Annotated in this window: 54 protein-coding genes (2 of these 54 cut by a window edge); 33 read left to right on the forward strand and 21 right to left on the reverse strand. The window is 42.5% G+C overall.

Annotated elements, in window-relative coordinates:
- From ACA086_RS12445 to ACA086_RS12470, 6 genes are all read left to right on the forward strand, one after another.
- Nucleotides 1-267 carry the 3' portion of an ABC transporter permease gene (locus tag ACA086_RS12445; protein WP_371003653.1) on the forward strand. 840 nt of this gene lie to the left of the window's left edge, so only the last 267 of its 1,107 coding nucleotides appear in the window; the start codon falls outside the window, past its left edge; it ends in the stop codon at nucleotides 265-267.
- Between the two features lies 1 nt (nucleotide 268).
- Complete coding sequence (locus ACA086_RS12450; RefSeq protein ID WP_371003654.1) at nucleotides 269-1,390, forward strand: ABC transporter permease; 1,122 nt, start codon at nucleotides 269-271, stop codon at nucleotides 1,388-1,390.
- Nucleotides 1,390-2,130 carry a TIGR00730 family Rossman fold protein gene (locus tag ACA086_RS12455; RefSeq protein WP_371003655.1) on the forward strand — a complete coding sequence of 247 codons (741 nt, stop codon included), beginning with the start codon at nucleotides 1,390-1,392 and terminating at the stop codon, nucleotides 2,128-2,130. Before ACA086_RS12450 ends, ACA086_RS12455 begins: the two co-directional genes overlap by 1 nt.
- Complete coding sequence (locus ACA086_RS12460; protein ID WP_371003656.1) at nucleotides 2,127-3,023, forward strand: hypothetical protein; 897 nt, start codon at nucleotides 2,127-2,129, stop codon at nucleotides 3,021-3,023. The genes ACA086_RS12455 and ACA086_RS12460 overlap by 4 nt, the downstream gene beginning before the upstream one ends.
- A gap of 347 nt (nucleotides 3,024-3,370) precedes the next feature.
- A complete protein-coding gene (locus ACA086_RS12465; protein ID WP_371003657.1) occupies nucleotides 3,371-4,543 on the forward strand; it encodes a family 16 glycosylhydrolase in 1,173 nt (390 codons plus the stop codon).
- A gap of 102 nt (nucleotides 4,544-4,645) precedes the next feature.
- Complete coding sequence (locus tag ACA086_RS12470; protein WP_371003658.1) at nucleotides 4,646-5,209, forward strand: nuclear transport factor 2 family protein; 564 nt, start codon at nucleotides 4,646-4,648, stop codon at nucleotides 5,207-5,209.
- A gap of 71 nt (nucleotides 5,210-5,280) precedes the next feature.
- Here ACA086_RS12470 and katG read toward each other — a convergent pair whose 3' ends face one another.
- Nucleotides 5,281-7,533 carry a catalase/peroxidase HPI gene (katG, locus tag ACA086_RS12475; RefSeq protein ID WP_371003659.1) on the reverse strand — a complete coding sequence of 751 codons (2,253 nt, stop codon included), beginning with the start codon at nucleotides 7,531-7,533 and terminating at the stop codon, nucleotides 5,281-5,283.
- Nucleotides 7,534-7,694: 161 nt separating this feature from the next.
- Between katG and ACA086_RS12480 the strand changes: the two genes are divergently transcribed.
- The 9 genes from ACA086_RS12480 to ACA086_RS12520 all read left to right on the forward strand — a co-directional run bounded on the left by ACA086_RS12480 (nucleotide 7,695) and on the right by ACA086_RS12520 (nucleotide 13,698).
- Nucleotides 7,695-8,060: a glyoxalase/bleomycin resistance/extradiol dioxygenase family protein gene (locus tag ACA086_RS12480; RefSeq protein ID WP_371003660.1), complete on the forward strand. Its 366-nt coding sequence runs from the start codon at nucleotides 7,695-7,697 to the stop codon at nucleotides 8,058-8,060.
- Between the two features lie 27 nt (nucleotides 8,061-8,087).
- A complete protein-coding gene (locus ACA086_RS12485; protein ID WP_371003661.1) occupies nucleotides 8,088-8,636 on the forward strand; it encodes a DUF1697 domain-containing protein in 549 nt (182 codons plus the stop codon).
- Between the two features lie 45 nt (nucleotides 8,637-8,681).
- Entirely contained in the window at nucleotides 8,682-9,242 is a 561-nt protein-coding gene (locus ACA086_RS12490) for a VanZ family protein (RefSeq protein WP_371003662.1), read from the forward strand.
- Nucleotides 9,243-9,338: 96 nt separating this feature from the next.
- Complete coding sequence (locus ACA086_RS12495) at nucleotides 9,339-9,809, forward strand: DinB family protein (protein WP_371003664.1); 471 nt, start codon at nucleotides 9,339-9,341, stop codon at nucleotides 9,807-9,809.
- A gap of 84 nt (nucleotides 9,810-9,893) precedes the next feature.
- Nucleotides 9,894-10,316: a hypothetical protein gene (locus ACA086_RS12500; RefSeq protein WP_371003665.1), complete on the forward strand. Its 423-nt coding sequence runs from the start codon at nucleotides 9,894-9,896 to the stop codon at nucleotides 10,314-10,316.
- Nucleotides 10,317-10,439: 123 nt separating this feature from the next.
- Nucleotides 10,440-11,186 carry a hypothetical protein gene (locus tag ACA086_RS12505; protein WP_371003666.1) on the forward strand — a complete coding sequence of 249 codons (747 nt, stop codon included), beginning with the start codon at nucleotides 10,440-10,442 and terminating at the stop codon, nucleotides 11,184-11,186.
- Nucleotides 11,187-11,282: 96 nt separating this feature from the next.
- On the forward strand, nucleotides 11,283-11,450 hold the full coding sequence (locus ACA086_RS12510; protein ID WP_369748397.1) for a hypothetical protein: 168 nt from the start codon (nucleotides 11,283-11,285) through the stop codon (nucleotides 11,448-11,450).
- A gap of 24 nt (nucleotides 11,451-11,474) precedes the next feature.
- A complete protein-coding gene (locus ACA086_RS12515) occupies nucleotides 11,475-13,307 on the forward strand; it encodes a glycoside hydrolase family 2 protein (RefSeq protein WP_371003667.1) in 1,833 nt (610 codons plus the stop codon).
- A gap of 4 nt (nucleotides 13,308-13,311) precedes the next feature.
- On the forward strand, nucleotides 13,312-13,698 hold the full coding sequence (locus ACA086_RS12520; protein ID WP_371003669.1) for a hypothetical protein: 387 nt from the start codon (nucleotides 13,312-13,314) through the stop codon (nucleotides 13,696-13,698).
- A gap of 17 nt (nucleotides 13,699-13,715) precedes the next feature.
- Here ACA086_RS12520 and acs read toward each other — a convergent pair whose 3' ends face one another.
- The 10 genes from acs to ACA086_RS12570 all read right to left on the reverse strand — a co-directional run bounded on the left by acs (nucleotide 13,716) and on the right by ACA086_RS12570 (nucleotide 27,275).
- On the reverse strand, nucleotides 13,716-15,623 hold the full coding sequence (gene acs / locus ACA086_RS12525; RefSeq protein ID WP_371003670.1) for an acetate--CoA ligase: 1,908 nt from the start codon (nucleotides 15,621-15,623) through the stop codon (nucleotides 13,716-13,718).
- 10 nt (nucleotides 15,624-15,633) lie between these two features.
- The gene (locus tag ACA086_RS12530; RefSeq protein WP_371003672.1) at nucleotides 15,634-17,325 is read right to left on the reverse strand and encodes a sodium:solute symporter family protein; all 1,692 of its coding nucleotides are present in this window, start codon (nucleotides 17,323-17,325) and stop codon (nucleotides 15,634-15,636) included.
- 28 nt (nucleotides 17,326-17,353) lie between these two features.
- Nucleotides 17,354-17,614, reverse strand: coding sequence for a DUF4212 domain-containing protein (locus tag ACA086_RS12535; RefSeq protein WP_371003673.1), 261 nt, complete (start codon nucleotides 17,612-17,614; stop codon nucleotides 17,354-17,356).
- Nucleotides 17,615-17,702: 88 nt separating this feature from the next.
- Complete coding sequence (locus tag ACA086_RS12540) at nucleotides 17,703-17,885, reverse strand: CPXCG motif-containing cysteine-rich protein (protein WP_371003675.1); 183 nt, start codon at nucleotides 17,883-17,885, stop codon at nucleotides 17,703-17,705.
- Nucleotides 17,886-17,893: 8 nt separating this feature from the next.
- Nucleotides 17,894-19,243 (reverse strand): TolC family protein, encoded by a 1,350-nt coding sequence (locus ACA086_RS12545; protein ID WP_371003677.1) that lies wholly within the window; start codon nucleotides 19,241-19,243, stop codon nucleotides 17,894-17,896.
- Nucleotides 19,243-22,542, reverse strand: coding sequence for an efflux RND transporter permease subunit (locus ACA086_RS12550; RefSeq protein ID WP_371003678.1), 3,300 nt, complete (start codon nucleotides 22,540-22,542; stop codon nucleotides 19,243-19,245). The genes ACA086_RS12545 and ACA086_RS12550 overlap by 1 nt, the downstream gene beginning before the upstream one ends.
- The gene (locus ACA086_RS12555; protein WP_371003680.1) at nucleotides 22,539-23,672 is read right to left on the reverse strand and encodes an efflux RND transporter periplasmic adaptor subunit; all 1,134 of its coding nucleotides are present in this window, start codon (nucleotides 23,670-23,672) and stop codon (nucleotides 22,539-22,541) included. The genes ACA086_RS12550 and ACA086_RS12555 overlap by 4 nt, the downstream gene beginning before the upstream one ends.
- A gap of 10 nt (nucleotides 23,673-23,682) precedes the next feature.
- Complete coding sequence (locus ACA086_RS12560) at nucleotides 23,683-24,147, reverse strand: MarR family winged helix-turn-helix transcriptional regulator (protein WP_371003681.1); 465 nt, start codon at nucleotides 24,145-24,147, stop codon at nucleotides 23,683-23,685.
- Between the two features lie 146 nt (nucleotides 24,148-24,293).
- Nucleotides 24,294-25,181 carry a hypothetical protein gene (locus tag ACA086_RS12565; protein WP_371003682.1) on the reverse strand — a complete coding sequence of 296 codons (888 nt, stop codon included), beginning with the start codon at nucleotides 25,179-25,181 and terminating at the stop codon, nucleotides 24,294-24,296.
- A gap of 186 nt (nucleotides 25,182-25,367) precedes the next feature.
- A complete protein-coding gene (locus ACA086_RS12570) occupies nucleotides 25,368-27,275 on the reverse strand; it encodes an ABC-F family ATP-binding cassette domain-containing protein (protein ID WP_371003683.1) in 1,908 nt (635 codons plus the stop codon).
- A gap of 63 nt (nucleotides 27,276-27,338) precedes the next feature.
- Here ACA086_RS12570 and ACA086_RS12575 point away from each other — a divergent pair, with 63 nt between their 5' ends.
- Entirely contained in the window at nucleotides 27,339-27,725 is a 387-nt protein-coding gene (locus ACA086_RS12575) for a DUF983 domain-containing protein (RefSeq protein ID WP_371003684.1), read from the forward strand.
- Here the strand turns inward: ACA086_RS12575 and ACA086_RS12580 are convergent.
- The 8 genes from ACA086_RS12580 to ACA086_RS12615 all read right to left on the reverse strand — a co-directional run bounded on the left by ACA086_RS12580 (nucleotide 27,722) and on the right by ACA086_RS12615 (nucleotide 38,588).
- Nucleotides 27,722-28,777: an NAD(P)/FAD-dependent oxidoreductase gene (locus ACA086_RS12580; RefSeq protein WP_371003685.1), complete on the reverse strand. Its 1,056-nt coding sequence runs from the start codon at nucleotides 28,775-28,777 to the stop codon at nucleotides 27,722-27,724. The genes ACA086_RS12575 and ACA086_RS12580 overlap by 4 nt on opposite strands.
- A 77-nt stretch (nucleotides 28,778-28,854) precedes the next feature.
- Complete coding sequence (gene gldN, locus ACA086_RS12585) at nucleotides 28,855-29,757, reverse strand: gliding motility protein GldN (protein WP_371003687.1); 903 nt, start codon at nucleotides 29,755-29,757, stop codon at nucleotides 28,855-28,857.
- A gap of 24 nt (nucleotides 29,758-29,781) precedes the next feature.
- On the reverse strand, nucleotides 29,782-31,350 hold the full coding sequence (gene gldM / locus ACA086_RS12590) for a gliding motility protein GldM (protein WP_371003688.1): 1,569 nt from the start codon (nucleotides 31,348-31,350) through the stop codon (nucleotides 29,782-29,784).
- Nucleotides 31,351-31,406: 56 nt separating this feature from the next.
- Nucleotides 31,407-32,051, reverse strand: a complete 645-nt coding sequence (gldL, locus tag ACA086_RS12595; RefSeq protein ID WP_369748380.1) for a gliding motility protein GldL — start codon at nucleotides 32,049-32,051, stop codon at nucleotides 31,407-31,409.
- A gap of 68 nt (nucleotides 32,052-32,119) precedes the next feature.
- Nucleotides 32,120-33,475 (reverse strand): gliding motility lipoprotein GldK, encoded by a 1,356-nt coding sequence (gene gldK / locus ACA086_RS12600; protein WP_371003690.1) that lies wholly within the window; start codon nucleotides 33,473-33,475, stop codon nucleotides 32,120-32,122.
- Nucleotides 33,476-33,592: 117 nt separating this feature from the next.
- Nucleotides 33,593-34,750, reverse strand: coding sequence for a formimidoylglutamase (locus tag ACA086_RS12605; protein ID WP_371003691.1), 1,158 nt, complete (start codon nucleotides 34,748-34,750; stop codon nucleotides 33,593-33,595).
- Nucleotides 34,751-34,774: 24 nt separating this feature from the next.
- The gene (gene topA / locus ACA086_RS12610) at nucleotides 34,775-37,240 is read right to left on the reverse strand and encodes a type I DNA topoisomerase (RefSeq protein WP_371003692.1); all 2,466 of its coding nucleotides are present in this window, start codon (nucleotides 37,238-37,240) and stop codon (nucleotides 34,775-34,777) included.
- 115 nt (nucleotides 37,241-37,355) lie between these two features.
- Entirely contained in the window at nucleotides 37,356-38,588 is a 1,233-nt protein-coding gene (locus ACA086_RS12615) for an LVIVD repeat-containing protein (protein WP_371003693.1), read from the reverse strand.
- Nucleotides 38,589-38,745: 157 nt separating this feature from the next.
- On the opposite strand from ACA086_RS12615, the gene miaB reads away from it, so the two are divergent.
- The 14 genes from miaB (at nucleotide 38,746) to rodA (ending at nucleotide 53,193) form a co-directional block, all read left to right on the forward strand.
- Nucleotides 38,746-40,194 (forward strand): tRNA (N6-isopentenyl adenosine(37)-C2)-methylthiotransferase MiaB, encoded by a 1,449-nt coding sequence (gene miaB, locus ACA086_RS12620; protein WP_371003694.1) that lies wholly within the window; start codon nucleotides 38,746-38,748, stop codon nucleotides 40,192-40,194.
- On the forward strand, nucleotides 40,194-41,456 hold the full coding sequence (locus ACA086_RS12625; protein WP_371003695.1) for a sigma-54 interaction domain-containing protein: 1,263 nt from the start codon (nucleotides 40,194-40,196) through the stop codon (nucleotides 41,454-41,456). Before miaB ends, ACA086_RS12625 begins: the two co-directional genes overlap by 1 nt.
- A complete protein-coding gene (lptE, locus tag ACA086_RS12630; protein WP_371003696.1) occupies nucleotides 41,456-41,971 on the forward strand; it encodes an LPS assembly lipoprotein LptE in 516 nt (171 codons plus the stop codon). The genes ACA086_RS12625 and lptE overlap by 1 nt, the downstream gene beginning before the upstream one ends.
- 2 nt (nucleotides 41,972-41,973) lie before the next feature.
- Nucleotides 41,974-42,903 carry a hypothetical protein gene (locus ACA086_RS12635; RefSeq protein WP_371003698.1) on the forward strand — a complete coding sequence of 310 codons (930 nt, stop codon included), beginning with the start codon at nucleotides 41,974-41,976 and terminating at the stop codon, nucleotides 42,901-42,903.
- A 1-nt stretch (nucleotide 42,904) separates the two neighbouring features.
- A complete protein-coding gene (gene secG, locus ACA086_RS12640) occupies nucleotides 42,905-43,261 on the forward strand; it encodes a preprotein translocase subunit SecG (RefSeq protein WP_371003699.1) in 357 nt (118 codons plus the stop codon).
- A gap of 140 nt (nucleotides 43,262-43,401) precedes the next feature.
- Nucleotides 43,402-43,680 carry a co-chaperone GroES gene (gene groES / locus ACA086_RS12645; protein ID WP_369748369.1) on the forward strand — a complete coding sequence of 93 codons (279 nt, stop codon included), beginning with the start codon at nucleotides 43,402-43,404 and terminating at the stop codon, nucleotides 43,678-43,680.
- Between the two features lie 70 nt (nucleotides 43,681-43,750).
- Nucleotides 43,751-45,382 (forward strand): chaperonin GroEL, encoded by a 1,632-nt coding sequence (gene groL / locus ACA086_RS12650; protein ID WP_371003700.1) that lies wholly within the window; start codon nucleotides 43,751-43,753, stop codon nucleotides 45,380-45,382.
- A 112-nt stretch (nucleotides 45,383-45,494) separates the two neighbouring features.
- A complete protein-coding gene (locus ACA086_RS12655) occupies nucleotides 45,495-45,947 on the forward strand; it encodes a GAF domain-containing protein (RefSeq protein ID WP_371003701.1) in 453 nt (150 codons plus the stop codon).
- Between the two features lie 92 nt (nucleotides 45,948-46,039).
- Nucleotides 46,040-47,572, forward strand: a complete 1,533-nt coding sequence (gene purH / locus ACA086_RS12660) for a bifunctional phosphoribosylaminoimidazolecarboxamide formyltransferase/IMP cyclohydrolase (protein WP_371003702.1) — start codon at nucleotides 46,040-46,042, stop codon at nucleotides 47,570-47,572.
- Nucleotides 47,573-47,631: 59 nt separating this feature from the next.
- Nucleotides 47,632-48,660: a rod shape-determining protein gene (locus ACA086_RS12665; protein WP_129605807.1), complete on the forward strand. Its 1,029-nt coding sequence runs from the start codon at nucleotides 47,632-47,634 to the stop codon at nucleotides 48,658-48,660.
- 77 nt (nucleotides 48,661-48,737) lie between these two features.
- Nucleotides 48,738-49,556, forward strand: coding sequence for a rod shape-determining protein MreC (mreC, locus tag ACA086_RS12670; RefSeq protein ID WP_371003704.1), 819 nt, complete (start codon nucleotides 48,738-48,740; stop codon nucleotides 49,554-49,556).
- Entirely contained in the window at nucleotides 49,546-50,055 is a 510-nt protein-coding gene (locus ACA086_RS12675; RefSeq protein ID WP_371003705.1) for a rod shape-determining protein MreD, read from the forward strand. The genes mreC and ACA086_RS12675 overlap by 11 nt, the downstream gene beginning before the upstream one ends.
- Nucleotides 50,052-51,920, forward strand: a complete 1,869-nt coding sequence (mrdA, locus tag ACA086_RS12680) for a penicillin-binding protein 2 (RefSeq protein ID WP_371003706.1) — start codon at nucleotides 50,052-50,054, stop codon at nucleotides 51,918-51,920. The genes ACA086_RS12675 and mrdA overlap by 4 nt, the downstream gene beginning before the upstream one ends.
- The gene (gene rodA, locus ACA086_RS12685; protein ID WP_371003708.1) at nucleotides 51,910-53,193 is read left to right on the forward strand and encodes a rod shape-determining protein RodA; all 1,284 of its coding nucleotides are present in this window, start codon (nucleotides 51,910-51,912) and stop codon (nucleotides 53,191-53,193) included. Before mrdA ends, rodA begins: the two co-directional genes overlap by 11 nt.
- On the opposite strand, the gene ACA086_RS12690 is transcribed toward rodA, so the two are convergent.
- A complete protein-coding gene (locus ACA086_RS12690) occupies nucleotides 53,190-53,996 on the reverse strand; it encodes a DNA/RNA non-specific endonuclease (protein ID WP_371003710.1) in 807 nt (268 codons plus the stop codon). The genes rodA and ACA086_RS12690 overlap by 4 nt on opposite strands.
- 142 nt (nucleotides 53,997-54,138) lie before the next feature.
- Between ACA086_RS12690 and msrB the strand changes: the two genes are divergently transcribed.
- Nucleotides 54,139-54,600, forward strand: coding sequence for a peptide-methionine (R)-S-oxide reductase MsrB (gene msrB, locus ACA086_RS12695; protein ID WP_371003711.1), 462 nt, complete (start codon nucleotides 54,139-54,141; stop codon nucleotides 54,598-54,600).
- A complete protein-coding gene (gene msrA, locus ACA086_RS12700) occupies nucleotides 54,587-55,138 on the forward strand; it encodes a peptide-methionine (S)-S-oxide reductase MsrA (RefSeq protein ID WP_371003712.1) in 552 nt (183 codons plus the stop codon). The genes msrB and msrA overlap by 14 nt, the downstream gene beginning before the upstream one ends.
- A 67-nt stretch (nucleotides 55,139-55,205) precedes the next feature.
- Here the strand turns inward: msrA and ACA086_RS12705 are convergent, their stop codons facing one another.
- Nucleotides 55,206-57,335 (reverse strand): carboxy terminal-processing peptidase, encoded by a 2,130-nt coding sequence (locus ACA086_RS12705; protein ID WP_371003713.1) that lies wholly within the window; start codon nucleotides 57,333-57,335, stop codon nucleotides 55,206-55,208.
- Nucleotides 57,336-57,525: 190 nt separating this feature from the next.
- On the opposite strand from ACA086_RS12705, the gene surE reads away from it, so the two are divergent.
- On the forward strand, nucleotides 57,526-57,671 hold the start of the coding sequence (gene surE / locus ACA086_RS12710) for a 5'/3'-nucleotidase SurE (RefSeq protein ID WP_371003714.1). The gene runs 637 nt beyond the window's last position; only the first 146 of its 783 coding nucleotides appear in the window; its start codon is at nucleotides 57,526-57,528; its stop codon lies beyond the right edge, outside the window.

Below are 57,671 nucleotides of genomic sequence, written 5' to 3' on the forward strand. Positions count from 1 at the left end.
CAGACCGCGATGATGGCCTCCTTGATGGGGCTTATGCTCCCGACCATATTGTTGTCGGGCTTTATTTTTCCTATTTCCAGCATGCCCGTCGCCCTACAGGTCATCAGCAACATCATTCCGGCAAAGTGGTTCATTATCTTGATCAAGGGAATTTTGTTGAAAGGGGTAGGTATTACGGTACTGTGGAAGGAAACCTTGGTGCTATTGGCCATGATTACCGTATTTATTGGGGTCAGCATAAAAAAATATAAAATAAGACTGGAGTAGTATGAGAACGATTAACTTCTTACTGGTCAAGGAATTCAAGCAGATCTTTCGTAACAAGCCGATGCTGGTCATTATTTTTATGTTGCCTGTCATACAGTTGTTGATATTGGCCAATGCCGCTTCCTATGAGGTAAAGAACATTGCGTTCTCTGCAATCGATATGGACAATACTCCCTATTCACGAGAGTTATTGAGCAAATTCAAGGCTTCGACCCAGTTTGATTTTATTGCCATGTACCCTTCCGAGGATATGGCGAAAGAGGCCATGCAGGAGGGCACCGTGGATGTTGTATTGCACATACCCCAATATTTTGAACGCAACCTACAAAAGGAAAAAAAATCAAAGCTTTTGGTAACCATAAATGCCATCAACGGGTCTGCGGCGGCGGTCGAGAATATTTATGTTACCACAATCATCAAAGATTTTAACCAAGCGGTCCAAGTAGATCTGATCGATTCGGCGGATATGTCACAAATGCCGAAAAAGGTCAACGTCATCCCCCTTTTCTGGTTCAATCCCGAACTGGATTACAAGACTTTTATGGTTCCGGGAATCTTGGTGTTGCTGGTTACCATGGTCGCCCTTTTTCTTGCCGGAATGAACATTGTACGCGAAAAAGAATTGGGCACTTTGGAACAGATCAACGTAACCCCTATCAAAAAACACGAGTTCATCATCGGAAAATTGACGCCGTTCTGGATCTTGGGCATCGCTGAACTGATCATTGGTTTGGTCATCGCCAAAATCGCTTTCGACATTCCCATGGTGGGCAATCTGGCATTGTTGTTCCTGTTTGCCACGGTGTACCTATTGGTCGTCCTTGGTATCGGCCTGTACATATCCAACTTTACGGAGACCCAGCAACAGGCCATGTTCCTTGCTTGGTTTTTTGCGGTCATCTTTATACTGATGAGCGGCTTGTTTACCCCGATCGAAAGCATGCCCGTCTGGGCGCAGTTCATTACCGAATTCAATCCCGTTAAATATTTCGTGGAGGTGGTGCGCATGGTCATGTTGAAAGGCTCCTCCCTATCAGATATTTCCCCACAACTGATTAAACTGGGCATATATGCCCTTTTAATAAATGCGTTGGCCGTATGGAGCTATAAAAAGGTTAGCTGATGGAAAACAATAACAACAATCGATTACAGACCGACGAATCCAAATTTCTAAAAGGCCCGCTTTCCCGGTTCAAAGAGCTCTTCTTCACATTCAGGGTAATGTTCAGTTTTATCAAGGCCTTCCGGAAAATGCATTTTATCGGACCTTGTGTAACCGTTTTTGGTTCCGCACGATTCGAGCCTGACAATTCCTATTACCAACAGGCCGAAAATGTAGGGGCGGCCTTGGCGAATTTGGGCTTTACCGTCATGACAGGCGGAGGGCCGGGCATTATGGAAGCGGCCAACAAGGGTGCCTATGAGGCGGGCGGCTATTCCGTAGGCTGTAACATCATTCTTCCCTTTGAACAAAAACCGAACCCGTATCTGCATAAATGGATCGACATCCGTTATTTCTTTGTTCGCAAGTTCCTCTTGATAAAATACTCCTATGCGTTCGTGGTCATGCCCGGGGGAATGGGTACGTTGGACGAACTTTTCGAATCGATTACCTTGATCCAGACGAAGATGATCCAGAATTTCCCGGTAGTCATTTTCGGTTCTGAATACCACAAGGAACTCTGCCAACACATTCAGATTATGGCAAAAGAGGAGAGTATAAGTCCAGAAGATATGAAGTTGTTGTTTGTAACCGATTCAGTAGAAGAAATGGCAGAACATATTAAGACCCATTCTATTGAAAAGTTCAAACTGGTCAAAAAAGAGCAAAAACCAAAATGGTGGTTTGCTGAAAATAAATGAAGTACACGGTTCACATATCGATTTCCCTGATTCTCTTTATGTACCTAATCTATGGACAGGACACTTTAGTAAGACCACAAATCGATCTGGCGAAAACCGCACAAGTGAATCAAAGCGATAGTTATATTACGTTTCCCACGGATATCGGCAATCTGGAACCCTTGATGTTCGAGGCCAATGTAAACCCCAGTTTTATTATACGCGAACGTAAGGATTCCCGCTTAATGGCCGTCCTGACTGCACAGATCACCATCCGTATGTTCAATGAGGAATCTTACCCTGTTAAGACACCCAGTTACATTCCCCAGATTTCCGTGTATTATTTGGCAAGTGAAAAGAATGCCGCCGACCGTCTTACCCTGTTCGGAAAAATGGCCCACCACTCCAATGGGCAGGACGGCGGGTTTTATGATTCGGATGGAAATATCAATCTGCAAACGGGAAATTTTGCCACCAATTTTTTTGAATTGGGATTGCTTAAATCCGGATTCAGCAAAACATTGAACGCACAAAAATTTTTCAAAAGCGCGTTCGAGGTACACCCCAGAAGTTGGATGTTGGAAGAACTGCACGGACAATATAGTGGGTTCCGATGGCACAATGCCTTTTTGGCCTATAAACTTCCCATGAAAATGGGGCATCGTGGATCGATAAAGGCTGATTTTTCAGTTAAGGCCGAAACCACTTGGTTTTTGGATAATATCAACGACTGGGACACCTTTAATATCAAGAGGCTCAGTGCCAGTCTTACTTTCTATTACCATCCGAAGTTTTTGGAAGATATCGGATTCTTTGTACAGTATTATCATGGAATCGATTACTACAACATCTATTTTCAGAATCGATTGGACGTCATCCGTTTTGGTATAATGACGGAACTATTGCGGTTTTGAACATAATTAAAAAGTTTGACCAAGAATTCATTTAATATTAAAAAGAATTCCGGGTACCCGGAACAGTTTTCAATAGAAAAGCTGAGGAAATCTTCAACAGATAAAATCTCAACATAACTTAGATAAACCCGTTTTACCAAGAAATTGGTTATAAATATCAGAATACGACAAGTAGCTATTGAAAATATTGGAATTATGCACTGGTCGCCGATGAGTATTACTAAGAACTTGGAAGAAATCCGAACCCAAAAACTCTCGCACTCAGGCTGATCTCTCTATTCCATGTGCTCGGAGTTACGGTTATCCGTAGAAAATTTAGTATTATTGATCTTTCCTAATACCTCTTTATGATTCCTGGATTCCCTTTCTTCACTTCAGAAAATAAAATTAAACTGTTTTATCTTACCCTTTTAGGTCTGACCCTTATCCTTTCCTGCAGTTCTTCTGATCCCGAAACTTCAACCAAACCCTCGAATTTAACTGTGATTATTACGGTAGTCGGTGCTTCTGACACACAACCAGGAGGAGATGGTTCTGGAATGGTTCAGGTAAGTGCATACGCAGAGGACGCAATACGTTACGCATACAGATTTGATGGGGGAGCATTAGAAGAAACTACTTCCAGAACCAGGAGTCATACCTTTGATCGGGAGGGTACGCATTCGTATACCATAGAGGTGTTTGCCTATTCTAATTCAGGAGAATCTATTTCTAAAACAAGCGAAGTAACTATTTTCACTGGTACTATTGAGGAAGAAGCTGGCACAGGAGGAGAAGAAAGTACACTGGTCTTTGCTGATGAATTTGACTATGAGGGTAGCCCTGACTTTTCAAAATGGCATCACCAGGTAATCGGGCCCAACAATGGAAGCTGGTACAATGACGAAGTTCAGCACTATACGGAAAGGGAGGAGAATTCATATGTAAGTAATGGCACATTAAAAATCATAGCTCAAAAAGAACAATACACCAGTGGTGGTGTTTCCAAATCTTATACCTCAGCCCGATTGAACTCCAAATACGCCTTTACCTATGGACGTGTTGAAGTCAGGGCGAAATTGCCTGCCGAAGCCGGCACATGGCCTGCCATCTGGACATTAGGTGCCAACATCAATGAGACAGGAAATTATTTTGGTCAGCAATACGGCAATGTAGGCTGGCCTGCATGTGGGGAGATCGACATCATGGAGCAAAGGGGTTGGGATAAAATCAATACTATCGCCTATTTTCACTGGGGGAATACAAATACAGGGGCATACCAAAGTGAAGGATCTGAGACCGCCGTTCCGGATTCCACCCAGGAATTCCACCTCTACGTACTGGAATGGACTAGCAGTACTATGAGGGTACTGGTCGATGATACCTTGGTATACGAATTAGCCAATACCCAGGACAAACCCTATGATAACCCTCATTATATTTTACTCAATATTGCCATGGGTGGAAATTTAGGTGGTGAGATTCCTGCTGAATTCACCAACGCCACAATGGAAATCGACTATGTTAGGGTGTATCAATAATCGAGTATCCTTTCTCCAAATCCTGATAGCAGACCTAAGCTTCTCTCCACATTGCTTTTTTTTTGTACCTTAAGTAATTAATAACCAATAAACAACCAACCGATGAAAAAAGAATTCATTACCCTTGCGGTACTGGGCCTGTTTGCCCTGTCTGCATGTAAGCAAGCTGCTCCTGCTGAGGAGATGACCAAAACTGAAGCACCTGATTATGCGGCATTTGACGAAAAAGTAGCCGTAATCAGTGCATTTTATCAGGCACATTCCGATGAGGATCTGGAAACTTTAAGCAACATGCTTGCTGACACCCTGCAGTGGAGTCCACCTCAGTATAACGGAAACCAATGGCTGGGGAAAGCGGATCTGCTCGCTGCTTTAAAGAATTATCACGATAATTTTGAAAATATACAGTTTACTCCAGGGGTCGCTACTCCGGAAAGTACAGAAGGAGGCTACTGGTCAGGGTCAGTTTTTCCCGAAAAAACTGCAACCAGCTCCCCAACTAATATCAGGGTTTACGGCACCTGGAATGCTACCCATACCGAAACGGGCAAGCCTATTGGAGTAAAATTCTACGCCCTGCTTTCTGTGAATAAAGACGGAAAAATTGTCAGTGGATCAGACTATTTTGATGTGAATGGCCTTGCAGTACAAATTGCGGCAGAATAGACTTTTCCAATAATTGATTCACAAAAAATGGCCCCGGAAAGGGACCATTTTATTCACTAAGAGGCTAAGCTTTAGGCCAGGTCGAACCGATCGAGGTTCATCACCTTATTCCATGCCTTTACAAAGTCCTTTACAAACTTTCCATTGGCATCGTCAGAGCCATAGACTTCGGCAATTGCCCTAAGTTCAGTATTAGAACCAAAGATCAGATCAACCCTTGTTCCTGTCCATTTCTTCTCTCCTGTATTTCTGTCATGACTTTCGAATACCTCCTCATCAGAGTCGATAGCCTTCCATTCATTACTCATATCAAGTAGGTTTATAAAGAAATCATTACTAAGAGTTCCCGGTCTATTCGTAAATACACCATGTCCTGAACCATCATAATTCGCCGCAAGAGCTCTCATCCCTCCTACCAGAACCGTCATTTCAGGTGCAGTAAGAGTCATTAATTGAGCTTTATCTACCAGCATATCTTCGGTTGAAACAGAAGATTTTATTTTGCGGTAGTTCCTGAAACCATCGGCAATAGGCTCCAGTACGTCAAAGGCTTCCGCATCAGTCATCTCAGCTGAGGCATCAGTGCGCCCCGGAGAAAAAGGAACATTTATATGCTGTCTGGCGTCCTTTGCTGCTTTTTCAACTGCAGAGCATCCGCCAAGCACGATCAGATCCGCCAGGGATATTTTTTTATCCCCTTTCTGAGCAGCATTAAAGTCGTTCTGCACCTTCGTAAGCGCATCAAGCACTTTTCCTAATTGTACAGGATTGTTTACTTCCCATTGATTCTGAGGTTCAAGTCTTACACGAGCCCCATTAGCCCCTCCTCGATTATCAGAACCTCTGAAAGTGGAAGCAGATGCCCAGGCAGTGCTTACCAGTTCAGAAACGGATAGTCCTGTATTTAAAATCGTTTCTTTGAGGTTTTCAATATCCTTTTCATTTACGAGTTCATGATCAACCGCAGGAACAGGATCTTGCCAGATCAGCTCTTCTGAAGGAACTTCAGGACCGAGGAAACGCGACTTGGGTCCCATGTCTCTATGGGTAAGTTTATACCATGCCTTTTGGTATGCTTCTTTAAATTCCTGAGGGTTCTCCAAGAAGTGCTTTGAAATTTTTTCATAGGCAGGATCCATCCTTAATGAAAGATCTGTCACCAACATAAACGGTGCATGTTTCTTTTCCGGGTCATGTGCATCGGGAACTGTTCCTGCTCCTGCGCCATCCTTTGGCTGATATTGCCATGCTCCGGCCGGACTCTTAGTGAGTTCCCATTCATAGCCAAAAAGGTTCTCCAGGTATTTGTGGCTCCACTTTATTGGAGTATCTGTCCAGGCTCCTTCCAGACCACTGGTAATTGTATCCGATCCTTTCCCGCTTTTAAAGTTACTTTTCCAGCCAAGGCTTTGCAATTCGATTGGTGCTCCTGCAGGTTCTGCCTCAAGAAACTCTGCATCACTGGCTGCGCCGTGGGTTTTACCAAATGTATGGCCTCCGGCAATCAGGGCAACAGTTTCGTAGTCGTTCATTGCCATTCTACCGAAAGTCTCTCTGATATCATGAGCAGCGGCCAAGGGGTCGGGGTTTCCGTTTGGCCCTTCCGGGTTAACATAGATAAGACCCATATGAGCTGCACCCATTTGTCTTTCCAGTTCACCTTCTTCATTGTACCTCGCTTTATTTCCCAACCAGGTAGTTTCTGATCCCCAGTAAATATCTTCTTCGGGCTGATAAATGTCTTCTCGCCCACCTGCAAATCCATACATGGGTAGGCCCATGGATTCATGTGCAACATTCCCGGCAAGAATGAGTAAATCTGCCCATGAAATTTTCTTTCCGTATTTCTTTTTAATCGGCCATAAAAGCACTCTGGCCTTGTCCAGGTTTGCATTATCCGGCCAGCTGTTCAAAGGGGCAAAGCGCTGGGCACCTGTCCCACCTCCACCGCGGCCATCCGAAATTCGGTAAGTCCCGGCCGCATGCCATGCCATACGAATAAAGAAAGGACCATAATGCCCGTAATCGGCCGGCCACCAGTCCTTTGAATCAGTCATAAGATCCGTGAGATCTTTTTTTAGCGCCTTAAGGTCGAGGCTTTTAAATTCTTTTGCATAGTCAAATTCTTCCCCCATCGGGTCAACCAGCTCAGAATGCTGGCGAAGGATATTGAGATTTAACGAATTGGGCCACCAATCGCGGTTGGTAGTCCCGCCTCCGGCAACCTGCTGCAGTTCCCCATTGAGAAATGGGCATTTACTTTCATCGTTAGCCTGGTAAGCGGAACCGTTAGATGATCCGCTCCTGTCTTTTATGTCTTCCATGGTATATGTAATTAGGTTTTTAGAGAGTACCTCAAATTTACCAAATGAAACCCTATTATCCACAGACGTTTGATCGATATAAACTATGGCTCATGTAAATTTCCGATCTTGTGAAGCGTTCGGATTCATACTGTAATTATTAACCGAAGATTTTCTTTCAAATGAAAAAAGCTAATTCCGCATTGTACATTATACCTGTCCTACCATCAACAGATATAAATCGCGATCTTGAATGGTATAAAAAATACACCGGGTTTACCTATGTATTTGGAGATAAAGGATACGCAGGTTTGCAGAGAGAGCAACTGGAATTTCATTTACAATTCCACCACGGAAACGAAGAAGATCCAGTCCTTGGTTCTGTGATGAAGATCTTCGTCAGTGATATAAAGCCATACTTCGAAGAATTTTTAGAGAGAGGAGCCATAGCAGAAGATAAATTACGCATGAATACGCCCTGGGGCACGCATGAATTTGGTTTCTACGATCTTAACGGAAATGCGGTTTTTATTGTTCAGGACATTTGATACTAAAATTTGATTACAGCATATACCATGGAAACATTTGTTGCCTTATTAAGAGGGATTAACGTGGGCGGACACCATAAGGTCCCCATGGCAGAGCTTCGCACTGAATTCGAAAAGATGGGATATTCTAAGGTGATCACCCTGCTGAATTCCGGGAACATTATTTTTAAAGCTGCTTCAGAAGACGAATACAAGCTCCAGGATGAGATATTCTCAAATATTTCGAAGGCTTTTGGCTTTGAGATCCCCACAACAGTTATTAAGGCAAAACAAATTTTAAATTTAACGGCTGATAATCCGTTTTCAAATGAAAGTTTGCACAACAACATCAGGTTTTATGCCACCTTTCTCAATAACAGCAGTAAATCACAGATCCCCCTACCCTGGCAGAGTGAAGATGGGGCCTATCGTATCATCTATCATCAAGGAAGAATAATTTGCAGCGTACTCGACCTCAGCGTTTCCAAAACACCTGAAGCTATGGGCATTCTACAAAGCTTTTACGGAAAAAAGATCACCACCAGAAACTGGAATACAGTGGTCAGGGTTGAGAACAAACTGGCCAGCCTGAAATAAGAAAACCTCGAATTTAGTACCTTACAAGATGGTTATTTCAGAATAATGAAGAAGGATACCAATATAAAAGAAAAGTATCTCTGGCTGGCTGTAATCGTGGTCTACCTCACCATCCTTTCAACACTATTTATGGGTCGGCCTTTTGCTAACCAATTAAGGGATCAGAATGTGCAGGCAGTCTTCTTTCTCCTTGGGATGTTTCTTGTTGGTGCTGCTGTTTTACTTCACGGACTGATAAGAAAACCCTCTGGGATAGAATACGCCGTATTAATTGGCATCATTGGAGTCTATGTCATGTTCTTTTTTCGCCTGGGCGCGCCTGAACGGAGCCACCTTATAGAATACAGTGTACTGGCCATCCTCCTGCACAAGGCAATCAGGAGAAGACCAAAATTAGAAGGTGCCATCTGGAAACCAGCGTTTCTGGCCTGGCTGGCAGGAGTATTGCTTGGCACTCTTGATGAAGGGATTCAATATTTTCTTCCTGATCGAGTCTTCGACACCGAAGACATTGTATTCAATAGTATGGCAATTACCATGGCTATAATCGCCACGATGATTCTGAACTGGCTCAGCAAAAGATTCAGGAAGAATAGAGCAGATTGAAATCGTTCATCAATACAAACGAGACGGTTAACAATTTCATTTATCCTAACTTTATTGGGTATTCAATAATGGGAAATCTTAGAAGCTTAATACACTATGAATCAATCGACTTTCATTGCCAAACATATCAGGGAATTTTATTTTGGTGGAAACTGGACAGCTGTTAACCTCAAGGATGGTCTTGCAGGACTCAGCTGGAAAGAAGCTGTTCATACAATCGATGAGCTGCACAGCATTGCAGAGCTCGTTTATCACATTAATTATTTTGCCAGAGTAGTGAGCAGGGTTCTGGAAGGGGAACCTCTAAAGGGAAAGGATTCTGAAAGCTTTGATTGTCCTCCCATCCAAAATAGCTCCGACTGGGAAGAGCTTAAAAACAGGACATGGGAGGAAGCTGAAAAATTTATTTCATTGGTTGAAAAAATCCCTGAGGAGGAATTACTAGTTCTACTGGCCGATGAAAAATACGGGTCCTACCAAAGGAATCTGATCGGTATTATTGAACACTCGCATTATCATTTGGGACAGATCATACTTCTCAGGAAATTTCTTAAAAATGGGATTTGATCAGAAATCATTACTTTTAAATGGATAAATATGAGCGTAATACACTTCGCAGTATTTTCTAAATAACCTGAAAACCAAGAAACCATGAATCCTATTGTTCGCAATATCCTGGCAGTAATCGCAGGCCTTGTACTGGGCAGTGCCGTAAACATGTTCTTTATTTCGCTCAACGGACGCGTAATTACCCTGCCTGAAGGTGCAGACGTCAGTACCATGGAAGGCCTGAAGGAAAGCATGTCTCTCTTCGAACCAAAACATTTTATTTTTCCATTTTTAGCTCATGCCATAGGTACCTTAATAGGCGCTTATTTTGCTGCGAAAATTGCGGCTACAAGAAAAATGATGTTTGCGATGATCGTGGGTATAGGTTTCCTGATTGGTGGAATTATTAACGTAATCAACCTTCCGGCCCCTGCATGGTTTTCAACTTTAGATCTGATTGCGGCCTACATCCCGATGGGATGGTTAGGAGGACGATTGGGAACCAAACACTCTAGTAAGAACTAAGAGCACTTAAATATTGTTCTTTGTTACCGCCTGGTGGATACATTGACCCGGCCTTCAAATAGCTTATTTAAATTCTTCTGGTTCTTGATAACTTACATTAAGTAACCTTAAACCAACCATATCATGTCTGAACAGAAAAAATCCAAGACCCCCTGGGATATCATTCAATCTTCCATCCTGCTCCTTACCCCCGTTCTCGTTGCCGTAATGGGCTATTTTTTTAACAAAAGCCTTACCGAAATTGAAAGTCAGATCGCCAACGTAACGGCCATGAAGCCTTTTATGGAAATGATTGCCGATCCTGATATTACTACCTCAAAAATGGGGGCTTATGCCATCTATATGCTCAAAAAAGATGATGACCCCCAGATTGCGGCACAGATGATCTTAGCCCCTGGAAAACAACATTTGCTGGATGTACTTGTGGATATAGGAAATCGGGATACTGCCATAAAGAGTGTGGTAAATCACGTACTTGATAATCTCGATCTGTCCTCAGGAGATACAAGTCAGTTATCTGATATCCAAAAAAATGCTCTTAGCATTATCGATAAAATTGACAAGCAGACAGCCAGTGAACTGATCGATCCTGGTGAAGGAGAACCTTTAGCTAAGGACTGGCTATATCTGGGAAATTTTTCACCCGGCCAAAATAGTGACCGAATTATCAGTGAAAGGCCCCAAATTGGGCAGGAATATAACCTCATTAAAGACGCCAATGTCCGCGCAGATAAACCCAGAAAAGAAAATGGATACAAGCTACCGTCATTTGTTAGAGTAGCAAAAAAGGGGAGTACGATTAAGATAGACACACTCACCGTCGACAAAAAAGGACATAACTGGGCCAGAATCAGGTTTGTGAATGAATAAAGGATAAAACGAAAATGTTTTAAGTACCTTTAGGTAGCAGGAGGGATCAACAGGAATCCTCTGGCATACTTTAAAATCATCTCAAACCACATAACTATGAAAAAAGTATTGATCCTGAACGCGCTCATTTGGGCCGGTGTTATTCTTATTGCCTCTTCCCTTGTGGGGGACCATCCCCGATATCAGATCCTGATAGGAGTACTGGCTGTCGGTTTTACCTTACAAAATGGCTTCACCTATGCCTTCCTGAAGGAAAAAAACTAAGATTGAATTCTTTTTAATCGGTCTATGGAATCTACAAAGTACCTTCTGAGCCTTTTCCTGATCCTGAGTTTCACTATATTTTTATCTGCCCAGCAGCCAGGAATAATAAACACCTACAACAGGCCTTCCACTTCCTTAAATGGTTACTGGAAGTATATTGTAGACCCCTACGAAAATGGGTTTTACAACTACCGACTTGAAGCCTTCGAGAACCAGAAAGATCCGGGAAAGAACGCCTTTTTTACCAATTCAAAACCTGATAATCCTTCCGAGCTGATTGAATATAATTTTGATCTTAGTGATAGTCTGCAAGTGCCCGGCGACTGGAATACTCAGGAAGAAAAATTATTCTATTACGAAGGGTCCCTCTGGTATAAGAAGTCATTTGACTACGAGCTTGAAGAACCATCGAACCGTCTATTTGTGCATTTCGGAGCATCGAATTACCAATCGGATGTATACCTCAACGGCAAGAAATTAGGGCGTCATATCGGGGGCTTTACCCCCTTTTCCTATGAAATAACTAAACTTCTAAATGCCAGGGATAATTTCCTGATAGTGAAAGTAGATAACAAGAGGATAAAAGAAGGTGTTCCCACCCTTAATACCGATTGGTGGAATTACGGCGGAATTACCAGGGAAGTAAAACTCATTGAGACTCCTTCTACATTCATTAATGATTATTTTCTTTACCTCAATCCCCAAGACCCGACCCGGATTCAGGGTTTTGTTCAACTCAAGGGGAAACAACTTGCAAATCAGGCAATTGACGTAGGCATCCCGGCATTGTCTGTAACCCTTCCATTGATTACGAATAATGAAGGGTATGCTAAGGTGGATATTTCAGTACAACAGATCAGATACTGGTCGATTGAGGACCCGTTTCTGCACGAGGTTGTCATTTCCTCAGGGAAGGATAAAATAAAAGAACAGATCGGATTCCGCACCATTACGACCCAGGGGAGTAAAATTCTGCTCAACGGATCTCCTGTATTCCTAAAAGGGATTTCCATACACGAAGAAAAGCCTTTTAAAGGTGGCAGGGGAAACAGCGAAGAAGATGCGAATCAGTTATTGTCCTGGGCCAGGGAAATGGGATGTAATTTTGTTCGACTGGCACATTATCCGCACAATGAACATATAGTGCGAATGGCCGATCAAATGGGGTTACTGGTGTGGGAGGAAAATCCTGTTTACTGGACAATCTCCTGGGATAATCCCGATACTTATGCAAATGCAGCCCGGCAACTCCGAGAACTTATTTCCCGTGATAAAAACCGGGCTTCCGTCATTATCTGGTCTATGGCCAATGAGACTCCTGCAAGCGATGCGAGGACTGAATTTCTGACCAATCTTTCCCTTTTGGCCAGAGACATGGACCCTTCCCGACTCATAAGTGCGGCATTGGAGCAGGGAAGATATAACAACGATCCATTGATAAGAACCATCGATGACCCCTTCGCATCTGTTGTAGACATTCTAAGTTTCAATCAATACATAGGCTGGTATGATGGTCTCCCCGATAAATTAGACCAAATAAAATGGCGTATAGCACAGGAAAAACCAGTCCTGATCTCAGAATTTGGAGCAGGAGCCAAATACGGTCTTCATGGGGATAAGCTTACGCGATGGACAGAAGAATATCAGGAATTCCTGTATGAGGAAACTATAAAGATGCTCGGTACCATCCCGCAGCTTCAGGGTATGTCTCCCTGGATCCTGGTGGATTTCAGATCGCCCCGAAGAGTCCTTCCCGGGATACAGGACGGATGGAACAGAAAAGGCCTGATTTCAGAAGAAGGAAAGAGAAAAAAGGCCTTTTATACCCTTCAGAAATACTACCAATCCAAAGACTAAGCACTTGATTCTATTTGCACAGATTCTCGTAGCTCTTTTTGGACTGTTTCTGATATTCGTGGGGTTTCTGATGTTACTCGCACCCAACCGCATGTGGAAGACATTAAATAAAGCCGCCAGTACTCCTCAGATACATTTTGGCGAATTGACTTTGAGAATGATCCCGGCAGCCGGACTAATCATCTACGCCTCGCATTCAAAATTTCCTGAGTTCCTACAGATCCTGGGCTGGTTTATGATAGGTACTTCCATACTCCTAATGCTATTACCAAGAGCCTGGCATTATGCTTATGCACAAAAGTGTGCAACCATGCTTCCGCCCTATCTTATAAGACTTCTCGCCCCTTTTTCTTTTGCATTTGGCGGATTTATCCTTTATTCCATTATTTAGGATAGATAGCAGTGATATTATTGCGCATCCTTTATAATGGCTTCCACTACTTCAGGATTCAGCAAGGTGCTTATATCCCCGAGATTGGAGGTGTCATTTGCAGCGATCTTTCTCAAAATACGCCTCATTATTTTTCCGCTTCGCGTTTTAGGCAGACCAGGTACAAATTGAATCTTGTCCAGTTTGGCGATAGGGCCTATATGCTCTGAAATCTGCTGATTGATTTCTTTTTTCAGATTTTCCCTGTCACGCCTCTCCCCCCCGTGTTTGAGGATCACAAAACCGTAAAGGGCATTACCCTTGATATCGTGTGGATAGCCTACGATGGCTGATTCTGAAACCGACTGGTGTTCATTAATGGCGTCTTCAATAGGCGCAGTCCCCAAATTATGTCCGGAAACGATTATTACATCATCTACCCTACCGGTGATCCTGTAGTATCCCACTGCATTCCTCATAGCCCCGTCCCCGGTGAAGTACATATTTTTAAAGGCAGAAAAATAAGTATCGTAATAGCGTTGGTGATCTCCCCAGATTGTTCGGGCCATTGAGGGCCAGGGAAACTTTATGCACAATCGGCCCTCTACCTGATTCCCTTTTATTTCATTTCCCTTCTCGTCCATAAGAGCTGGCTGAATACCTATAAAAGGTAAGGTAGCATAGGTGGGGATTGTAGGAGTAACATAAGGAATGGGTGAGATCATTATCCCTCCTGTCTCCGTCTGCCACCAGGTATCTACTATCGGACTATTGTTCTTTCCAATATTGTTATTATACCAATGCCATGCTTCTTCGTTGATAGGTTCCCCTACTGTACCCAGTACTTTTATAGAAGAAAGATCATACTTGTCCACAAAATCCAGGCTCTCTTTGGCCAGGGCCCTGATAGCGGTTGGGGCGGTATAAAACTGGTTGACTTTGTGTTTGGCTACCACTTCCCAGAACCTACCGTAATCAGGATAGGTAGGCACCCCTTCAAACATTACTGTGGTGGCACCGTTGGCCAGGGGGCCATAAACGATATAAGAATGTCCGGTTATCCAACCAATGTCCGCAGTACACCAATAGATGTCATTTTCCCGATACCGGAATATATTCTTAAAGGTATATGCTGTGAATACCATATATCCGGCGGAACTGTGAACCATTCCTTTTGGTTTACCTGTGGAACCAGAAGTATACAGGATAAACAACGGGTCTTCAGCATCCATTATTTCCGCCTTACAATCTTCGCTGGCCTTGTCTAAAAGAGGAGCTATCCACTGATCCCTCCCATCCTTCATCCTGACCTCCCCACCTGTCCTTTTGACGACCAGGACAGCCTTAACCCCTTTGCAGCTTTCCAGGCCCTGATCCACTATTTCTTTGAGATTCAGGGTCTTTCCTCCCCGGAAGGAGCCATCGGAAGTAATTACAAGCCTGCAATCACAATCATTGATCCGCGCTGCAAGAGCCTGTGAGGAAAAGCCGGCAAAAACCACAGAGTGGATCGCACCGATTCGCGCACATGCCAGTACCGCAATGGCCAATTCTGGTATCATAGGAAGGTAAATACAAACGCGGTCTCCCTTGCTTACACCCTGTGATTTAAGCACATTGGCAAATCGGCATACTCTGGCATGCAATTCATTGTAACTGATATGCTGTGCTTCTTCCCCAGGATCATTTGGTTCAAATATTATTGCTGTTTTATTCCCACGTGCCGGAAGGTGCCTGTCGAGGCAATTCTCGGTGATGTTTAGTTTGGCCCCTTCAAACCAGGTTACTTCGGGTTTAGAGAAATCCCATTTCATAACATTCGTCCAGCGTTTTCTCCAGAAAAAGTGCTCTTCTGCGATCTCCTCCCAGAAATTTTCCGGTTCCCTTACTGATTTTCGATAGAGCTGAAAATACTCTTCCAGGTTTTTAATGCTGTAATTACTCATGCGTATCGGTTTAATGTGAATTTGCTCTCCCGGCGTTTTTTGGTAATCGGATGTTCTCTACAATTTCCTGTACCTCTATCGGTGGGTCCTTAAACAATGCCGAAACGGAGAGGGATACTATAAAATTAAGCAACATGGCCACAGTTCCAAAGCCTTCAGGAGAAATTCCAAGCCACCAGTCTGAAGAATTTCCCCCACCAAACATATCAAACTTGAATCTGAGCATATAATAAAGCATTATTAAGATTCCTGCCACCATTCCGGCGGTAGCTCCTTCCTTGTTCATTTTTTTATAAAATATGCCCAGGATGATTGCAGGAAAGAAGGAAGCTGCCGCAAGTCCAAATGCCAGTGCTACCGTTGCAGCCACAAAATCGGGTGGGTTGATCCCAAAATACCCTGCTATGCACACGGCTATTACTGCAGAAATCCTGGCCATTACAAGTTCGTATTTGTCGGAAATATTTGGTTTCCATTGCTTTTTTATAAGATCATGGGAAATAGCCGTGGAAATGACGAGCAATAAACCTGCAGCGGTTGAGAGTGCTGCAGCCAGGCCACCAGCAGCAACTAAGGCAATTACCCAATTGGGAAGCTTAGCGATCTCCGGATTTGCCAGCACAGTGATATCGGGATCCACGGTGAGTTCGTTCTTATCCGTATCTCCTACGTACTGGATAAGGCCATCCTTGTTTTTATCATCATATACAATTAAGCCTGTGGTTTCCCATTTCCGGAACCATTCGGGCATTTCTTCATAGGGTTGATCACTTACTGTTTCGATAAGGTTTGTCCTGGCAAATACCGCCACTGCCGGTGCAGTTGTATAAAGAATGGCAATAAAAAGAAGGGCGTATCCGGCTGATTTCCTTGCATCCCTCACATTGGGAACAGTAAAAAACCGAACGATGACATGGGGTAATCCTGCGGTACCTACCATCAGCGCAGCAGTAATACAAAAGATGTCAATTGTGGATTTTGAACCATCTGTATATGCCGTAAATCCAAGAGCTTCAGAAAGACCGTCTAATTTATCAAGCAGTGATATTTCCTCTCCTAGAACCTGTGCACCCATTCCCAGTTGAGGAACCGGATTCCCTGTCATTTGAATCGAAATGAAAATAGCGGGCACCATAAAGGCAAAGATCAGGACACAGTACTGAGCAACCTGGGTATAGGTAATCCCTTTCATCCCACCGAGTACCGCATAGAACAAAACAATGATCATTCCGATAATTACTCCCGTGTCTATAGGAACTTCAAGAAAACGTGAAAACACAAGTCCAACCCCCCTCATTTGACCAGCCACATAGGTAAATGAAACCAACAAGGCGCAAATAACAGCTACCGTCCTCGTTATATTAGAATAATAGCGATCTCCTATAAAATCAGGGACCGTGAATTTTCCAAATTTTCTGAGATAAGGAGCAAGAAGAAGAGCGAGTAGAACGTATCCTCCCGTCCAGCCCATCAAATAAACTGAACCGTCATAACCTGTAAAAGAAAGGAGGCCGGCCATCCCCAAAAAAGAGGCCGCAGACATCCAGTCGGCAGCCGTTGCCAGGCCGTTGGCCAAAGCAGGAACATGGCCTCCGGCAATATAAAAATCACTGGTTGAGCTGGCTCTCGACCAGATGGCAATCCCGATATAAAGGGAAAAGGATATGACGACCAGAAGGAGCGTCCAACTCTGTACGTCCATGTTTTAGCTTATTGTTTTCTGGATATCATTAGTCATCGTATCCGTATTTCTTATCAAGTTTATTCATCAGTCGGACATAAACAAAAATGAGGATTACAAAAACATAGATAGCGCCTTGCTGTGCAAACCAGAATCCAAGGCCAAATCCACCTATTTTAATAGCATTCAACCAGTCTTTTAAGAGGATGCCCGCCCCAAAGGACACGACAAACCATATAGAGAGCAATATCACAAGATACCTCAGGTTTTCATTCCAGTAAGCTTTTGCTTTCTTCTGTGGATTGTCCATTGCAGAATAATTATCCTATGCCAGGAACAAAATACTAAATAAATAGGGATTTGCACACCGGATCCGGAAGTGCGAAGATATTATCGCATTACTGCCCCAGAGGATTTGCCTGAAATTCCTGCAATTCACCAGCCGTGCAACGAATACTGATTTCTATCGGATTGCAACAAACTTCACAGTCCTCAACATAGGTCTGAGTAGAAACAGAAGTGTCTAATAACATCGAAATTTCTTCCCAGCAATAAGGACATTGAAAGAATTGTTCAAGCATGTTCTCGCTTATAGTTCAACATTGAGTAGTTGGCCCGTAAGTTGGAGGAGCTGTATTTCTGCCAGCTTTGCATCGTATTTAGCAAGGTTTTTATTGGTCTGGGCATTGAGGAGATTGATCTGTGCCTGCCTGAATTCTATGGAGGTAATCCGCCCTAGCTGAAACTGTTCCCTGGAGCGCTCGAAATTATTCTCATTTGTAATAACATTTTGCTCCTGTATGGCGTAAATAGACAACCTGTTCTCATAAATATCAAGAGCATTCAATATATCCCGATCTACCTCCAGCTCAATTTGTTTCTTCAGCAGCTCCTGATTTTCATAAGCGATCTTCGCATTTTTCACCCGAACATTGGTGCTGCCACCATCAAAGAGATTCCAGGTAAGACGTGCCCCGAGGTTGAGATTATAGGTCTCGTTATTGGTGCCCGGAAAAAAGGCTGAAGCTGCACTTTGATTTAAATTCCAGCCATATGAACCATTAAGGCCAATTGTGGGGAGGTACCCGGATCTACTTATCTTGATATCGTATTCATTGATCAACAGGTTTTTCTTCGTTTGCAATAGGGCGACATTATTTTCTCTTGCTTGAGCAATAAAGTCGTCCAATTGTAATCTGGGGATGAAGGCGACAACTGTATCAACTTCGAATGATTCATTCAGGTTTTGATTTAATACTACATTTAAATCGCGCTTTGTATTCGACAATTGCTGTTTTGCATTTAGCAGGTTGATACTGTCATTTGTGACATCAACCTGAGCATTTAAAATATCGAGCTTCGTATTCTGACCGTATTCAAAGGCGTATTCAGCACGGGTGATCCGGTCTTTTGAAATTTCCAATGCCTTCTTAAATACATTGACATTCTCTGAAAGTCTTGCTACTTCGAAATAAATACTCAGCAACTGCAGAACTGTATTTTCTATAGTTTCCCTTGCCTGTAACTCTGTAAGCTGGTATTGTTCTTTCAGGCTTTTGTAGTTGTAAAATCTGCCCATGCCGTCAAACAAAGTGAAATTCAGAGAAAGGCTGGAGTCGTATCTCTGGGCCTCGGCCTGGTTGAGTTCTACATCGGGTCTTGGTTCACCACTCTCGAGAAATTGTCCCGGAAATTCAATAGTTGCGTCATCTCTGTTATAAGTTGCCCCGGCACTTCCTGTTAAAGTAGGCAGGTAACCTGTATTGAGAATACTTTTGTTGTTCTCGGCAATCTCTACCTGGTTCTTTGCTACTTTAATTCCAAAATTGTTGTAAAGTGCTTTGGAAACTGCATCATCTTTAAATAATACTTGTTGCTGTGCTCTGGTATTTAAAGATATAAATGCCAGGAGCATGAAAATTGCTTGGTACTTTCTCATTATTTAGTATCCTCCAATTCTTTTTCTAAATCTTTTTCTGGATCTGAAACTGAAGAGCCATTGGTTGGTTCTTTCAATAGTTTAGTCACCATTTGATCCTGTAAATGAATCTCTTCTTTTTGTTCCTTAATTGCCCGTTCCACTTCTTCTTTTGTGATCGTATTCCCGGTTACTAACCATTTTGTACCCACTTTCACCTTATTGCTGAACGACAGGAATATTGGTAACATAATCAAAGTGAGAACTGTAGCGAAACCAATGCCATAGGCTATGGAGATCGCCATTGGGATCAAAAATTGTGCCTGCCTGCTCTGTTCAAATATTAAAGGAGCCAGACCAGCAGCTGTGGTCAGGGAGGTTAAGAAAATAGCCCTGAACCTGGATTTTCCTGCCTCAAAGATGGCATCGTCAAAACTCATCCCATTGCGCAGATTCCCATTGAACTTTCCTATCAGTACAAGGCCATCATTCACCATGATTCCTATTAGGGCTATAATACCCAGCATGGATAAGATATTCATTGGAAAATTGTGGATCCAGTGGCCCCATGCGACCGCTGTTAAACTAAAAGGAATCAGGATCAGTAGCATCAAGGGCTGACTGAAGCTTCTAAATGTAAAGGCTATAGTAACATAAATCAGAAAAAGTACAGTAAACCCAACAAATTGCAATGAATTCAGAAGTTTCCCTGCTTCCCTGTTCTGTCCTTCGTAAGAAGCTGATACCGTAGGATACCTCGATTGGATTTCAGGCATGATCTCGGTTCGAATCTCGGTCATTATATCTGTTGCACTGGTAGTTTGTGCATCTTTTAAATCCGCTGAAATTTGAATTTCACGTTGCCCGTCCAAATGGTTGATGGCAACCTCCCCCCGCTCTATGGAATAAGAAGCAATCTCTTTTAATGGAATCCGACTGCCATTTGGTGTAACAATGCGCATTTCATCAAGATCGGTAATGGACGATCGGTTTTCCCTGTCGTATCGCACCCATACCCGAATTTCATCCTGGCCCCTTTGAAACCGCTGTGCCTGAGTACCAAAAAAACCTGCTCTAACCTGATTCATTACGGTTCGAAGGTCTAAGCCTAACAGATAGGCATTTTCCTTTAGTTCTAAGCGTATTTCTTTGATTCCTGCAGGATCATTGTCGGCTACATCCTTTAATTCCGGATTGCGGAGTAAAGCATTTTTTAACTCGGTTTTTGCCCCTTTTAATTCTTCAATATTGTAGCCTAGTAACGAGACAGAAACAGGATCTCCACCAAAATTCCCCCCTGAGCCGTAAATCAGGCTTTCAACCCCGATAACCGGGCCCACCAATTCACGCAGACGTGTGGAAACCATGTCGGAACGTATCTCATCCGGACGTTCTTCTCCTGGAAGTAAGTTAATGGTCAGAGAGGCCGTTGAAGAACCAGGTCCAACATTTTTGATAACATTTTCATATAGGATCTTATCGGTTCCTTTCAAATATTGTTCAGTTAACTCCTGATTGACGATTTCGGCCTTCTCTTCAATAAGGCTAATTATTGAATCAGTAACCTTTTCATTTGTACCATTGGGCATTTGTAAACTTATCTGTACCCTGTCACTGGCTATTTGTGGGAAAAAGGCAGTACGGATAATACCCCCACCAACGGAGCCAAATGTTAACAAGAGTGCAAAAACAAAAAAGGAAAAAGTAAGCAGTTTATACTTCAGGGCAAAACGCAATGTCGGACTGTACATTTTATCCCTGAGCCATGCCATGGCCCGGTCGCCGGATTTATTGATAATCCTCAGCTTTGAAAACACCTTGGCTATCCCCTTTTTTGGTTTGTCATCTATCGGATGTAAGGCTTTGGAATGTGCAAGGTGAGCCGGAAGTATGATCAGGGCCTCTATGAGGGATACAGCAAGAGTGAGGATCACAATGACAGACACTTCTCCAAAAAATTCCCCAATTCTTCCATCCAGAAACAGGAAAATTGAGAAGGCCAGCACGGTTGTAATAATGGCAGATACAATGGGTGGGAGTACTTCCATGGTACCATCTATGGCTGCCTGTATGGGTGTTTTTCCCTTCTCGTAATGCTGATAGATATTCTCTGCGATCACAATCCCGTCATCTACTAATATCCCTATTACGATAATCATTCCGAATAAGGATAATACATTGATGGTTACGTCGAAATAGCCGGCAAAAATGAACATTCCCAAAAATGAGATAGGCAGACCAAAGGCTACCCAGAAGGCCAATCTGGTATTTAGAAATAAAGAAAGAAAAATAAGGACCAGGGTCATCCCCATGACCGCATTTTCGGTGAGTAGTTTTGTTCGCTCAGTAAGGGTAACAGATAAATCGCTAACTACATTGAGTTTAACGTTATTGTATTTCTGATTGAATTCCTCGATATAATTCCTAACCTTTTCGGCCGATGAAATAAGGTCTTCTGTATTCGTACTGGTAATGGTAGTATTTACTGAAAGGTTTCCATTAAAATAAGACGCATTGGGTGTTTCAGAAAAACGATCCCGGACTACAGCCACATCTTTCAATCTCACTGTCTGGCCGGAAGCATCCGCCCTGATAATTAAATTAGAAAGCTCATCTCCGTAATAGGATCTGTTATTGGCCCTGATTAAATACTCCTCAGAATCGGTTTTGATATTTCCTCCGGTTACCAGGATATTGGCATTTGAAACTGCCTGTGCTACCTCTGTAAAGGACATTCCATAAGCTAATAGGTTGTTCTCATTAACAGCTATTTCTATCTCTTCCTCGGGGTATCCGGAAATACTGATCTGGGATATCCCATCAATAGCCCTTATATCATTTTCAATCTGGCGTCCAATTTGTTTTAAAGTTACCAGGGGGATATTGTCTCCGCTAATTGCAAAACTTATGGTTTGTCTAACAACTTCCAGTTTCGAAACCACCAGGGGTTCCATACCTGTGGGGAATGTCGGCACCCTGTCTACAGCGTTTTTTACCTGAAGTAGCATAAAATCTACATCCCGGCCCTTTTCTATTTCTACATTGATACTCCCGCTGTTCTCCCGGGAAGTAGAGGTTACTCTATCAACCCCTTCAAGTCCCTTAAGGTTATCTTCAATCTTCAGGACAATACCTTCTTCAATTTCCTGTGGAGAAGCTCCCGGATAGGCAATGTTTATTGAGATATTCTTGGAATCCGTCAGCGGAAAAAAAGAAGATTTTAAAGACAGGGCTCCTACAATCCCAAAGATGAAAAATGCAATGATCACTACATTGACCGCCACATGGTATTTAATAAAATACGCTATTATATTTCTCATTGTTCAGTATTTTGTGCAGTCTCTTCCTTATACACTTTAACAAGCATTCCGGCATATGCACCCACTACGGGTTTGGTTATAATTGTCTCTCCTTCAGGAACCTCTTTAAGAACAACTTTCTTATCCGAAAAATAGACGGGCTTTACATCAATAAGATCGAGGATAGTATCGCGAACTACAAAAATCTGATCGTTTTCAAGAAGCAGGTTTCGGTCTATTTCAATAGCGTTGGTCTCCTGTTTAGCATTTAAATTAGCTTCAAGGTACATCCCTTCTTTGAGGTCGTTATCGCTGACATCTATAAATGCCTTTATGGTCTGAGTAGCCAGATCTACACTCCCGTTTATTCTGGCGACTTTCCCCTTGTATGTTTTGGTCCTGTCCAGATTAACCAGGTTGACAACCTCCCCTACTTTTAAAAGGTCGCTATAGGTCTTGCTTACTGCAACTTCTAACTCATATACATCGGTATTGATAAACTCGCCTAGTTTTTGTCCTGATCTTACCAGCGTGCCTTCGGTAACCAGTGCCTCTGTGAGAATGCCACTAAAAGGAGCTCTTATTGTATATTTACTCAACCGTTGCTCCAGATTTTTAACATTAAAATAGGTTGTTAAAATCCCTCGTCCGGATATAAAGAATTTCTCACTTTCAGAGGTCATTTCCGGGAATGGGGGCGTGGTTTTATCAAGATCAAAGCCCGAAAGATAGGCTTGCCATTTAGGATAAAACTCGGGGTAATCCAAACGAAGATCAGGCATTATAGAGGTGATCAGATTGTATAAGTTGCTTTTGGCAGATTGAACACTGGCATAATATTCGGAGGCATCAATTCGAATGATGGTTTCTCCGGCTCTGTATGGCTGTCCGGCTTTAAATAGCTTATTCCCTTTTCTGAATACCCCCTGAACTTCCGCATATAGCTCTACTCTTTGTTTCGCGGTAAGATTGCCATTTGCTGGAACAATGATATCTACTGTTCCATTATTTACAGTTTGAGTAAAAACGGTCTTTACGGCCTTTTCCACTTTTGGTTTGGGCCTGGTTTTACTTTCAACTATGCTGTTGGATAAAAAAATCCCCAAGACTATAATCAGGATTCCTAATATTGATAATATTATTTTTCTCATTGGTGGATTCTTAAAGTGTTTTTAATTCTTTGGTAAAATTATCCTGGATCCGTTTTAAAATTTCAATCATGCGTTTGATTTCCGATTTGCTTAGATCCATCTCCAGGATGTTTATTGCTTTTTGTATGATCGGTCTGGTTTTACGGAAAATTTCCCTTCCGCTTTCTGTAAGGTAAACCAGGTTAACTCGCCTGTCCTGTTCGTGCTGTCTTTTAATTATATACCCCTTTCTTTCCATCTTCGCCAATAACCTGGCTAAAGAAGATTTGTCTCTCCAGATTAAATCGGCAATTTCATTTTGGTTAAGTCCGTCATTTTTATTCAATTTCCCAAGAACAATCATTTGTTCTTTACTTATGTCCAAACCATGCTGCTGAAAAGCTTCGTGCAAATAGTAATCCGTAATTTTTATGGTTTTGCCTAACCAGGGGCCAAGCGACTTTTCCAAATCTATTTCCAAGTCGAGTTCTTGCATGGGCCAAAACTAGATAATTATCCATTAGTTGCATATGCAACCATAGTTAAATAAATCATAATATTTTAAGGACTTCCTTAGTGTTAAAACAAAAAAAAAGGGATGTTTTCACATCCCCTAATTATAGCTAACCAACTTAAAATTGCCTATTTATGATCAGGATCATCTTCGTCTTCAAATTTCGTATCTGCCACGCGGGTTTTCTTAAAATCGATCTCCTTAAAGTTCAACTTGGCTTCTTCTTTGTCGTAGTCAAAGACCAGGAATTGTTTGGTATTCATTCCTTCCAGGCTTTTGAGAGAATTGAATTTGTTATTCTGTATCTGCAGGATCTCCAGACTGGCTAACTGACTGAATTCTGAAGGAATTGCTCCTTCTAATTGATTATTAGCAAGGATGAGCTCTTTGAGTTCCACCAGTTGCCCGAATTGTCTTGGAATAGATCCCTGGAGTGTATTTTCAAAAAGTCCCAGGCTTACCAAATTAGTCAATTTCCCCAGTTCCTCAGGTATTGCTCCCCTGAGACTATTACTTGAAAGATTGAGTACTCTTAATCGGGCGAGCTGCCCCATGCTTGAAGGAATACTTCCGGTGAAGAAATTATTAAAAGCCGTCAATTCTTTCAACTGGCTTAAATTTCCGAGAGTTTCTGGCAGTTCACCTTTAAATCTGTTCATCTCTATTTTGAGGACCTCCAGCTTTTCCATACGGGTAATGCTTTCAGGTAATTCGCCCGTCAAACCATTAAATGCAAGATTGAGAACCTTGAGATGAGACAACTTATCAAGGGATACAGGCAGTGTACCCTTTAAATTATTTCTGAAGAGATTAATTTCAACAATATGATCACCTTCCACCTTTACCCCGTACCAAGTTTCTACGGGAGTGGAGAAATCCCATGTTCTTACCCATTCCTTTCCATTAGTACTTTCGTATAGGTCTGTAAGCGCCTTCATCTCCCCTTTAGATACCTTGGCAGTAACATAGAGCGCTGAGCTTAACATTAACAGAGAAAGGAATAGTGTTTTCTTCATTTCGAATTTCTTTTCAGTATTCAGCTCTCACTTACAACAAATCTGATACATGAATTAAGAATTACCTTACAAATATAGTTCAAAGTAGAGATTACTTACTTATTTTTCCGACTAACGGTCCTATTTTGTTGTGAAAACCTGAATTTTTGTGGTGAAATAAAATATGTATTACACAGCCATTGCCGCTTATTTTTCGAGTTGTAGGGTAAGATCTTCCCATTGCTGCATCAGGGATTCGAGTTGTTTCTTCTTTTTTTGATATTTATCGAAGAAATTTGGCTGAGCAATCGTCTGATCATAATTCATCAGCAGTTCATGATCAATCTCAGAAATTTCTTTTTCCAGGCCATTGATCTTACTTTCTACCTGACTCAGTTTATTTTTAAGTCCTTTTAATTTCTTCTGATCATGGTATTGATTCAGGGACTTATCTTCATTTTTCTTTTTTGTTTCCAGCTCCGTTTTCTTTTCAATTGCCCTGAAGTCATTTGCCTTCCGTTCCTCAAGGAAGTAATTGATATCTCCGAGATACTCCTTTATTTTCCTGTCTTTAAATTCGTAGACCTTATTGGTTAGACCCTGTAGAAAGTCCCTGTCATGTGAAACGACGATGAGTGTCCCCTGAAAATTTATCAAAGCCTGTTTTAGTACATTTTTAGAAGCAATATCCAAATGGTTGGTCGGTTCGTCCATCACTAGGACATTAAAAGGTTGCAACAACATTTTTGCAAGGGCCAGTCTGTTGCGTTCCCCTCCTGAGAGCACCTTCACATATTTTTCCACCTCATCCCCGCTAAAGAGGAAAGAGCCTAAAATATCACGAACCTTACTCCTGTTGGTTTCATTGGCAGCATCAATCATGGTGTCTAGTACAGTTTTATTTCCATCAAGGTATTCTGCCTGATTCTGGGCAAAGTAGCCGATCTGAACATTGTGTCCCAATTTGAGTTCCCCCTGGAAATCGATCTCCTCTACCATAATTTTGGCCAGGGTAGTTTTCCCCTGTCCATTCTGTCCTACAAAAGCCGTTTTACTATCGCGTTCTAAAAGTAAATTGATGTCATTCAAAACTTCTTTGGAACCGTAATTCTTGGTGATGCCATTCATTTCTGCCACTACCTTCCCAGGAGTCACCGATACCGGGAAGCGCAGTTTTAAAACACTTTTATCCGTTTGATCCACTTCAATGCGGTCCATTCGGTCCAATTTTTTAATCAGCGATTGGGCCATGGATGCTTTAGAGGCCTTGGCACGAAATTTTTCTATGAGTCGTTCTGCCTGTTGAATCTCCCGCTCCTGATTTTTCTGTGCATTGATTTGCTGCTCCCTGATTTCTTCGCGCAGAACGAGGAATTTGGAATAGGGTTTATTGTAGTCGTAAATACGGCCCAGCGAGATCTCTATAGTGCGGTTGGTAACATTGTCCAGGAACATCTTATCGTGGGATACTATCACTACTGCCCCTGGGAAATTGGTGAGAAATTGTTCGAGCCAGATGATCGATTCAATATCGAGGTGGTTGGTAGGCTCATCTAACAAGAGTACATCGTTGCTCTGTAGTAACAACTTCGCCAGTTCAATACGCATTCTCCATCCCCCGGAAAATGTATTGGTCTTTTTATCAAAATCTTCCCTTTTAAAGCCGAGGCCCAAAAGGATTTTCTCTGTTTCGCCCTGGTAGTTATATCCCCCCAGGATCTCGTATCGATGGGTAAAATCATTCAGATCTACCATCAATTGATGGTATCCTTCGCTTTCATAATCGGTTCTTTCGGCAAGCTGTTCATTGATCTTCTCCAGGCGGCCTTCTACTTCCTGAAGTTCTTTAAATGCCTTATAGGCTTCTTCAAGTACGGTCTGCCCCTCCTCAAATTCAATATCCTGCCTTAGGAATCCGATGCGTAGTTCCTTGTCGGAAGCTAATGTACCGGTATCAGGAGCCACATCCTTGGCCAGCAATTTCAGCAAGGTAGATTTTCCGGCCCCATTCTTTCCGATCAGCCCTACACGGTCACCTGGGTTCAGACGGAACGAAATTTCCTCGAAGAGAACTTCACCTGAAAATGAAACGGAAAGATTATGGACATTTAACATGATTGTAACTCGGTTTACAAGGTATGATTAAGCAAAAAAGTATCTTTGCCAAAAGTTTTGCAAATGTTTAAAAAAGGAAGCAAACTCTACAGCATTTTAACAGGAAGTTGCCCAAAATGCCACAAGGAAAGCATGTACAAGGTACATAATCCTTATGTTCCGGGATCCCTTTTTAAGATGAATGAACGGTGTTCCCACTGCAAGACAAAGTACAAAATAGAGCCTTCTTTCTTTTATGGTGCTATGTATGTGAGTTATGCTGTAGGTATTGCCTTTGCCGTTGCAGCCTTTGTAATCGCCTTTTTCCTATTCAAGGCCAGCCTGCTCAACACTTTTGTCAGCATAGTTGTAACACTAATTCTCTTCCTACCAGTTATCATTCGTCTTTCAAGGAATATCTGGATCAATATTTTTATGCATTACGATCCGACGGCAGTCGTAAAATCCTAGAATTTACCAAAGCGTTTTCTGAATCTTTTTATGTCCATTTCCGCAGGAAGCTCTTCTTGATTTTCGATGTAATTGTACAAGGCTTTTGAAGCATATGGAGCGATCATTACGCCGCGGGAACCAAAGCCATTGAGAAGATACAGCGATGGGTGGTGGGGATGTTGCCCAACCAAAGGCCTCCTGTCTCCTGTGGTAGGCCTGATTCCTGCAAGTTGGTCGACCACCTCGTAATCGCATTTTAAAAAGGATCTTAATTTGGCTTCAAGTTCTTCTCTTGCCTCCGGAGTGGGTTCATTAGTCTTGTCCTCTCGTTTATATGTGGCACCGACTCGATATACGTGATTTCCCTGAGGAATAAGAAATACTGAAGACTTTATGATATGGGTTTCCTTGAGATCAGGAGCCTTGATCATAAGGTATTCACCTTTGGAACCATTTAAAGGAAGACAGTTAAAATAGGGATTTTGCTTCAGACCATAGCCAAGGGCAAAAACGAGATACCTAGCTTTAATATTTTTGTAAAGTATATGATCTTCCCCGAAGGCCAAGGAATTAAAATCAAACGATTCATTCCGAAGCAGATTCCGATCGAGAAGATAGTTCCTGTAGCCTATTTGAAGGAGTTTTGTGTCGACCCTGCCCGTTCTCAATACTTCGCCATAACTGTATTTCGCTTCAATAGCAGGATTGATATTCGATATTAGTGTGGTAGACATCAGGGGTTCAAGACCCGGCTTATCTGAAGCTTCAAACCATTGGTTTTGCTCTTTTATACTTGTAAATCTTCGCAGAACGCTGAGAGGGTAATCTAACTGAACACCCAATTTTTCTTCCAGACCGGCATAAAACTGGGGCAAAAGTGCAAGTTGTTCGTGGGCCTTCCACGACAAGTTAAATCTCTTGAGTGAAACCGGGTTGTACAATCCGCCTGCTACTGTTGAGGCCTTTTGGGACTGATCACTGACAACCATAAACGATTTTCCCTCTTGTTCCAGGGTTTCACAAAATGAGATTCCAGCCAAACCAAGGCCTGCTACCAGGTAATCAACCATTGTACAAAAATAAAAAACGCCGCTTCATAAAAGCGGCGTTTCCATTTTATAATTGAATTGGAATACTAAAGGAAATTCTAATAGGCCCACATATCCTGTTCCCGGTCTCTGATCGCTTCTTTTATACGATTAGATTCAAGTAACTGGAACAAAGCATTATCAGCGATGTAGTCGTCTATAGTACGATCTCCGTGAACATTGTCCTCCCTGTAGATGGTTGCGTTAAACCTTCTGGCGTTCAACAACATATCATATGAGATAGGCTGTGCTGAATTCCGTTGGTTAAACACCTTAGCATCGTGAAGGATTTTCCTGGCACTTGGAAACCAAACCCAGAACAATTCTACCTTGTTATCGGCAGGATTCATAGATTCGTCATCCACGAAGTTTACATCGGGAGCTACGGGAGCTATCCCGAGGAGTCGATACTTCAGTTCTCCCTGGCGCTTGTCAAAATACCAAATACCTTTAATACGATACTCTTCAATATCTGCGGCGGTTATATCTCTCCTGTTAACATATTCAGGGGAGAGTTCTTCGCCTGCATTGATCTGTTCGTATCCGAGATCAGTTGTATCTATCCTTGTCAGGGTTGCTTTCAGATCTTCAAACTTCCTTTTTTCAGTGAAGTATGAGTCAACGTAAACATCTGTCAACTTGCCGTTCTTGATGTTTTTTAAGAAAACATCGTAAAGCGATCTCCTGTCGGCTCCGATATCAATTGTATCGGTAGGATAATAGAGGGGAAAATTCACCCGCTCATCAAGGTCGATCACCTCCCATATGGTCTTAGACCAGAGAATATCTCTGTCGTCCACATAACCATAATCCAAAGGAACATCATCATCCATCGCCAACTGGTTAGCTGTTTTCTTTCCGATATCCTGTGGCTTTTTGGCATTTAAAATATTTGCCTGGGCCATGATTGAAATCGGTAGCAGAGAAACGGCTCCAACTAGTATTACATTCTTCCAATTCATAAAATTCAATTTTACTAACAATTCTTAGTTTGTGATCTCCACAATTACAGGAGATACTCTCTTAAGCTTATACGTTCTGTTATTTGTGATGTAAGCTTCGATATCAAAGATCTGAACAGCATCACCTCTTTTGGCTCTTTTAAGCGCAGACTTACCTCTGCTATCAAGCTTATTACCCTTGACAACAACTGTTGGTTGTCCTGGTACTTTGAATTTAAATCCGCTTACTGCAAGATTCAGGTCAAAATCAAAGTCTTCTAACAAGGCTCCGATAGTCGCGATTTCAAGGTTTCGCCTTGGCATCTTGGCACTTCCGGATTCCCCTCTCACAGATCCAGCAGGTCTAGGAATATCCTTGATCCTGAAGGTAGCAGGAGTGGTGATTCTCTTACCATCAGGTAAAACACCAGAGGCATTGATAGTCACTTCACGTCCTTTTCCGGGGTTCATTACGAACTTGCTTCCTGAAACTCTTTTTAATCCTGACGCACTCGCAGACACTTTATTATCCGGAATACCGGGAATAGAGATCGTCATTGGGTTGGCTACACCTCGGTAAACCACGTTCATCTTATCCGCTGAAATTACGGCTGCGTTAGGCATAGTAATCGTTGCAAATGTTGAAGAAACCGGTACTTCGGTACGCTCTCCATCCTGAATAAAGACCAGGTTTCCTTCGATCTTGTGATCTCCGGCAGCGCCGGCACTAACCAATAGCTTTACCTGTCCTTCTTTAATCTCATAGTCCTTCCCTTCAACCAGGGTTCTTCCATCGAGTTTCAGATTTACTTCATTAGGTCTTGTTGTCGCATCCTTACGTCCAAGGACGATAGCTCCTGCAAACTTCTCACCTGTGTAGAAAGCAGATTTCTCCTGCTCCAGTAAAGTGGTATAGTTTGTCATGGAAACCTCAGAGGTTAACTGACCCTGAAGCATTGCTTTTAAAGCATCTTCTTCGGTCGATTTAATATCGGCCTGCAGCTTACTAAGGTTCGCCAAAGATGCAACTAAAGGATATCCTTCATAATGGTAGTTTATCCAATCAACTTTTACACCATCTCTTCTTTCTACCTTGCCGTTAGCGTCTCCGGTTTGGAACCTTGAGGCTACAGCATCGCGAACTTCAGTAAAGTTCTCGGGCAGAAGGGCAGTGATCTGGGTTTTATAATCGTTGATCCTTTTCAGGAATTCCTTTCCTTCCGGGGCAAGGTTATCACCCTGAAAGAATTTCTGGTCTAGCCAGTCCGACTTGTCCATAACTACATAATCCTTCGGATCATCCAGTTCCTTGGTCATTGACGTTTTCAGGGTCTCGATATAATCGAAATATTCCTGAGACAATTCCTTGATCTTAACAGCGTCTTTGTACAAGGGTCCAAATTTCTCCTTGTTCTCAGATGCTTTGGTTTCTAAACCACTGAGGAAGGCCATATTGCTTTCCGTGGTTTTTTCGTTGGAAGCTTCAAACTTTTCATTCATTAATCCGAATGCAGCCAGAACTTCCTTACTCATATTGAGCGCCAGCATTGCGATGAAGATCAAATACATTAAGTTGATCATCTTCTGACGCGGTGTTGCTTTTCCTGATGCCATGTTTTTCTAATTAGTTTTGATTTGTAACTTGATTTGGGTTATTGGTTCGCGACTAATTAGTTCTTACTCATGGCAGATAACATACCGCCATATACACCATTTAAAGATGAGAGGTTAGAGGCCAATGATTCCATTTGATCTTTAAGAGCACCTGCGTTCTGAACTACTTCTTCGTTAATTGAAGCCTGTCTGCTGGCACTTTCCAACTGTACTTTGTACAAGCTGTTTAAAGATTCCATCTGTGAAGCAGCCTGGGCCATTTCATCTGAATATTTCTTAGTAGTTTCCATTGCGTCTACAGAAGGAGCGATTCCTTTGGCAGCACCTTCAAAATTGCGGATACTGTCACCAAGACTATGCATTAATTCTGCATCAATGTTAGCTTCTTTTAAAAGTTGATCTAATTTCTTTGAAAGTAATCCTTCTGCTTCTTTAGCGTCAGAACTGGCCTTTCCATTAGATTCTCCTCCAGCTAATTCAGGATAAACCAGAGACCAATCGAATTCATCATCCACCGGCTCAAATGCACTGATGGCGAAAATAAGGGCTTCTGTAATCAGACCTACTGCAAGTAGAAGTCCACCTGTCAACGGTCCGAATTCCCAGTGAAGGATTTTAAAGAGGGCACCGATAATTACTACCGAAGCTCCCAGGCCATAGGCCATGTTAAATAGTTTTTTTGTTGATTTTGACTGTGCCATAATTCTAAGATTTAATTAAGTTTAATAAATAAGTATTTGGTTTTTGTTTGATCTTTATTGGTAATCTGCTATTGTGTTGAATCTTCTTCTCCCATATAGTCCTGTACGGTTCTGAAACCGATGTAACTCCTGGCAGAATCACGATATTCATAATCTCTTGTACTTACCTGCAGGAAGTAAGCCACATCCTTCCAGGATCCTCCGCGGATCACTTTTCTGGCGTTATCGCCCGAATCTGCGTTGGGGTTCATTGTAGAAGCATATTCGTATGAACCGGGGAAATAACTACTGTTAGTCCACTCCGAAACGTTCCCTGCCATATTGTACAGGTTAAAATCATTAGGCTCATATGATTTTGCCTCCACTGTATATAAGGCTGCATCTGCTGCGTAATCCCCTCGCTGAGGTTTAAAGTTGGCCATAAAACAGCCTGTGTCACTAATGACGTACGGACCTCCCCAGGGATAGGTACCTCCTTCGATACCACCACGGGCAGCGTATTCCCATTCAGCTTCTGTAGGCAAACGGAACTGGTTCACAAATTGTTTCCCACGCGACTTCTGATCATCATTCTTGAATTTAGTTCTCCAGTGACAAAAGGCTTTTGCCTGAGTCCAGGATACCCCAACAACAGGGTAGTCACTATAAGCATCATGCCAGAAATAATCATTGTGCATGGGTTCATTGTAGGAATATTCAAAATCTCGGATCCATACCGTAGTATCGGGGTAAATTTCCAATTCTTCAGTCCTTAGGAATTCCTTACGGCGTGAATCCCTAGACCGGGCGGCCGATTCAATATCCATCCAGGTGTACTTGTATTTTAATTGGGTTACATCTATTATGCGCTGACCATTATAGGATTCTTCCTCAGGAATATAAAGGGAATCCATGATCTCCGTATAATATTCATCCGGGTAGTCTGAGGTATCCCAAACCAGGTCTTCCTCAGTATTTAAACGATAGCCTTCATAGCCCGTTTCTCCCATACCGGAATAATTGTCGAGCATATACTTTTCATAGACCGACATCCTGGTGGTATCTGCACTCTTAAAAGAGTATTCTCCGATACCTCCATCCTCAGGTCCCATTCCGAGTTCATCTGCCAGAATTGCCAATTTGGTCCTGACGATAGAATCGCGGACCCATTCAACAAACTGACGATATTCACTGTTTGTTATTTCGGTATCATCCATATAGAACGATCTCACCGTTACTGTTTTGGTTGGGGCGTTGAGAACCTGCGCCATATCTTCCTCGCTTTTTCCCATAATGAAAGCACCCCTTGGTATGAGTTCCATTCCATATGGTTTTTCAGGGTACCATTTCTTTCCTTGTACGCCCACTAGTTCTCCTTTTGTCTTAGACCCGCAACTTGAGAGTAAAAAAACAAACGCTATAGATAACAACAATAGCTTCTTCATACTTTAGGTTAAATTTCGATTTAGACTTTAAGCAGTAATGTCAATTATTATTCTCTAAAACTACTTTTTGAATAAAATATTGTACGTTACTAGCCTTCCTTTAAAAAAAATTCACGTTTAGTTTAAACCTTTCTTGTAGGCCTTAAACCACCGCTCAGGGATAATCTGGTCGCAAGCGTCCAAATAGTCCTGCTCAGTGCAAGGTAATAACGCAGGTGAATTTGATTTAGTATGCGAAGAAGCAAATGAAGGAACTTCCACCCACCACCTTTGGGTGAGCAGACTTTTGTAGAAAATTAGATCCTCGTTTTCAGTAGGGACTATAAACTTGGTAAAATCTTTACTTGAACCAGTAGGGCGTTCCTTGATCCGGAAGTTATATCCTTCCATAAAATACCAGATAATCTGAGCCATCAGCTGGAACGACAGGGGCGAGTTTTCACTTTCATAAATACCGAACACAGCCACATTTTCACTGATTCCGGCGTAACGTGCGATTGCACAGATCTCACGACCGTCAAAACCATTGGGCGAATAATTGGATGAACCTCCTATCTCACTGGCTTTTATGGCCCGGGCATCCAGACTTACCAGGTGGGCATTCCTCAACACTGGTTCGGCTAAGGTTATATCTGAAGAGATTTCACCAAGACGGTAAGCATCAAAGAACAACCGTTCCATCAGGTCGATTTCTTCCTGTGCATTAAAATAACTCTGGTACCCGATATTGGAAAAATTAAACAGATTGTTGGGCTTATCGGTAATGATCTTACTCATGTACGAACTGGAGCTGATCAATTCTTCATCTGCTCCAAAGTCGAAACGACTATCGATCGATACGAGATTGATCAGGTCTTTTATTTTGTCAAAAGCCCGGTAGGTAGGATATGTAATGTCCTGAGTGGCACCTATTATTATAGGTATCACATTTTCCTCCAGCAAACCGGCCGTAATTTCCTTGACGACGAAATAGGTGTCTTCCACTGTCTCTCCCTCCTCCACATTGCCGAGATCGACAATATTGAGATTCCAATTGCCCATCATCAACTTGTACAATTGAATACGAATCTCTACTATGGCGAGTTTCTCAGGTTTCTTTTCAAAGGCGTTACGCGATTCATTTACACCCATTATGGCAAATGAGGCATTAGCCAGGACTGGTAGTCCGTCCCTTTGAGTGTGTTTAAAGATGTTCTTTCCCAGGGATTGCGGCGGCAAGAGCTCGCAGTGTGCCAGGGCCTTATCTTCAACCGGAACTAAAAAATCAAATGCCATTAGACTATAGCAAAGGGGGGTTATTTACTTTTTTTTCTTGGGTTTCTTCTTTTCCAGAAGATTTTTGGCATCTTCCAGACTCATTTTTGTGACGTCTACTTCCTTGGCCAGTTCTGCCTTAGTTTTACCTTTGATAACATTATGCCGGCCCCAGCGAGCTTTCTCTATTCTGATACCTTCTTCGGGCCATTCCTTTACTACGCGCTCGGCCTCCTTCTTTTTCTTGGCCTCAATAAGCTCGGCAATATCTTCTTCAGAGAGTTGATCAAAATTATATTTCTTGTTTACGTTGATAAACATGCCGTCCCATTTGATAAAAGGACCAAATCTCCCTTTCCCTTTAGTTACGTCTTTCCCTTCATATGTGGTTATTGGCGCATCTGCTTTTTGCTTGGCCTTTATAATTTCAATAGCCCGGTCTAAGTCCACATCCATCGCACTTTCTCCACTTTCAAGGGAGACAAACTTTTTACCATAGCGCACGTAAGGACCGTATCGGCCCACATTGGCTTCAACTTCCTCCCCTTCATAGACTCCTAATTTCCGAGGCAGCTTAAAGAGATCCATTGCCTCCTCATAAGTAATTGTGTTTATTGACTGGTCTGGTAGCAGACTGGCAAACAGCGGTTTTTCTTCTTCCTCAACTGTGCCTATCTGCACCATAGGGCCAAATCTTCCCAGGCGAACTGAGACCTGTCTTTTGGTCTTGGGATCTGTCCCCAGAACACGTTCACCACTTGCACGATCTGCGTTCTCCTCCACATCAATCACATTGGGATGGAAATCCTTGTAAAAGTCTTTCATTACTTTCTGCCAGTCTTCCTCTCCCGAAGCGATTTCATCGAAGTCCTTTTCTACTTTTGCCGTAAAATTGTAATCCAGGATGTTGGCGAAATTTTCCACCAGAAAATCGTTGACAATCATTCCTATATCAGTAGGCACCATCTTCCCCTTGTCAGATCCGACTGTTTCGGTAAGGTGATTCTCTTTGATCTGTTTGTTCTCAAGAATTAACTGACTGTATTTTCGCTCGGTACCTTCTACTGTTCCTTTCTCAATATATCCTCTGTTCTGAATAGTAGATATGGTTGGAGCATAGGTAGAAGGTCTTCCAATCCCCAATTCTTCAAGCTTCTTTACCAAAGATGCCTCTGTAAAACGATAGGGTGGCCGTGTAAATCGTTCTGTGGCAGTGATGTAGTTGTTATGGAGGGACTCTCCTACCTGAAGCGCAGGGAGCATTCCTTCCTGTTCTTCGGCAATATCCTCTTCGTCCTTTCCTTCGAGGTAGACCTTTAAAAATCCATCGAACTTGACGACCTCTCCATTGGCCGTAAACTGTTCCTTGTGCGAGTTAGCACTAATCTTAACGTTGGTACGTTCCAATTGTGCATCGGCCATTTGAGAAGCCAGGGTCCGCATCCATATCAATTCGTATAATTTGGCCTGGTCTCTTTCTACCTTCGGATTCTGCATAGTCATATCCGTAGGACGGATGGCTTCATGAGCCTCTTGTGCCCCTTTGCTCTTTCCTTTATAGTTCCTAATCTTACTGTATTTCTCTCCGTAATTTGTTACGATTGCTTTTTTGGCATCATTAATCGCCTCCGAAGACAGGTTTACACTATCAGTCCTCATATAGGTTATCAGTCCGGCTTCATAAAGCCGCTGGGCCACCTGCATGGTCCTTCCCACAGAGAAATACAGTTTCCTGGAGGCCTCTTGTTGTAAGGTAGATGTCGTAAAAGGTGCTGAAGGTGATTTCTTTGCGGGTTTCTTATCGAGGGATGCAACTTCAAATTCTGCCTGTAGATTCGCCTTCAAGAACACTTCTGCTTCCTTCTTGGTATCAAATGTCTTGGAGAGTTTAGCACTAAAAACATCTCCTTTTTGAGTTCGGAATTCAGCATTTATCCGGAACGAGGCTACAGGAACAAAGGCTTCAATATCGCGTTCACGCTCCACTATAAGTCGCACCGCAACAGATTGCACTCTTCCGGCAGATAGACCTGGCTTTATCTTTTTCCACAAAACCGGGGAAAGTTCGTAGCCCACTAATCGGTCGAGGACCCTCCTGGCCTGCTGGGCGTTGACCAAATCATAGTTAATGGCCCGCGGATTGTCAATCGCGTTCTGTATAGCCGATTTAGTAATGGAATTAAAGACTATTCTTTTGGTTTTGTTCTTGTCGAGATCAAGAGTTTCAGCAAGGTGCCATGAGATGGCCTCTCCTTCCCGGTCCTCATCACTGGCAAGCCATATGGTCTCGGCCTTCTTTGCCAGGTCCTTAAGTTTTTTTACTAGGGACTTTTTGTCCTTATCGACAATGTATTTGGGCTTAAAATCGTTGGCTACATCAACCCCCAGTTCTTTTGATGGAAGGTCTGCAATATGTCCAAAACTCGATTCTACCTTAAAATCCTTTCCCAGAAATTTCTCGATAGTCTTTGCCTTGGCAGGTGATTCTACAATTACTAAATTCTTAGCCATTCATTGATTTTTGAAGTCACAAAAGTATAGCAAAAATTTGATTTGCTTCTTTTACTTCTTTTGTGATTCAAAATATCTTCGGGCGACTGATCGTTGAAAGCCCGTCCGGGGATAATTAATCCAGAGCCATGGAGCTGATCAATTCCAGGCTGGTTGAAGTATAGTTATATTGATATAAAACCTCATCCCCGATCATTAGCAAATGGTCCTGCATCGGAATAACATCAAAGGTGGTGATCCCATCAAAATGCTCCAGGGGGATTAAATCTGGCACATTGCTTTTGTCATAAACCTTCAACCCAAAACTTCCATCACAGACAAAGAGTTTATCGTCCTTTACACCCAGGCCATAGGGTTCTTCCATGGGGTATGTTTTAAGAAGGGCAGGATTGGAGATATCCGCTATATCGATGACGAATAATCCACTTTCGGTAGCGCCGCATCCATTTCCGCCTCTTAAGGTGACATAGGCGAAATCCCCGTCTACGACAACAGGATCACAGGCCGTACCGTGTTGAAATTCGGAAACAAAGCTGGGCTGCGCCGGGGAGGAAATATCGTAAATATACATTCCCCTTCGGCTCCCCAGAAACAAATGATTCTCCTGATTAAAAATTGTTTCGATATCGAATCCGGCATATACATCTTCCAGGTCTACGGGATTTGCCAGGTCTGAGATTTCAAAGATATTTATACTGTGATTGTCTACGGCATATAAATAATCTGCAACGATCTTAAAGCGTGCCAGTGAGCCTCCTTGTCCTACACTGTTTTCAGCGGCATTGGCCATCAGTACATCATCAAAGCGTTGCTGCACCTCTTCTACCAATCTGCGTTCAGTGACCACTTCCCAGCCAATAAGTACATTATCGGGATTTCCCCAATCATCGTATTCAAAAATATCTGCCTCCAGCGGCCAAATAACGTTATCCCGCAATACATCGTGCAGTCGGTTAACAATTTGCATGTTATTGATATCGGAAATGTCGATCACTATCAGATCCGTCAGACTATCTGCATACAGGAAATTGTTCTTTACGGAAATATCCACATTCCCTGCTATTTTAATGAAGGCTACCTTGGATGGGGAACTGGGGTCACTGTTATCTATCACGTGAACCCCTTTGTATTTGTCATTAATAAATATGTAATTCTCGTAGGCGTAGATTTTACCTGATTCATTTATGGGCTGGGGAACTGTGACGTCTACACCATTTTTAAATTCTTCCAAAGAAATCGTCAGGGGTCGGGCTACGAGATAATCGGCATACTTTCCCGAATCTTCCTTTTCACAGGAAAACAGACTGGAAACAGCAATAATAATAAGCAGGAAATTCAGGGTTTTCATAAGAAAGTTTATTATTGGATTAGGATACACTATAGATACGTATTCAACCGCGTAGTTGCGTCTTTTTTATGAAAATATTCACCTGTCAAATTGTCATAAAAAAGGATATTGTCTTATCTTTGCCCTCCTTTAATACGCCTGTCATTATAGAGTTTATATGGAAAAAGTAATCGATGAGAGTCTTCAGGGATCTTCCCTGAAGACAAAGTCAAGAAAGAAAAATGTGCGAAAGCTCTACATAGAGAGCTATGGTTGCCAGATGAATTTTTCTGACAGTGAGATCGTGGCCTCTATTTTGGCTGATGAAGGATTTAATACTACTTCCGAGTTGGAGGAAGCAGACCTGGTGCTTGTCAATACCTGCTCTATTCGTGAAAAAGCGGAAACAACGGTAAGGAAAAGGCTGGAAAAGTTCAATGCCGTAAAAAAATCCAGACCTCATTTAAAAGTAGGGGTTCTCGGATGTATGGCAGAACGCCTGAAAAGCCAGTTTCTGGAAGAAGAAAAGATAGTTGATATGGTGGTGGGCCCCGATGCGTACAAGGACCTGCCCAATCTTGTCAGGGAAATAGACGAAGGCAGGAATGCAGTAAATGTGATCCTTTCCAAGGAAGAAACCTATGGGGATGTTGCCCCGGTACGATTAAATTCGAATGGAGTAACCGCCTTTGTTTCCATCACACGCGGTTGTGATAATATGTGTACTTTCTGTGTTGTTCCTTTTACCAGGGGCAGGGAACGCAGCAGGGATCCCCGGTCTGTAATTAAGGAAGTCAATGAATTATGGGAAAAGGGTTACAAGGAAGTTACCCTACTGGGCCAGAATGTAGACAGTTATCTCTGGTATGGTGGCGGACTCAAGAAAGATTTCGACAAGGCATCAGAAATCCAGAAAGCCACTTCGGTAGATTTTGCAGGATTGTTGTCTCTGGTTGCAGAGGCACAACCCGGGATGCGAATTCGCTTTTCTACCTCCAATCCCCAGGATATGACATTGGATGTGGTAAAAACCATGGCTAAGTATAAAAATATCTGTAACTACATTCACCTACCGGTTCAAAGCGGAAGCGACCGGGTTCTCAAAGCAATGAATCGCCTCCATACACGAGAGGAATACATGAAATTGATCACGGATATTCGTAAAATTCTACCCGATTGCGGGATTAGCCAGGATATGATTGCCGGCTTTCCGGGTGAGACTGAAGAAGATCATCAGGATACCTTGTCTTTAATGGAATTTGTAAAATACGACTTTGGATTTATGTTTGCTTATTCCGAAAGGCCTGGCACCCTGGCGGCGCGAAAGCTGGAGGACGATATTCCTGAAGCCGTCAAAAAGAGGAGGTTACAGGAGATCATTAGAATGCAGCAAAAGCACAGTCTCTACAGAACCAGACAGCATGTCGGAAAGATCGAAGAAGTTCTGGTTGAAGGGCCTTCCAAAAAATCGGACGCACACTGGATGGGAAGAACCTCGGGCAACACTGTCGTTGTATTCCCCAAAGAACAGTACGAAGTGGGTCAGTTTGTCAATGTAAAAATCAATGATTGTACCTCAGCCACCCTCCTGGGTGAGGCTGTTGGAATGGCAGAAAATACGGCATAATGGAAAGTGTACAAGCTATAAAACAACGTTTCGGTATTATCGGAAATGATCCTAAATTAAACAGGGCATTGGAAAAAGCCATTCAGGTAGCGCCTACCGATATTTCTGTCCTGGTAACCGGAGAAAGTGGGGTGGGAAAAGAAGCCGTCCCAAAAATCATCCATTCCCTGTCGCACCGTAAACACGCCAAATACATAGCAGTAAACTGCGGAGCAATTCCTGAAGGCACCATTGACAGTGAGCTCTTTGGGCATGAAAAAGGATCATTTACGGGTGCCACTCAGACCCGTAGTGGTTACTTTGAGGTGGCAGACGGAGGGACCATCTTCCTTGATGAGGTAGGTGAACTTCCATTGACTACCCAGGTAAGACTCCTGAGAATTCTGGAAAACGGGGAATTTCTGAAAGTAGGTTCATCACAGGTTCAAAAAACGAATGTTCGAATCGTTGCGGCAACCAATATGAATATGATTGAGGCCATTAAAAAAGGTAAATTCAGGGAAGATCTATATTACCGGTTAAGCACAGTAGATATACATATCCCCCCGCTCAGGGACAGGAAGGACGACATCCATTTACTGTTTCGAAAATTTGCCTCCGATTTCAGCCAGAAATACAAAATGCCCACCATCCGATTGGAGGATGGAGCCATCCAACTGCTTGAGAAATACCGTTGGCCTGGTAATATCAGACAGCTCAGGAATGTCGCTGAACAGATTTCCGTTTTGGAGGAAAGTCGAGCCGTAACCCCCGAAACCCTGAACGGCTATCTGCCACACGCAAATGATTCCAATTTACCTGCTGTAGTGGAACACAGTTCTAAAAAAGGGGATTTCAGCAATGAACGCGAGATTCTCTACAAGGTGCTCTTTGATATGAAGGCCGATCTTAACGATCTTAAAAAGCTGACGCTCGAATTACTCAATTCCGGAGATTCAGAAAAAGTACAGGAAGAGAATGAAAACCTGATCCGAAAAATTTACGGTACCGACTCAGATGTAGAAGAGGAGAAGGCAAATGCTGTTGAACTTCTGCCTCCTCATGAGAGCAGGGTGGAAAAACCGATAGAGGTTACCAAGGAAGACAAGTACCACTTTGCTGAAGAAATAGAAGAAGAAGAAACCCTATCTTTACAGGAAAAGGAAATTGAATTGATAAAAAAGTCGCTGGAACGGAACCGGGGTAAACGCAAGGCGGCAGCTTCCGAATTGGGTATCTCCGAACGGACCCTCTATCGCAAAATAAAACAGTACGACCTTTAGTGATTAATAGAAAATACATCTTTATAACGATTCTACTCCTGACTCTGACAGGGTGTGGAGTTTATAATTTTACCGGGGGAGACGTTGGAACTGCTGAGACGTTTACAGTTAATTACTTTCAGAATTACGCTTCTCAAAGTCCGGGTTCTACCTTTGATCCGGGACTGGACAGGGAATATACTCTATCGCTACAGGACCTTATCCTGAATCAGACCAGTCTGGATCTGGTTTCTTCTAATGGCGACTTGCTTTACGAAGGAGAAATCGTGGAGTACCGGGTTTCGCCTATGTCGGCAACGGCTCAACAGACCGCCGCCCAGAACCGGCTTAGTATTTCTGTCAATGTGCGGTTCTTTAACAAGACCAAAGAAGGCGCCGAGTTTGAACAGCGTTTTTCCTTTTTCTACGATTATCCCGCCGCTTCTCAATTGGCAACTGTTAGGGATGAAGCCCATCAGGTTATTTTTGAGCGAATCAATCAGGATATTTTCAACGCATCACTCGCAGACTGGTAAACATGAATGTCACAGATTTTACATATTTACTCCAGCATCCCGACAAGGTGGTAGATCCTGTCCAGACAAGGCAATTAGAAGAAATTGTAAAAGAATACCCATATTTTCAGGCCGCCAGAGCATTGCAATTAAAAGGTCTGAAAAACCTCAATAGTTTCAGATATAATAATGCCCTGAAAGCAACCGCAGCCTACACAGCAGACCGGGATGTGCTTTTTGATTTAATCACCTCTCCGGAATTCCTTCAGAATTCCATTGCCGATACCATCAGTGGGAAAACGGAAAAGCTCGAGGTGCAAGAGGTAGAAGCAGAAGAAGTGATTGCGGAAAATGAGAGTCCGGCAGCCCTGCTACAGGAATCGGCCGATTCGCCCCTTCCCAGAAATACCAGGGATGCCGATGATATTCTTGATCCTTCCCTATTCACGTCCAAGGACCCGGAAATAGATAGGGAAATTGCCAGGAAAAAGGCAAAGGCGGCAGAAGAACTGGAACTTGGACAACCTCTGGCCTTTACCAAAAAGGAAAAACATTCTTTCCTCGAATGGTTACAGCTCAGTTCCTCAAAACCCATCGAATCCAGGATAAAATCAAAAGAACAAAAAGCGGATATTCCCGAAAACATGGAATTCCCTATTGCCGAGGAATCGGAGAAAAAGAAAAAGTTTGATCTCATTGATCGCTTTCTCGAAGAAAATCCGAAAATCATTCCTCAGGAACAGGATTCGTCCAAAGTGGATATCACAGAATCTACAAAAATCAATTCTGAAGAACTGATGACGGAGACTCTGGCCAGGGTCTATCTGGAACAAAAAAAATACAAGAAAGCACTGCAGGCTTACAAAATATTAAGTTTGAAATATCCGGAAAAAAGTAGTTTCTTTGCAAGCCGAATTAAAGCGGTAAAGCAATTACAAAAGGAAAATTCTTAAGATGAGTACATTTACAATATTCCTGATCCTTATCATTGTGGTATGTTTCCTGTTGGTCCTGGTGGTCATGGTTCAGAATCCTAAAGGGGGAGGATTGTCCTCTTCTTTTGGCGGTGGCGGCACACAGGTTGTTGGCGGAGTTAAGAAAACCGGTGATTTTCTGGATAAAAGTACCTGGACACTGGCCGGGCTGTTGATCGTTCTGATTCTTCTGTCTAACGTTGCCCTTAAAGGGAATTTTGGTGATGCCGATTCAAAATTACTACAGGGTGATGATATTGAAACAGCTGTTCCGGAAACAGTACCGGAAGAAGTTGTTCCAACAGATACCAACAGTCCTTTAGATACTATTCAATAAGAAATTGATAACAATAAGAATTTAAAATGCCAGCACAAATGACAAGCTGGCATTTTCATTTTACAAAGTGTCAGTTTTTACCACTTGGCATAATTTCTGTCATGTTAAATCCGAATTTCATAAAAATAAAATAAACACATATGGCTAAACTTAACATCAAACCATTGGCAGACAGAGTTCTTATTGAACCTATGGCAGCAGAAACTAAAACTGCCTCCGGGTTGTACATTCCCGATACTGCAAAAGAGAAACCACAGAAAGGAAAAGTAGTAGCAGTCGGACCTGGCACCAAGGATGAAAAAGTGACGGTAAAAGTTGGGGATACAGTCCTTTACGGAAAATATGCCGGTACCGAATTAAAACTGGACGGCTCCGATTATTTGATGATGCGGGAAAGTGACATATTAGCGATCATTTAAACAATTCATTAGGGTAATACTTTTAGAGAACATTTCCCTATAGAAATAAAACAAAAAACAATTTAGAATTATGGCAAAAGATATAAAGTTTGATATAGAAGCAAGAGATGGCTTAAAGCGAGGAGTGGATGCCCTTGCCAATGCTGTTAAGGTAACTCTGGGACCTAAGGGAAGGAATGTTATCGTTAGCAAATCCTTCGGAGCTCCTGCAGTGACTAAGGATGGTGTAACAGTGGCCAAGGAAATTGAATTGGCAGATGCTCTTGAAAATATGGGTGCCCAGATGGTAAAGGAAGTGGCCTCAAAAACAAATGACCTGGCCGGGGACGGTACTACTACAGCTACTGTTTTAGCCCAGTCTATCGTAAAAGAAGGCTTAAAAAACGTGGCAGCGGGAGCTAATCCTATGGACCTTAAAAGAGGGATTGACAAGGCTGTGGAAGCAATTGTCGCCCATCTTACTAAACAAGCCAAGAAAGTCGGAGACTCTTCGGAAAAAATCAAGCAGGTAGCTGCTATCTCAGCTAATAATGACGAGACCATTGGAGACCTTATCGCCCAGGCTTTTAACAAAGTAGGGAAAGAAGGGGTCATTACTGTAGAAGAGGCTAAGGGAACAGATACCTATGTTGATGTGGTTGAAGGAATGCAGTTCGACAGGGGATATCTTTCACCCTATTTTGTAACTGATTCTGAAAAGATGATCGCAGATCTGGATACGCCCTATATCCTGCTATATGACAAGAAAATTTCAACTATGAAGGATCTTCTCCCTGTGCTCGAACCAGTAGCACAATCCGGAAAGCCTTTATTGATCATTGCTGAAGATGTGGATGGGGAAGCCCTGGCCACATTAGTAGTTAATAAATTGCGAGGATCCCTGAAGATTGCAGCGGTAAAAGCGCCTGGATTCGGAGATCGCAGAAAAGCCATGCTGGAAGATATTGCAATCCTGACTAATGGAACCGTAATTTCGGAAGAAAGAGGCTTCTCACTGGAGAATACAACCATGGACATGCTGGGAAGTTGCGAGAAAGTTACCATCGATAAGGACAACACTACAATCGTAAACGGATCAGGAAATGCCAAGGACATCAAGACCCGGGTAAATCAGATCAAATCTCAGATTGAGACGACCACTTCAGACTACGACAAAGAAAAGTTGCAGGAGCGTTTGGCTAAGCTGGCTGGCGGTGTAGCTGTTTTATATGTAGGCGCTGCCTCAGAGGTAGAAATGAAGGAAAAGAAAGACCGTGTTGACGACGCCCTACATGCTACCAGAGCAGCTGTGGAAGAAGGAATTGTAGCTGGTGGGGGTGTAGCCTTTATCAGATCAAAATCGGCCCTGGCTAAAGTGAGTGTTGAAAATCCCGATGAAGAAACCGGATTACAGATAGTGGCAAGAGCCATTGAATCTCCGCTGAGGACAATTGTTGAAAATGCCGGAGGTGAAGGATCTGTTGTTGTAGCGAAGGTTTACGACGGAAAAGGTGACTTTGGATACGATGCTAAAACGGAAACATATGTGGATATGATGAAGGCGGGAATTATCGATCCTAAGAAAGTTACACGGATCGCCCTTGAAAATGCAGCTTCAGTTGCGGGGATGATCCTCACAACAGAGTGTGCTTTAACTGATATCAAGGAAGACAATCCCCCTGCCCCACCGATGGGCGGAGGTGGAATGCCCGGAATGATGTAATATCATTACCAAAATATATATTTCTAAAAACACCACCTTTAATAGAGGTGGTGTTTTCTTTTAAGGACAAAGCTCTTTTCATTTCACTAATTCCTATTTTTACAAAAAAAAGATGTTCGAGCAACTTCAGGCAAAGATTCCGTCCATTTTAAAGGCTGAGAATCAGACGACAGAGGAAAAACTCCAGACCCTGTGCGAATACCTCAAGGAAAATATCCCTTACTACGATTGGGTTGGATTTTATTTTAGAAACGGGGAGAAAGAAGAATTAAAATTAGGTCCGTATGCCGGCGCCCCGACAGATCATACCATTATTCCATTCGGAAAAGGGATTTGCGGGCAGGTAGCCCTTACTAATGCCAACTTTGTGGTTCCTGATGTGGCGGCACAGGATAATTATATCGCCTGCAGTATTTCTGTAAAATCTGAAATTGTAGTTCCCTTGTTTGTAAATGGAAAGAATATTGGTCAGATCGATATCGATTCAGAAACGCCTGATCCTTTCTCAGCGGCCGATGAGAGATTTCTGGAATTCGTGAACCGGGAAGTAGCTAAAATTCTTTAAAACTTTCCCCCTTTTGTTAATAAGACTGCTCGTGGAATAGGACCTAAAAACCTACCTTTGATTTTCTCACAACATGACAAAAATCTCATCACATGGGCACAGCAAAAAAAGCTAAATCTGCGCTGATTTCCGTCTACCACAAAGACGGCCTGGAACCAATCGTAAAGAAATTATCTGAACTGGGAATTACCATATATTCCACAGGAGGAACAGAATCTTTCATCCGCTCTCTGGGTGTTGATGTAATTCCGGTTGAGGATGTAACCAGTTATCCCTCTATCCTGGGAGGAAGGGTAAAAACATTGCATCCCAAAGTATTCGGAGGCATACTAAACCGACAGGACCACGAAGGAGACGTAGCCCAATTACAGGAATTTGATATCCCCCAGCTCGACATAGTCATCGTTGACCTGTATCCTTTTGAAAAAACGGTAGCTTCAGGGGCCAGTGAGCAGGAAATTATTGAAAAAATAGATATAGGAGGAATCTCACTCATTAGGGCAGCGGCCAAAAATTACAAAGATGTGCTTTGCGTATCTTCTATGGAGGATTACGGTACTTTTCTGGAAGTATTAAGTTCGGGAGAAGGAGTTAGTTCCCTGGAGGAACGAAAGTCTTTTGCAGCAAAAGCTTTTAATATTTCTTCCCATTACGATACGGCCATTTTTAACTACTTCAATCAATCTCACGAAATTGCGGCACTGAAGATCAGTGAATTAAATGGAAGGATTTTGCGCTATGGGGAAAATCCACATCAGAAGGGATTTTTCTTTGGAGATTTCGATTCCATGTTTACTAAGTTACACGGAAAGGAACTCTCTTATAATAACCTGCTGGATGTTGATGCTGCGGTTAATCTCATGGCTGAATTCCAGGATGACGACCCAACTTTTGCCATTCTGAAACACAATAACGCCTGCGGACTTGCCACCAGGGAAATTCTCCATCAGGCATACACAGATGCTCTGGCTGGAGACCCCGTATCTGCCTTTGGAGGTATTCTGATCAGTAACAGGGAAATTGACCTCCCTACTGCAGAGGAAATCCACAAACTGTTCTGTGAAGTTGTGATTGCCCCATCTTATCATAAAGATGCCCTTGAAGTTCTAAAAGGCAAGAAAAACAGGATTATTCTAGTACAGAAAGAAGTGCCTCTCCCCAAAACAATTGTAAGAACCTGTCTTAACGGAGTACTTGTACAGGATAAGGATCATCTTACGGATACGCGTGAAAACCTATCCTATGTAACCAGGAAAAAACCATCGGATAGGGAATTACAGGATCTTATTTTCGCTTCCAAACTCTGCAAGCATACCAAATCAAATACCATTGTCCTGGCAAGGAACAGGCAATTATGTGCAAGCGGAACCGGTCAGACCTCAAGGGTTGACGCCCTTAATCAGGCCATACATAAGGCCACGTCTTTTAAGTTCGACCTCAACGGAGCCGTGATGGCCAGCGATGCATTCTTCCCGTTTCCTGATTGCGTGGAGATCGCTGATAAGAGTGGTATCACCAGTGTGATCCAACCTGGGGGGTCCATAAAAGACCAGTTGAGCATTGATTATTGCGATCAAAATGAAATTGCTATGGTAATGACTGGCACACGTCATTTTAAACATTAATTTTACTACTTTTGTCGATGAAATTCACCCGTTTACCCGAACCAAACTAAACAATCATAATGGGATTTTTTGACTTTTTAACTGAGGAGATTGCAATCGACCTTGGTACCGCCAATACCCTCATCATCCACGCCGACAAAGTTGTTGTAGACAGCCCGTCTATTGTAGCCAGAGATCGGATTACCGGGAAGATCATCGCCGTGGGACGGGAAGCCAACCAGATGCAGGGTAAAACCCATGAAAATATTAAAACTATCAGGCCCCTTAAAGATGGGGTAATTGCAGATTTTGATGCATCTGAAAAGATGATCAATATGTTTATTAAAAATATCCCTGCACTAAAGAAAAAATGGTTTCCACCTGCTCTGAGAATGGTGATTTGTATCCCTTCCGGGATTACTGAGGTAGAGATGAGGGCGGTTAAGGAATCGGCTGAAAGGGTAAATGGGAAAGAGGTTTATCTTATTCATGAACCCATGGCTGCGGCTATAGGTATCGGACTTGACATAATGCAACCCAAAGGAAATATGATCGTTGATATCGGGGGTGGAACCACCGAGATTGCTGTTATTGCTTTAGGGGGAATCGTTTGTGACAAATCAGTAAAGATTGCGGGGGATGTTTTTACAAACGACATCATCTATTATATGCGAACTCAGCACAACCTCTATGTAGGTGAGACGACGGCAGAAAACATCAAGATAAAAATAGGTTCTGCCACAGAAGACCTACAATCACCTCCTGATGAGATGTCTGTTCAGGGGCGTGATTTGCTTACAGGAAAACCTAAACAAGTATCCATTTCATACAGAGAGATTGCCAAAGCCCTTGACAAGTCGATCCTCCGTGTAGAAGATGCCGTAATGGAAACCTTGTCCCAGACACCTCCGGAACTAGCGGCAGATATATACAATACAGGTATCTACCTGGCTGGTGGAGGCTCTATGCTCAGAGGGTTAGACAGAAGGCTTTCCCAAAAAACAGATTTACCGGTATACATTGCCGAAGATCCGCTCAGAGCCGTAGTGCGCGGCACAGGTATAGCTCTGAAAAATTTAGAACGCTACAAGAGTATTCTCATCAAATAGTGCCCGGACAGATACCTTTTAAGTTTATGTAGGTCAGGTATAAAGAAGGAGATGAGACCACCCAATAGGTAAAGTGAATGCAGCAGATTATAAATTTCATCCTTCGCAACAAGACTACCTTGCTGTACCTCTTTTTACTCACTCTTGGAATTTCCATGAGTGTTCAATCTCACTCCTATCACCGCGCGCGTTTTTTTAATTCTGCCAATTGGTTAAGCGGAAGCTTATACGGTGTACAATCTGATATCTCTTCCTATTTCAACCTGCGGGAGGAGAATGAAAAACTGGTTGAAGAAAATACACGTTTGCGCAATCTGTTGTTCAATCTCGAAATAGATAGTCTGGAAGGTGTGGTAAAAGACTCATTCCCCTTTGAAGTAATTCCTGCAAAAATTATCAAGAATAGCTATGCCCTTAGAAATAATTACATCACCATCAATAAAGGCGCGGTTAATGGTATTGAACAGGACATGGGCGTCATTACTTCAAAAGGGATTCTGGGAATCGTGGAACACACTTCTAACGGCTTCGCCGCCGTTCAGAGTTTGCTCAATACCAAATCGAACATAAATGCTAAAATTAAAAACACCAATAATTTTGGCTCCCTCAAATGGAATACCGATCGCTTTGATGTGGTGCAACTCGAGGATATTCCGAGGATTGTCGAGCTGTATATAGGTGATACCATAGTCACTGGTGCTATGTCGAGTATTTTTCCTGAAAATATCCCCATCGGAACCATAAAGAAGTTCGATTTGTTGGCATCAGAAAACTTTTACACCATTGATGTTGCCCTCTTTAACGATATGACTAATATTAAAAATGTCTATATCATTAAAAACAGGGATAGTGATGAGATTCAAATTCTGGAAGAAAAAATAGAGAATGACCAATAACCTGTATTTGAAGAACGGCCTGCGTTTTGTGCTTCTCATCTTAGCACAGGTTCTGGTATTTAATCGGCTGAACTTCCTTGGGTTTATCAATCCTATGATCTACCTCCTGTTCCTTTACTGGTATCCAATAAAGCAGCGCAGGAGTATTTTTATAATTATAAGTTTTATCCTGGGATTCATCATAGATATTTTTTCCGACACCCTGGCATTCCATTCTGTCGCCTGCGTAACTATGGCCTATTTTCGTCCTGCAATAATGCGTTTTGTATTTGGAGTGAATTACGAATTCCAGAGTTTCAAACTGAGTAACACCACCAAAGCACAACAAATTGCATTTTTAGCGTTTTTAATAATAGGACATCATGCGATATTCTTTATGCTCGAAATTTTTAGTTTTTCGCATTTGCTATTACTTTTGAAAAAGACAATTTCTACCAGTGCAGGAACACTGATTCTGGGTATTTTGATTATTTCACTTTTTAGTGCCGAAAAAGAATGAAAAAGATTTTGCTTTCTTCCATTATCGTAATCATAGGGATTACATTTATTGGCAGGCTTTCCTATTTGCAGATCTTCCGTTCAACACCTAATCAGATACTGGAAGACTCTGCCATTAAGGCCATATACGATTATCCCGAACGTGGATATATTTATGACCGAAACGGGGAATTGCTAGTGGCCAATCAGCCCGCCTATGATGTAATGGTCATACCCCGTGAAGTAAAGTCCCTTGACACACTTGAATTTTGCTCCTTACTCGGCATCGATAAACCACGCTTTCTGCAACAATTGCGAAAAGCAAGAGTGTATTCACCGCGTCTTCCCTCGGTATTAGTTCCGCAACTATCTAAAGAAGACTATGCCCGCTTACAGGAAAAAATGAGGAAATACGAAGGATTTTATATTCAGAAAAGATCCCTGAGGTATTACGCAACTCATAGTGGCGCTAACGTACTTGGCTATATTTCGGAGGTGAACGAAAGTGATATTAGAAAGAATCCTTATTACAAACAAGGGGAACTTACCGGACGCACAGGAATAGAGAAACAGTACGAAGAAGTGCTTCGTGGGGTTAAAGGTGTAAAATTCATCCAAAAAGACAGATTTAACAGGGTGATCGGTCCTTATAAAGAAGGAACCCTCGATACCCTGCCGGAACAAGGGAAGGAGATACTTGTTACCCTCGACAAAGAATTACAGGAATACGGAGAACGATTAATGAATGGCAAAAGAGGGGGTATCGTTGCGATTGAGCCGGGTTCAGGAGAGATCCTGGCCCTTATTTCAGGACCCACTTATGATCCGGCATTGCTCGTTGGAAGGGAGCGATCAAAGAATTACAGTAAACTGCATTACGATACAATTTCCAAACCGACATGGGACAGAGCTCTTCTGGCTCAGCCATCCCCGGGATCTCCGTTTAAAACATTAAACGCCCTGATTGCCCTCCAGGAAGACGTCATTAGGCCAGAAACTACTATCCGCTGCTATAATGGCTTTTATGTAGGCAATAAAAAAAGAGGTTGTCATTGCGGAGGCGGGCTGCGAAATATGAATTCTGGGATCCATAAATCCTGCAACGCTTATTTTGCCGGAACTTTTCGCAAGCTTTACGACAAATATCCTACTACTGACGAGGGAATGGATGTCTGGGAAAAGCATATTAAAAGTTTTGGTCTTGGCGACTACCTCGGATATGATCTCCCAACAGGAAGGAAAGGCCGTATTCCTGACAAATCATATTACGACAGAGTTTATGGCGACAACCGATGGGCTTCATCTTTTATTATTTCCAATTCAATTGGACAAGGGGAGGTGTCGGCCACCCCGATTCAGCTGGCAAATATGACTGCAGCTATTGCCAACAGAGGCTATTATTACACTCCCCATATCATCAAAAAGATTGCGGGCGAGCCGGTAAACAATGCCAGGTATACCACACCCAACTATACTACAATTGACAAGAAACATTTTGAGCCGGTAATTCAGGGAATGGCCGATGTGTATACAAAAGGAACGGCCAAATGGTTACAGATCCCCGGGATAGAGATCGCGGGTAAAACAGGTACTGTGGAGAATTTTACAAAAATAGATGGCGTACGTACCCAACTTACAGACCACTCCATTTTTGTCGCTTTTGCCCCGGTAGATAATCCTGAAATAGCCCTGGCGGTTTATATAGAACACGGGTACTACGGTGCGAGATATGCCGGCCATATAGCTTCCCTGCTTATAGAAAAGTATCTCAAAGGGGAAATTACGCGTACCGACCTTGAGAAACGTATGCTGGAAAAAACCCTGGAAGCAGAATATGCTAAACCCTATATTGGGGAGGAGTTCAAGATAAATGAATATGTCTGGTAAAAGCGTCCTAAAAAGGGTAGACTGGTTAACCATTTTCCTTTTCCTGATGCTTGTTTCCATAGGCTGGGTCAATATCTATTCCACAACTTTCTCAGAAAACAGCACTTCCGTATTCGACTTCAGTCAGTTATATGGCAAACAATTATTCTTTATAGGCGTTAGTCTCATTGCTGCATTTATTCTCCTGGTCCTTGAAGCTCAATTTTATGAGCGGTTTTCAAGCCTTATCTACATTATTACCATGGTGATGCTACTAGGTCTATTTCTTTTTGGAAAGACCATAGCCGGCGCTACTTCCTGGTACGATCTGGGCTTTTTCAACCTGCAACCCTCAGAACTTGCAAAATTCGCAACTGCCCTGGCTCTGGCAAAGTATCTCAGTGATATACAAACGGATATCAAACGAGTAAAAGATCAGCTTTTTGCTTTGTTGATCATCCTTGTCCCCGTTGTACTGATCATTCCGCAACCCGACCCCGGTAGTGCTTTGGTATTCCTTGCCCTCGTCTTTGTCCTGTTCAGGGAAGGGCTTCCATTATTCTATCTGGCGATTGCTTTGATGGCGGTGCTAATTTTTATAACCACCCTGATGTTTGGTACCATTTGGGTTAGCATAATTTTGGCCTTGTTAATTGCCATCTTCCTCCTGGTTAAAAAAGCGAGTTTCAAAGTTCCCCTCCTGCCGCTTTTTATGTTCTTTTTTATAGCCGTGGTTTTTTCCCTCTCGGTGAATTTTGTCTTTGAAAATGTATTTGAGCAACGTCACCGGGATCGATTCAGCCTTTGGCTGAGACTGGAGAAAGATCCGGAAAGACTGGAGGAGATCAGAAAGACAATTGGATATAATACCTATCAATCAGAGAAAGCAATCGAATCGGGCGGAAGCCTGGGTAAAGGCTTTTTAGAAGGAACTCGTACCAAAGGAGATTTTGTTCCCGAACAGCATACTGATTATATTTTCAGCACGGTTGGAGAAGAATGGGGCTTTTTAGGAACATCCACGGTGATTGTATTATTTACCATGTTATTACTACGATTGGTATATCTTGCCGAAAGACAGAAAAGTGATTTCAGCAGAATGTACGGCTATGGGGTGATTTCTATCCTGCTCATTCACTATTTTATCAACATAGGTATGGTTACCGGTATCCTTCCCACTATCGGCATACCTCTGCCCTTTTTCAGCTATGGGGGTTCTGCCCTGCTCGGTTTTACAGCCCTGCTGTTTATCTTTCTTAAACTCGATTCGAATCGATTGAATGAATGGCTTTAATAACGCCAATCTGATCCGTTTGCACTACTCTCCAGTCGATTTTCAAGTTCATCGTCCAGTGCCTCAAAAAAATCAATCCCGCTTAGCTGCTCTATATAATCGACAGTTACCCTGAACTCGTTTAAAGGAAGTGTAGATTCTCTGTGGGGTATTAAAAAAGCTATAGCTTCCAGTTGGTCCTCATTTCCCCTGATCACAATTTTGTAAAAAGCTTCAGGTACCGAAACCGATTCATACCCAATATCAGGCAGGTCATCAGTGAGTACACCCCCGGTAACCACCCAGAGTGAATCGTATTGCCTGGCCCAGTTCCTTACCTGTATCTCCAGCCTGTTCCAGATTCCCGCATTAAATTCCCGGTTCATCGGACTGATATTACTGGTGTAAAAAGTCTCGTTGTAGGCCGATTCAGAGAATCTCCGGTCTCCTGCAGGACAAAGATGGCCGCGGTCATATCCCGAGTTCTTATAATTGCGCCAGTCTGCGGAACCCGACTTCACCTTTGGATCTTCAATAAAATAGGGTCTTTCCCGGATATCAGTAGTGAGCTGTGATCGAAATAACCCGTAGGCCACCCACTGCGCCTGCTCATGTTCCTCGCTATAAGCAAGGGCATAGTGGTTGTGTTTTACAATTTGTGCATTTTGAGTTTCCGGATAGACATATGCTGGTATTTCAACTTCAGCCTGCTCTTTGATCTTAAATTCCGGAGACCAGAAATACTGTTCTATGACCCAAAATATGACTATGCATAGGACGAGTAAAACCGTGTAGATAATTTTGTCTTTCTGTGCCTTCCGCATATCGAATAAATTGCGAGGTGTTCTGGTGCGAAAATACATTAATTCTGAAGAGGAAGCGCTACCTTTAAGGTGTAAGGAATCTTGCCTTGGAACGACAAGATATATGATCTATTTTAAGATTTCTAAAAATTAATTAAAGCCTATGCTTAACTGGAAGAATATTATACATTTTGCCGTACACGAAAACCCAATTCCCGATAACAGAGTGGAGAAAACCGAGGCAGAATGGAAAGAAATACTCACCCCTGATCAATTCAGAATCACGCGCCAGAAAGGAACGGAAGCGCCACATTCCGGCGCCTTGTGTAGCATACACGAAGCGGGCAAATACGCCTGTGTTTGCTGTGGTACTCCTCTGTTCGATTCAACTATCAAATTTGAATCGGGAACCGGGTGGCCCAGTTTTACACAACCAATAAAAGAAAATGCGATTAAATATGAAAAAGACAACTCCTATGGGATGGTCAGGGTAGAAGTCATGTGCAATACCTGCGATGCACACTTAGGTCATGTCTTCCCGGATGGTCCGGAACCAAGCGGATTGCGTTATTGCATTAATTCTGAATCGATGGAACTATTAAAAAAAGTAGATGTTAGAGACTAATTCTACGCTTGAAAGGGCCACCTTTGGTGGTGGGTGCTTCTGGTGCACCGAAGCCGTATTTCAGGAGGTAAAAGGCATCCAAAAGGTAATTTCAGGATATAGTGGGGGAAATGCACCTGGCAAACCCACTTACAGGGAGGTGTGTTCGGGACTGACCGGGCACGCAGAGGTAATTCAGCTTACTTTTGATCCCAAAATCATATCTTACCGGGACCTGTTGCTGATCTTTATGACCACCCATGATCCTACCACGCTGAACCGTCAGGGTGCAGATGTAGGGACAATGTATCGTTCTGTGATCTATTACCACAACAAAGAACAGCAGCAGATAGCTAAAGAAGTATTCGAGGCGCTAAAAGATGTTTTTGATGCCCCTATAGTTACTGAGCTTAGTGAGCTCGAAACCTTTTACGAAGCAGAAGACTATCATCAGGATTACTACAAGACCAATCCCCGACAGGGATATTGCAGCTATGTCATTACTCCTAAACTCAACAAGCTGCGAAAATTACATGCTGATAAGTTGAGTGTAAAGTGAAAAAGAAAATTTGATCCATAAAAAAAGGCCCTCATTCAGGGCCTTTTTATTACTGATTTTTATAAGTCTATCCCTTAACGTGGGCTAGTTTTTCATTCTTAATATTACTGGTCTTTAGATCTCTCAGAACATTTACTGCCTCTTCAATATATACATCCTTCGCCAGATTCTTGTGCCATCGCTCCCTTTTCTCCCTAAGCAGTGAATCTTGTGTAAACAATCCCTGTTCGTATTTTACCGATTCAAAGGTAAGTTTGGAATCATATTCAGATAATTTCTTAAAATACTCAGACTTAGCTCTGCTTTCCTCATCTCTCGACTTGTAAAGGTCGTAATTCAATGGAACGGACATTTCGTCCTGCTGTTCTTTTAGCCATTTTGCATTTTCTTCAATAAGCTTGATCTGCGGGTTGGAGGCGATCCTTTTGTTGCTCTTTTCAATCGTTGTTTCAAAGTCGATATACCCATCCCAAACCTTGTAATTGGCAGGCTTTATCTTATCCCAATTCATGGCATTCGCCTGACCTTTCTCACCCAGCACTATATAGCGGTATCTATCCGGAATGACAACATCACTCTTAATTCCTTCACGTTGGTTAGATTCACCATTAACCCGATAAAATTTTTGAATGGTAACTTTAATTGCACCCAGGTCTCCGTATTCATTTACGTGCACAACCTGTTCCAAAGGATACATGGTTTGAACGGTACCTTTTCCAAAGGTCTGTTCACTACCAATGATTATAGCCCTTTTATAGTCCTGCATAGCCCCAGCCAGGATTTCTGATGCAGAGGCAGAGAATTCATTGACAAGAATAACCAGTGGGCCGTCCCATTGTATTCTTTCATCCTTGTCTTCGTACACCATTTTATCGTTATCTGATGCGCGAACCTGAACTACAGGCCCGTCCTTGATGAACAGTCCTGCCATATCGATGGCTGTCCTCAGAGAGCCACCTCCATTATCCCGAAGATCGAGAATAAGACCTTCAATGCCTTCTTCCTTCAGGCGTTCAATTTCCTTAGCCACATCACTTGCGGCATTTCGCGAGGCATAGTCTTTAAAATCCGCGTAAAATCCGGGTAGTTGAATCAAACCAAATTTTTCATCTTTTTTGATGATTTGAGCTGATTTAGCGTATTGTTCCTCTAATTCTACGATATCCCGTGTTACTGTGACTTCCTCAATGGTTCCGTCAACTTTTCTGACGGTAAGATATACCTTGGTTCCTTTAGGACCTTTGATTAGCTTAACAGCATCATCTAAAGGCATGCCCACTATATTCACAGGAGTTTCATTTTCCTGTGCTACTTCAATGATCTCGTCCCCTACTTCAAGTAACTGTCCTCTCCATACAGGTCCCCCTGAAATAATTTCGACAATCTTAGCTCCTTCAGGCTCGGGTTGCAATCTGGCACCAATACCTTCGAATCTTCCAGAAATTTGCCGGTCAAAATAATCTTTGTCTTCTGGAGCGAAATAAGAAGTATGCGGATCGAATTTGTCAACAATAGAATTGATATACTGAGCAAAACGGTCTTTACGCTCGAGATTATCCACAAATTCAAAGAATTCTTCCAGGGTATTTCTGGTCACATCCCTTGATTCTGCTTCTACTTCTGATATTGTTCGTGAGACGTATTTTGGGTCCTCTTCCTTTTTCTGTATCTCGTCCTTAAGTTTTGAATCGAAAGTGTTCAATGTCCAGAATTTGAGCTGTTTTCTCCATCGCTCTTTTAATTCTGACCTGGAACTTGTGAAAGGCCTGTTGTCATAATCAGAATTTATTGACTCCTCCATCGTATAGTCAAATGGCTCGTCAAGAATCTCTTTAATAAGGATCTTTACCTCGTCCATTCGTTTGATATACCTTTCATGAACCAGATTAAAAAAGGAAATGTCTGTGTTCTTTATCTGGTCGTCGATCTGAAATTTGTACTTTTCAAAATCACGGATATCCTCTGCCATAAAATATCTTTTGGTAGGATCAAGGACATCAATAAAATCCTCAAAAACACTAACCGAAAAATCATCGTTAATGTCCTTTGGAGAATAATGTCCTTTTTCCAGGATATAAGTGATGATATCGAGGAGAAGTTTGTCTTTATCGTTGTTTTCGAAGGATTTGTTGGTAAAACTGCAGGAAGCCACCGCAATTAATACCGCTAAAAAGCCTAAAACCAGATTCTTTTTCATGTAAATGTTTTTTATTCGGGTTTTAACGTCATTTTTCATTGCCCATAAAATCCAGGCTTTAAAATATAATCAATGCCCTAAGATATAGAAAAAACCATGCCAATAAATGCCCCCGGCGATAATTTTTTGTTAAAGGCTATCTGCGCTAATCCTCAGTAAAAACGTATTTTTACGCCTTAAAGTATACAGTATGAGCAAACCTTTAATACTGGTGACAAATGACGATGGAATCACAGCCCCTGGTTTGCGTACGCTGGTACGATGTATGCGTCAACTTGGGGAAGTGGTGGTGGTGGCCCCCGATAGCCCGCAATCCGGCATGGGACATGCTATAAC

The sequence above is a fragment of the Muriicola sp. E247 genome, assembly GCF_041358175.1.
GTDB lineage: Bacteria > Bacteroidota > Bacteroidia > Flavobacteriales > Flavobacteriaceae > Muriicola.

What these genes read in the sequence shown, in the direction of transcription:
- ACA086_RS12540 (WP_371003675.1), bottom strand. Translation starts at nt 17,885, where the DNA reads ATGCTTGAACAATTCTTTCAATGTCCTTATTGCTGGGAAGAAATTTCG.
- ACA086_RS12545 (WP_371003677.1), bottom strand. Translation starts at nt 19,243, where the DNA reads ATGAGAAAGTACCAAGCAATTTTCATGCTCCTGGCATTTATATCTTTA.
- ACA086_RS12490 (WP_371003662.1), top strand. Translation starts at nt 8,682, where the DNA reads ATGAAGAAGGATACCAATATAAAAGAAAAGTATCTCTGGCTGGCTGTA.
- ACA086_RS12570 (WP_371003683.1), bottom strand. Translation starts at nt 27,275, where the DNA reads ATGTTAAATGTCCATAATCTTTCCGTTTCATTTTCAGGTGAAGTTCTC.
- msrB (WP_371003711.1), top strand. Translation starts at nt 54,139, where the DNA reads ATGCTTAACTGGAAGAATATTATACATTTTGCCGTACACGAAAACCCA.
- gldK (WP_371003690.1), bottom strand. Translation starts at nt 33,475, where the DNA reads ATGAAGAAGCTATTGTTGTTATCTATAGCGTTTGTTTTTTTACTCTCA.
- ACA086_RS12675 (WP_371003705.1), top strand. Translation starts at nt 49,546, where the DNA reads ATGACCAATAACCTGTATTTGAAGAACGGCCTGCGTTTTGTGCTTCTC.
- ACA086_RS12460 (WP_371003656.1), top strand. Translation starts at nt 2,127, where the DNA reads ATGAAGTACACGGTTCACATATCGATTTCCCTGATTCTCTTTATGTAC.
- ACA086_RS12615 (WP_371003693.1), bottom strand. Translation starts at nt 38,588, where the DNA reads ATGAAAACCCTGAATTTCCTGCTTATTATTATTGCTGTTTCCAGTCTG.
- ACA086_RS12565 (WP_371003682.1), bottom strand. Translation starts at nt 25,181, where the DNA reads ATGAAGAAAACACTATTCCTTTCTCTGTTAATGTTAAGCTCAGCGCTC.
- ACA086_RS12450 (WP_371003654.1), top strand. Translation starts at nt 269, where the DNA reads ATGAGAACGATTAACTTCTTACTGGTCAAGGAATTCAAGCAGATCTTT.
- katG (WP_371003659.1), bottom strand. Translation starts at nt 7,533, where the DNA reads ATGGAAGACATAAAAGACAGGAGCGGATCATCTAACGGTTCCGCTTAC.
- purH (WP_371003702.1), top strand. Translation starts at nt 46,040, where the DNA reads ATGGGCACAGCAAAAAAAGCTAAATCTGCGCTGATTTCCGTCTACCAC.
- ACA086_RS12535 (WP_371003673.1), bottom strand. Translation starts at nt 17,614, where the DNA reads ATGGACAATCCACAGAAGAAAGCAAAAGCTTACTGGAATGAAAACCTG.
- ACA086_RS12495 (WP_371003664.1), top strand. Translation starts at nt 9,339, where the DNA reads ATGAATCAATCGACTTTCATTGCCAAACATATCAGGGAATTTTATTTT.
- ACA086_RS12635 (WP_371003698.1), top strand. Translation starts at nt 41,974, where the DNA reads ATGAATGTCACAGATTTTACATATTTACTCCAGCATCCCGACAAGGTG.
- acs (WP_371003670.1), bottom strand. Translation starts at nt 15,623, where the DNA reads ATGAGTAATTACAGCATTAAAAACCTGGAAGAGTATTTTCAGCTCTAT.
- gldN (WP_371003687.1), bottom strand. Translation starts at nt 29,757, where the DNA reads ATGAATTGGAAGAATGTAATACTAGTTGGAGCCGTTTCTCTGCTACCG.
- ACA086_RS12705 (WP_371003713.1), bottom strand. Translation starts at nt 57,335, where the DNA reads ATGAAAAAGAATCTGGTTTTAGGCTTTTTAGCGGTATTAATTGCGGTG.
- ACA086_RS12505 (WP_371003666.1), top strand. Translation starts at nt 10,440, where the DNA reads ATGTCTGAACAGAAAAAATCCAAGACCCCCTGGGATATCATTCAATCT.
- ACA086_RS12690 (WP_371003710.1), bottom strand. Translation starts at nt 53,996, where the DNA reads ATGCGGAAGGCACAGAAAGACAAAATTATCTACACGGTTTTACTCGTC.
- ACA086_RS12560 (WP_371003681.1), bottom strand. Translation starts at nt 24,147, where the DNA reads ATGCAAGAACTCGACTTGGAAATAGATTTGGAAAAGTCGCTTGGCCCC.
- ACA086_RS12530 (WP_371003672.1), bottom strand. Translation starts at nt 17,325, where the DNA reads ATGGACGTACAGAGTTGGACGCTCCTTCTGGTCGTCATATCCTTTTCC.
- ACA086_RS12555 (WP_371003680.1), bottom strand. Translation starts at nt 23,672, where the DNA reads ATGAGAAAAATAATATTATCAATATTAGGAATCCTGATTATAGTCTTG.
- ACA086_RS12550 (WP_371003678.1), bottom strand. Translation starts at nt 22,542, where the DNA reads ATGAGAAATATAATAGCGTATTTTATTAAATACCATGTGGCGGTCAAT.
- ACA086_RS12510 (WP_369748397.1), top strand. Translation starts at nt 11,283, where the DNA reads ATGAAAAAAGTATTGATCCTGAACGCGCTCATTTGGGCCGGTGTTATT.
- secG (WP_371003699.1), top strand. Translation starts at nt 42,905, where the DNA reads ATGAGTACATTTACAATATTCCTGATCCTTATCATTGTGGTATGTTTC.
- ACA086_RS12655 (WP_371003701.1), top strand. Translation starts at nt 45,495, where the DNA reads ATGTTCGAGCAACTTCAGGCAAAGATTCCGTCCATTTTAAAGGCTGAG.
- groES (WP_369748369.1), top strand. Translation starts at nt 43,402, where the DNA reads ATGGCTAAACTTAACATCAAACCATTGGCAGACAGAGTTCTTATTGAA.
- ACA086_RS12500 (WP_371003665.1), top strand. Translation starts at nt 9,894, where the DNA reads ATGAATCCTATTGTTCGCAATATCCTGGCAGTAATCGCAGGCCTTGTA.
- ACA086_RS12455 (WP_371003655.1), top strand. Translation starts at nt 1,390, where the DNA reads ATGGAAAACAATAACAACAATCGATTACAGACCGACGAATCCAAATTT.
- ACA086_RS12605 (WP_371003691.1), bottom strand. Translation starts at nt 34,750, where the DNA reads ATGGCATTTGATTTTTTAGTTCCGGTTGAAGATAAGGCCCTGGCACAC.
- mrdA (WP_371003706.1), top strand. Translation starts at nt 50,052, where the DNA reads ATGAAAAAGATTTTGCTTTCTTCCATTATCGTAATCATAGGGATTACA.
- msrA (WP_371003712.1), top strand. Translation starts at nt 54,587, where the DNA reads ATGTTAGAGACTAATTCTACGCTTGAAAGGGCCACCTTTGGTGGTGGG.
- ACA086_RS12465 (WP_371003657.1), top strand. Translation starts at nt 3,371, where the DNA reads ATGATTCCTGGATTCCCTTTCTTCACTTCAGAAAATAAAATTAAACTG.
- ACA086_RS12480 (WP_371003660.1), top strand. Translation starts at nt 7,695, where the DNA reads ATGAAAAAAGCTAATTCCGCATTGTACATTATACCTGTCCTACCATCA.
- miaB (WP_371003694.1), top strand. Translation starts at nt 38,746, where the DNA reads ATGGAAAAAGTAATCGATGAGAGTCTTCAGGGATCTTCCCTGAAGACA.
- ACA086_RS12665 (WP_129605807.1), top strand. Translation starts at nt 47,632, where the DNA reads ATGGGATTTTTTGACTTTTTAACTGAGGAGATTGCAATCGACCTTGGT.
- rodA (WP_371003708.1), top strand. Translation starts at nt 51,910, where the DNA reads ATGTCTGGTAAAAGCGTCCTAAAAAGGGTAGACTGGTTAACCATTTTC.
- ACA086_RS12470 (WP_371003658.1), top strand. Translation starts at nt 4,646, where the DNA reads ATGAAAAAAGAATTCATTACCCTTGCGGTACTGGGCCTGTTTGCCCTG.
- ACA086_RS12625 (WP_371003695.1), top strand. Translation starts at nt 40,194, where the DNA reads ATGGAAAGTGTACAAGCTATAAAACAACGTTTCGGTATTATCGGAAAT.
- groL (WP_371003700.1), top strand. Translation starts at nt 43,751, where the DNA reads ATGGCAAAAGATATAAAGTTTGATATAGAAGCAAGAGATGGCTTAAAG.
- ACA086_RS12515 (WP_371003667.1), top strand. Translation starts at nt 11,475, where the DNA reads ATGGAATCTACAAAGTACCTTCTGAGCCTTTTCCTGATCCTGAGTTTC.
- ACA086_RS12485 (WP_371003661.1), top strand. Translation starts at nt 8,088, where the DNA reads ATGGAAACATTTGTTGCCTTATTAAGAGGGATTAACGTGGGCGGACAC.
- mreC (WP_371003704.1), top strand. Translation starts at nt 48,738, where the DNA reads ATGCAGCAGATTATAAATTTCATCCTTCGCAACAAGACTACCTTGCTG.
- ACA086_RS12580 (WP_371003685.1), bottom strand. Translation starts at nt 28,777, where the DNA reads ATGGTTGATTACCTGGTAGCAGGCCTTGGTTTGGCTGGAATCTCATTT.
- ACA086_RS12575 (WP_371003684.1), top strand. Translation starts at nt 27,339, where the DNA reads ATGTTTAAAAAAGGAAGCAAACTCTACAGCATTTTAACAGGAAGTTGC.
- gldM (WP_371003688.1), bottom strand. Translation starts at nt 31,350, where the DNA reads ATGGCATCAGGAAAAGCAACACCGCGTCAGAAGATGATCAACTTAATG.
- gldL (WP_369748380.1), bottom strand. Translation starts at nt 32,051, where the DNA reads ATGGCACAGTCAAAATCAACAAAAAAACTATTTAACATGGCCTATGGC.
- topA (WP_371003692.1), bottom strand. Translation starts at nt 37,240, where the DNA reads ATGGCTAAGAATTTAGTAATTGTAGAATCACCTGCCAAGGCAAAGACT.